The sequence below is a fragment of the Streptomyces sp. CNZ287 genome (genome assembly GCF_007827615.1).
On the sequence record NZ_VISV01000012.1, the window covers coordinates 169,877 to 227,547 of the forward strand.

Sequence of the window (57,671 nt, forward strand, 5' to 3'; positions counted from 1 at the left end):
GTGGGAAGGCACCGGAAACTGCCCCGACCACGCCACGGACCCGACCCTCGACGGTGCCCAGCCCGGCGGCGTCGTCGAGTACTTCCCGGGTGACTTCTTCCCGAACGGCGGCTCCGCGACCCAGCCCGGTCCGCACCAGGAGTCCTCGCTGGGATCGGTCGCCTACATCCCGCAGCAGCAGTGGGCCGTCAGTACGCAGATGGACCCGACCGGCCAGGTCATCACCAGCGGAACGGGCTACTACGACGTCGAAACCGGCCTCGGCCCGGGCAACGATCCGGCCGCCAACGCCTACCAGTTCGTCGGCCCGAACCAGAACGGGTTCGGCAAGGCCGGCGGCCTCGGCGACATCGCGTACGCCGCGGCGAACGCACCGATCCAGATCGGCAACGTGGTGTGGTTCGACGGCGATCACAACGGCGTCCAGGACGCCGGGCACGTACTCCTGCCGGACGCGACGGTCAACCTGCTGGACGCCGACGGCGAGAAGGTCGCCACGACCACGACCGATGCCGCCGGTGAGTACTACTTCGGCGGTGCCGGAGCGGAGTACGAGCTGACGCCGGGCGCCGAGTACACCGTGCAGTTCGATGTGTGCACGGCGGACACCGGCGAGGTGCCGGGCCGGCCGGCCGCCGACGACCTGCGGTTCACCCTGCCGCGGGCCGGCGACGACCGCGTACACGACTCCAACGTGACCCCGCCGGACAACGGCCGGCTGTGCAACGGGTATGCCCCGGTCACCGCGCCGGCCAGGCCGGGCGGGGTCGATCACACGATCGACGCCGGAGTGTACGTCCCGAAGGAGGCACCGCCGACCCCCACCCCGCCGACGCCGACTCCGCCCACACCCACCCCGCCGGCAACCGAGCCGCCGGCACCGGCACCGGAGCCCCCGACACCCGCGGCGCCCCACACCCCGGCACCGGCAGGCGACCGGAAACCGGGTGGTTCACTCGCCGGCACGGGCTCGTCCGGCCTGGGTGAGCTTCTCGCCCTCGCCGCCCTGCTGCTCGGTGCGGGCGCGGCAGTCGTTCTGGTCAGCCGTCATCGGCGAGCCAGGCACCGCTGATACCCGAACCCCACGGCGGGCCGGTGCGATCGCACCGGCCCGCCGGCACCCGGCAGTCACCCGGGCACCTCCGAATCGCGGGGGCAACGTCGCCACCGGGTGGTGCACATGGGTCCGATCACGTATGACTTGGGTGCCTCGCGGAGTTACCGAAGGGTGTTGTTCCGGTTTTTTCATCGTGCCCTGGTGCAGTGCGGGGGTCTTGACAGCCAAGGGCCGAAGAATCTACAAATAAGATTGCGCCGCTGAGGTTCGGGCTATGGTCCCGATTTCCCGGCGCCTCTGTATATGGGCCTCCCCCTCCCCGTGACCCGGCGTCGCGGGTGCCGTCTTCCGGCCTTTCTCTCCCCCCACAGGTTGAAAAGTCACGTTTCTGCGACGCCGTCCGGGACGCAACCCGGTGGCGGCTTTGCCATGCCCGCACACGAATGACTCGCACAGGGAGGAAATGTTGGCAGACAAGACCGAAGTGGAAGAAGTCTATTCGGCGCTGGAGGAATCCGCCCGGCTCGTGGGTGCCGTCTGCGTACGGGACAAGGCGTGGCCCGTGCTCGATGCGTTCGGTGCCGTGGTCGGAGAGGATCTGGTCGTCCTCGGGGTGCAGAGCGGCAAGCGGAACGCGGCCGAGCTGGATTTCAGTTTCCGGGTGCCGGGCGAGATCGGGAATCCGTACCCGTACGCGCTGGAAAAGGGCTTCGTCGGCGAGACCGACCATCCCGTCGGCACCCTGCTCTCCGACGTCGGCGCCCGGTTCCCGGTCCAGGAGTACTACGTGGACGCCGGGGTCGTCGGCGGGTTCAAGAAGCTCTACGCGCACTTCCCGCAGGCATTGCAGCCGCTCGCGGCGCTCACCGACATCCCGTCCATGCCGGAGGCGGTCGCCGAGAACGCGGGGCTCTTCGCGCGCTACGGGCTCGACAAGGTGGCGATGGTCGGGGTCAACTACCGCGCGAACACGATGAACCTGTACTTCCAGTTCGCCCCGGACAACCGGCCGGAGCCCGGCGCCCTCGCCTCGATGCTGCGCGAGATGGGAATGCCGGAGCCCACCGAAGCGGTGCTCCGGTATGTCAGCGCGGCCATGCGGGCGAACATCACGCTCGGCTGGGACTCCGCGCACATCTTCCGGGTCGCTCTCGCCCCGCCGCCGAGTGCGGGATTCGAGCCCGCGGAAATCCCGGCCCCCATGGAACCGCACATGGAGCGGTTCGTGCGGGAGGCGCCGTTCGCGTACGAGGGCGAGCGGGTGAATCTGATCGCCGTCAAGTGGGTGCCGGAGGAGCAGTTCGTCGAGGCGAATTCCTACTACCAGCTCTCGCCCATGCTGAAAAAACTCACCAAGGGCGACTGACATCCCGGCGGCAAGGAAGCCGCATCCGAGACTTGGAGGTCACCATGTCCGAAGCCGTCGAGGCGGGAACCGCCGTCTCCGGAAACCTCGCCGCGCGGGCCGACGCGCTCTTCGCGGAGGCGGCCGACGGGCCCCGTGCGCAGCTCGGCGAGAAGCTTCTGCGCATGTCCCTGGCGGCCTGGGAGAACCCGGAGCTGCGGCCGCAGCTCCTGGAGCGGGTCCGGGCCGCGACCAGCAGCGCCGAGGGCGCGGAGTACCTGCGCGAGCACTTCTCCGCCCTCTTCGTCACCCGGCTGGGAGAGGTCGTCGATGTCCCGCCGCTGCGGCTGAACGCGCTGGTGGTGCAGGTCGTCGGGCTGATCATGCTGCGCTACGTGATGAAGATGGAGCCGATCACCTCGGCGTCGGTGGACGAACTCGTCGAGACATTCGCGCCCACGCTCCAGGGCTACCTGAGCGAGTAACCGCGACTTCAACGACAGGAGAACCATGTCCAGTCCCGCAGAGAACCTGTACGCCGCCATCGAGAAGACCGCAGGGCTCGTGGACGTGCCCTGCGCGCGCGAGAAGGTCTGGCCCATCCTCAGCGCGTTCGAGGAACTGCTCCCGCAGGCCGCGATCCTCTTCCGGGTGGCGACCGACGCGCGCCATGCCGGCGAGATGAACTGCCACATGATGATGCTCCCGAGCACCATCGACCCGCACGCGCTCGCGCAGGCCAACGGCCTCCTGCCGCGTACGGACCACCCCATCGACTCGCTCCTAGGAGACATCGAGGCGGGGTTCCCCATCGGCAGCTACGGCGTCGACTTCGGCCTCGTCGGCGGCTTCCAGAAGGCGTGGTCGTGCTTCCCCGGCGAGCAGATGCAGAGCCTGCCGAAGCTCGCCGCCCTTCCCTCCATGCCGCCCAGCGTGGCCGGGAACATGGACTTCTTCGAACGCTACGGGCTGGCCGAGAAGATCACCCTGATCGGCATGGACTACGGACACCGCACGATGAACGTGTACTTCGGGGAGGTCGACGACTGCCTCACGCCGGCGGCCGTCCGGTCCATGCTGAGCGACATCGGCATGCCGGAGCCGAGCGAGCACCTGCTGACGTTCGCCCAGCAGGCGTTCGGCTTCTACACCACGCTGAGCTGGGACTCCCCGGACATCGAGCGCTTCTGCTACTCGGCGATCACCCCGGACCCGCTGGCGATCCTGGACCGGGTGGAGCCGAAGATCGAGCACTTCCTGCGGGAGATCCCGTACGGCGCCGACAACCCCAAGGCCGTCTACGTCGCCACCTCGCCGGGCGACGGCGAGTACTGCAAGGTCCAGTCGTACTACCAGTGGCGCCCGCGCCTGGTGAACCACATGCACACCACGGCGCCCCCCGCCTCCGGCTAGCGAACCAGCCGGGCGGACCCGTCCGCCCGGCTCCTTGCCTCACGGTTGACGCCACGCGGACCAGGGGCGAAGTCCGCCGGTCGACGGCGACGGGGGTGCCCGTACGCCCGGCTCAGGGCCGGCGCTGTGCGGAGAGCGCGGCGAGTTCCTCGATGTCGTAGTGCGAGCGGCGGTTGGGCGCGCCGTAGCGGGTCAGCTTCCCCCGGCTCACCCATTTGCGGATCGTCGCCTCCGACACCCCCATGGCCAGCGCGGCCACCTTGGTCGGAACGAGCCTGTGGTGCGGTGGTCTGCTCACGCCTCGCTGCCCTTTCGCTGCCGTTCCATGAGCTGCTTGAGCAGGAGCCATTCGTGCGGCGCCCAGGTGTGTCCCCCCGAGCACGCGATGCTCCGCACGGGCACCGGCTCGCCGGGCCTCAGCGAAGCGGTGATGGTCCCGCCGCAGCCGTCCTGGACGCACTCCCCGACGAAGGTGAAGTGCCCGCCCAGTTCGGGATCGATGGTCTGCCGTAGCTCCTTGACCAGGGCCTCGACCTCGTCGGCGAAGTCCGCCGCCGCCGGCTGGGCGCTGATCCAGTCCAACTGCCCGGCGAGGAACACCGCCAGGTGCGGGACACTCCGCTTCGGCGCGGCGGCCCTCCGCTTCTCCACGACCGTCCGCGACCACGACTCCAGCAGGGAGGAGATGCGCTGCCGCGTGTCCAGCACCGAGATGTCGGGATAGTCGAGGCGGCGGCTCGTGGAGACCTTCGTCGGATTGCTCCACCGGGTCGCCACCGTCGGCGACGCCTGGTACAGGCACTCCCGGTGCAGGCCGGCCAGCTCCCGCAGATGACGCCCGGCCTGCCTGATGCAGGGGGCGCACAGGAGAGAGGGGGCAGCAGCGCTGGTTCTCTGCGCATGACCTCGCGTACAGGGATGAAACGGCATCGAAGCCCCTCCGTCTGACCCATCGCCTCGAAAACCGCTGCCCCCGAGGGACCCGCGCCGACTGCGTCAGTCGGCCGGTTCGCACACCCGCCCGGCACCCGTTCCCGGTCGCCGGCTCCAAGACTGACCTGTCCGGCTTGAGGGTGACTTGCCGGTGGCTTGCCGTGGGCACGTGCGCGGTCCGTACGGACCGGTCCGCCGCCGGCTTCGCTGGCGTGGAGGTCAAGGCCGTGTCACACTTTGGGCACGTCACTCCTGCCCGGACGAGGAAATGCGGAGGGTGGGATTCCCCCGAGAATCACGGCAACGCGGCGGATCCGTAGAACGGAAGAGCCGTTGCCGGTGGGGGACTTACGCATCCGGCCCCGCGCCGCAAGTCGCACGGTCCTGCTCTCGGCCACGGCCGGGACCGGCGCGGTCGGCCGCCGGCGTTTCGCTATCCGACGTCCTGCTGGAACGAGCAGCGGGCAGGTCCTTTTCACACCGCCCTATGGGGGAGCAATGAGCACCAATCCTGGGATCGAGCGTTTGTGTGCGGCTGCGGAAGAAGCGGCCGGGCTGGTGGGCGTGGACTGCCCGCCCGAGAAGATGACCGCGTTGCTGACGGCGTTCCCGAACGTCGTCACCGACTCCACCGTCGTGTTCAACGCGGTGAACAAGGGAGGCAGCATCCGGGACCTGTCCTTCGACTTCACGGTGCCGCTGGCCGAGGGCAATCCCTATGAGCGTGCCCTGGAACACGGCCTCGCCGAGGAGACGGACCATCCGGTCCGCGGCATGTTCGCGGACCTGCTCACCGCGCTCCCGGTCGACTGCTACGGCGTCGACTACGGCGTCAACAGCGGCTTCAACAAGAGCTACGCCGTCTTCCCGATGGGCCGGTTGCAGGAACTGGGCCCGCTCGCCTCCGTCCCCGCCATGTCCACCGCGCTCTCCAGGTGGATGGACGTGCTCGTCGAGTACGGCCTGGACGGCAAGGTGTCGACCGTGGCCATCGACCACGCGAACCGGACGTGGAACGTGTACTTCAACGGGCTGTCCCCGGAGCACTTCGAGCGCGCCACCGTCCAGGCGATGCTGCGGGACTTCGGGCTGCCGGAGCCGAGCGGACAACTACTGGACTTCGCCGCGACCTCGTCCGCGCTGTACCCGACCTTCGGCTGGGACGCCGCGGAGATCGAGCGGGTCAGCTTCTCCACCCGTACGACCGACCCGGCGGCGCTCCCCTCGCACGTCGAACCGAAGCTCGGCGTGCTCGCCGCCAAGGCGCCCTACACCTACGAGGGCGACCGCAAGCTCGTCTTCGCCGGCGCGCTGACGGCCGACGGGGAGTACTTCAAGCTCGCGACCTACTACCAGTTGGCCACGGCCGCGCACGACCGGGTACGCCGCGGGAGCTGACGTACGCGCGGCAGCCGGAGATCCGGCTCTGTTCCGCCGGGGTCGTGCCGGGGCGCGACGTCGAGGGCCTCACCGCCGGTGCGGCCCTCGGTCGCCGCCGGCGGCCCGGACGCATTCCGGCCGCACCCCGTTCACCGGAGGCCGAACCGCCTGGTGGCCGGCGGCACCGGCCCGTGGTGCCGGAGTGCGGTCGCCGGTCAGGCGGCGTTGTAGGCGATGAGGCGGTTGAGTGCGGTGAGGACCTGGACGTCGGCCAGGACGGGGAAGTCGAAGGGCAGCGGACGCGGACCCGCCTGGTCGGCTATCGAGCTGAAGCCGCCGTCGTCGTGCTGCTGGTCCGTGAGGTACGCCAGCGGCTTGGCGAGATCGGTCCCGGGCGCGTGCCGCGCGAGGGTGGCCAGGGCCTGGGCGGTGGAGAGCACGTCGCTGTCCTTGCCCGGCGTGTGCCCCCAGCCGCCGTCGCTGCCGCGGCTCTCGTCAAGGAACGCCACGGCCTTCGCGGTGGCTTCGCCCGCACGCCGGTGCAGTGCCGTCTCCTCGGCCGGTACGCAGGCCAGGGCGTCCAGGATGCGCAGGATGGCGCTGGACCTGCTCAGCGTCCAGCTCGGCTCGAAGCTGCCGTCCTGCTGCTGGGCGTCGATGAGGACGCCGACCGCGGGAGCCAGCATGGCCCCGTAGCGGCTCCAGGGCAGGGCGATCACCGCGCCGGCCGTCATGTCGAGATCCGAGGTGTGGCCCCGCAGATACGTGGGGAAGCCGCCGGCCTCGTTGGTCCGCGAGCAGAGGTACTCCTCCCCCGCCGCGATGCCGTGGCGGTACCGCCGCGCGTCGAGCAACCGCAGGAGTTCCACGCACCGGGCGGTGTCGTCGACGTCCGTCTGCGTGGTCGCCTCGTTGTACCCCCAGCCGCCGTCGTAGTGCTGCCGCGAGGCGAGGTACTGCCCCATCCGCGCCGCCAGCCGCTCGTGCCCCGGCGCCGACGCCAGCGCCAGCCCGGCGAGCGACGTCACGAAGACCTCCTGCCCGTCGATGAACGGCACCCCGCCGTCCGGGCCGCGCAGCCGCGACAGCGCCTCGATCCCCTCCCGCATCAGCTCGGAACCGGGCCGGAAGGTGTGGAGGGCGTGCAGCGCCACCAGGTGGCACAGGGCGTTCCCCTCCCACACCCGCCTCGCCGGGAAGGCCGCCAGCCGCCGTACGAGCAGCTCCTGGTAATCCGCCAGCTCCTCCCCGGACTCGCCCGCGTCCGCACCCGCGTTGTCGTGGACGTACAGGATCGTCGCCGCGTACAGCGTCAGCTCCGTCCACACCGCCTGCGGCCGCGGAGCGATCTCCCGCGGATCGGGGCGCTTGCCGTCCGGCAGCAGTCCGCACAGCACGAGAATCGTGTCCAGCAGCAGCCGCTTCCGCATCCCGGAGCCGTGCCGGGCCCCGCTCAGCCCCGCGAGCAGCTCGTCCGCCTCGCACGCCCGGCCGGAGAGCGCGTCCACGACCACCCGTTCCAGCGTGCCCTTCGGCTGGGCCCGCTGCAGGTACTCCTGCAGCTCCTTCTGCACCCGCGGCAGCGCCCGCTCCTTGCGCAGCAGCAGCAACAGCAGCGCGGACTCGATGATTCTGCCGGCACACCGGTCCCTCAGCGCGCCCTCGCCGTCCACCTGCACCGCCAGATGCCGCGCGACACGACGCCGTACCTCCCGCACCCCGGGCCGCTGCCCGGAGCCCCCTCCCACGGGCTGCGAAACGGCGTCGGCCGCGGAACCAACCAGTCGATCAGTCATCAAGGACTTCCTTTCGGAAAGGCAAAAGACCCGGCCCGCTGAAACAGCGGACCGGGTTGCGGAGTTGCCGGGTGCTAGGGGAAAGGACAGGCGGTCTCAGGCATTCCGGAGGAGTGCCTGAAAGCCGAAAACCCTGCGGAATCGCGAAGCGCCCGTGAGCGCTGACGGGTGACGGCGATAACCGTCATCCCGGAGAGGGGGGAATCTCACCCTCCGCATAACTGATTTCGGACAGGGGAGACTTGCCGGAAGTGTGACACGGCGTGATCTCCGCGTCAACGGTTCCCCTGTGGCGGCTCGCTCTCAGCCCTTCAGCCGCCTGCCGCGTCCTGCCGCAGGATCGCCGCCGCAGTCTCGCGGGCGTACCGCGCGGGCTCGGTGCTCCGGGAGATGGCGGCGAAGGTGAGGGAGCCGGCGTACAGGATCACGAAGCGGTTCGTGACCGCGTCCGGGTCGGGGACCCCGGTGGCGGCGATCAGGCCGCGGAGGTACGCGCTGACGGCGAGCTGGTGGTCGCGGACCGCGGCGGCGGCGCGGGCGCTGTCCGCACCGATCTCGTTGAAGGCGTTGGTGAACGGGCAGCCGCGGAAGTCCGGTCTGCCGAACCACCACTCCAGCCAGTCGAAGACCGCCAGCACCCGCTCCCGGGGCAGTCCCGTGGCCTCCTTGGCGACGAAATCCGCCAGCTCCCCGCGCACCCAGCGGTCGCGCCGCCTGAGGTACGCCTCGACCAGCTCGTCCTTGGAGCGGAAGCAGCGGTAGAGGCGCTTGAGGGAGACGCCGGCGGTGTCGCGGATCCGGTCCATACCCACCGCGCGGATGCCGTGGGCGTAGAAGAGCCGGTCGGCGGCTTCCAGTACGCGCTCCCTGGCGGCCTCGTTCTCCGCGTCGTCCATGTCCGCTGCTCCCGTCCCCGTCCGCGTCCCCGCCGTCACGTCCCGCTGCGCCGCCCTCAACGTACCGGCCCTGTCCCGATCACGTCGCGGCGGCGTCCGCCACTTGAGAACGACCGTTCTCGACATTACCCTCTGGACGGAGAACGGTCGTTCCCCGGCCGTTCCACACCGTCGGTGCCGGCGGGCCCGGAACAGGGGACCGGGTCCGCCACGCACCGACACGCGCGCACCCGGATGACCGGCGGAGCGCGCCGCCGGAGCGCGGCGGGCACCGGGGCCCGCGGCCCTCCGGCAACCCGCCCGTGTCGGGTTTGCGAGAGAGCGCCCTCCAGGTCGTAGCGTCCCCGGCATGACCCACACGACCACTCCGCAGCAGCGCACAGGCTCCGGCTTCGGCGCCAGGAGCACCACCGCCGACGTCCTGCGCGGCGTCGACCTGAGCGGCCGGCTCGCCGTCGTCACCGGCGGCTACGTCGGTCTGGGGCTGGCGACGACCCGCGCGTTCGTACGGGCCGGGGCCCGCGTCGTCGTACCGGCCAGGCGGCGCGACGCCGCCGAGCAGGCGCTCGGCGGCCTGGCGGGCGAGGGCCCCGGCGCCGCCGAGGTCGACGAGATGGACCTCGCCGACCTGGACAGCGTCCGCGGCTTCGCCGACCGGTTCCTCGCCTCCGGCCGCTCCCTCGACCTCCTCGTCAACAACGCCGGCGTCATGGCCAGCCCCGAGACCCGCGTCGGTCCGGCCGGCTGGGAGGGGCAGTTCGCCGTCAACCACCTCGGCCACTACGCCCTCGCCAATCACCTCCGCCCCGCCCTCGTCCGCGACGGCGGCGCCCGCGTCGTCGCGCTCTCCTCCCGCGGCCACCACCTCTCCGGCATCCGCTGGGACGACCCGCAGTTCCGCGCGGAGCCGTACGACAAGTGGCTGGCGTACGGCCAGTCGAAGACCGCGAACGCGCTCTTCGCCGTCCACCTCGACGCCCTCGGCCGGGACGCGGGCGTCCGGGCGTTCAGCGTGCACCCCGGGGAGATCCTCACGGAGCTCGCCCGCCACATCCCCCGCGAGGAGCAGATCGCGCAGGGCTGGATCGACGAGGACGGCAAGGTCAGCGACGCCTTCAAAACCGCTGAGCAGGGCGCCGCCACCCAGGTCTGGGCGGCGACCTCGCCGCACCTGGCCGGCCTGGGCGGCGTGTACTGCGAGGACTGCGACGTCGCCGAGCGGGCGGGCGCCGGCGGCGAGGGGGAACTGCGCGCGGGCGTACGGGACTACGCCACCGACCCGGACCAGGCCGCCCGGCTGTGGGCGCTGTCGGCGGAGCTGACGGGCGTCGAAGCCTTCGGGGCGGCGTCCAGCCGGGCGTGAGCGGCGCCCAGCCGGGCGGGAGCACGTCCGGCCGGGCGGGGGCAGCGTCCGGCCGGGCGGGGGCAGCGTCCGGCCGGGCGGGGGCAGCGTCCGGCCGGGCGGGATCCGGGCCCAACGGCCCTTCCGCTGCTGAGAGTTGCGTGCATGGAGATGCGACGGCTGGGGGCGGATGGCCCGCGGGTGGCCCCGATCGGGCTCGGCTGCAGTGCGATGTCCGGGGCGTACGGGGTGCTCTCCCGCGGCCTGCTCTCCGGCAGCTACCGTCCCGTGGCCGACGCGACCGGCGCACGCTCCCATCTGCCGCGCTTCCAGGACGGCAACGTGGCGGCCAACCTGGCGCTGGTGCAGAACCTGCGGAAGATCGCCGGGCCGCGCGGCATCACGGTCGCGCAGCTCGCGATCGCGTGGGTGCTGGCGCAGGGGCGCGCGGGGACGCGGCCGGAGGGCGACGTCGTCGCGCTGGTCGGGGCGCGGCGCCCGCAGCGGGTCACGGACGCGGTGGCGGCGGCGGAACTGGAGCTGACGGACGAGGAGTTGGCGGCGGTCGAGCGCGCCGTGCCGCGTACGGCCGTGGCGGGCGAGCGGTACGGCGCGGCGGCGATGGCACACCTGGACAGCGAGCGGTAGGACGCGCGGCCGGTACGCGGACGGGCCCGCGACACGGAAGCGGGCCCGCCGGCGTCGTACGGCCGGCGAACGGCCGGCCGGCGTGGACGCCGACCGGCCTGCGGCGCCGGACCGTCAGCAGCGCTTCTCGGACGCGCCCTGGTTGGCCAGCGGCGCCCCCTCGACGCGCAGCGTGCCGACCGCGGCCGTGCACTCGTTCGCGGTGGCCGTGCCCTGCGTCCAGAACTCCTGCTGCGTGGTGTCGTTGCGGGTGAGCTTGCCGACCACGGCGTCCCGGTCGTAGCTGAACACCCCGAGCGTCACGTCGTACGGCTTCGCGCCGGTGTGGAAGCTGTCCCACACCCACAGGTAGCCGTAGTTCTCCTTGCACGACGGCGAATAGAACTGCTTCACCGACGCGACGGTCGCGCCGCTCCGCTTGATGTAGCCGGTCGCTCCGATCTGGTAAGCATCGTCACAGACCCCGGCGGCCTGGGCCCGCTTGCTGTCGGGGTTGCCCTGGGCGGTGGGCGCGGTGGCCGCCGCCCGGTCGCTCTTGCCCGAGGGCGCCGGCGCGGGCCCGCTGCCCGCGTAGGCGGCGCCGGCGGGGGTGAGGACCAGCACGGTGGCGGCGGCCGCCAGAGCGAACTTCCTGATACGGGTGGAACGCATAGCTGTACTCCCTTTTCTGGACACAGAGGGATTTCAGAAGCATACGGCTCATGCCCCGGATACCCGGTAAGACCCGTGACGCCCAGGGAGGGTTGTAGAAGCAACCGGCGCAAATCCCCCGATCTTTCAGGCCCGGGACAGGGATCGCACGACGCGTATCGCGGCGCAGGCGCACCGGGCCGGGCGGCGGCGTACGCGGGCGGCGCTAGAGTGAGCGCGTGACCTCCCCTCCGGACGACGCATCGACGCTGGTCGGCGACGGCGAACGGGACGACGGCGCCCGGCGGTTGCGGGACGCGTACGCCGAAGGACGGCTGACCCGCGAGGACATGGACGCGCGCCTCGACCGCGTGCTCACCGCCACCACCCGCGGCGAACTGGCCGAGGCCCTGGCGTCGTTGCCCGCGGAGGACCCGGGCACGTCGGCCGCGATCGGGGCCGCGACCGGGCGGGTGAAGCGGAGCGGCGCATGGCGGGTACCGCGGACGCTGAGGGTGGAGTCGGCGCTGGGGCGCGTGCGGCTGGACCTGTCGCGGGCGGTCATCGAACACCCGGTGGTCGACATCGTGCTCAACGTCGGCACCGGCAGGGCCTCGATCACCGTTCCGCACGACGCCGTGGTCGACCTCGACGGCGTGCAGACCGGCATGAAGGACTCCGTCTACAAGCCCCCGCGCAGGCCCGCGGCCGGCGGGCCGACGATCCGGATCTCCGGGGTCATGGGCTTCGGCCGGCTGACGGTACGGCACGCGCGCCGCTGACCGGCCACGGGCCGGGCGTCAGCCGTCGAGGCCGACACGGACGAGGAGATCGCCGCGGATGTCCTCCCTGACGCGGGGCATGCCCAGCCCGCGCAGGCGGAGTGCCTGGCCGTCGCGGACGGCGGCCGGGATGCGGACGTGCTTCCCGCCGTCGATCAGGGTCGGTACGAGGGCGGTGGTGCCCCCGGCCACCTGCTCCTGGGGCAGCAGGACGTGGACGTGGAGGTCGTCGCCGTCGCGGGTGAAGCGGGGGTGCGCCCGCTGAGCCACCTCGACGTAGAGGTCCGCCGGGGGGCCGCCGCCCGGGCCGATCCCGCCCTCATTCAGCCCGCGTCCGCGAACGGGCCTTCCTCGTCGGGAGGCTGGCCGTCCGCGAACGGCGGCGGATCCCCGGGAAAGCCGAAGAAGCGGAGGAACTTCTCGGCCTCGTCCTTCCGGCCCGTCGCCCGTACGTCCTCGGCCATGCGCGCCGCCAAGTGCACCATCTCGGGGTCGTCGCTGTTGAACCCGAGCCAGCTCATCAACTGCTCGGCGACGTACTCCTCCGGCGGCACGCCCCCCTCCGGCTCCGGCTCGTACTCGGGCTCGTGCTCCGGCCCGGGCTCGGGCTCGGCTTCCGGTGCGTACAGCAGGTCGCGGAAGGGCGGGGCGACCTCGCTGTTGTTCGCCGCGGCGGAGAGCCGGGCGAGGAGCCCGATGCGCTCCACCGTGCCCTCCACCTGCTCGTCGTTGCGCGCGAGCCACCAGACGACGGCGCTGCCGGGGTCCTTGAGCACGTCGTCGGAGAGGTACCTGCGCTTGTTCCGCTCGAGGGCGCGCCGGACCAGGCCGTACGCCGCCAACACCTCACCGTCATGGCTCGCAGGAGAACGCCGGGCGGGCGCGGCGCGCTCGGGTACGAGGGCGGCGAGCGTGCCGCCCGCGCCGAGCGCGGTGTCGCACCATCGGGCGAGCTCCGGCGTGGGGCTCTTCTGCCCGGTCTCGACCTTGCTCAGATGGCTCTTGCTGTAGTGCACCAGCGCGGCGAGGCGATCGAGCGTGAGCCCCGCCGCCAGGCGCCGCCTGCGGAGTTCGGGCCCGAACCCGTACGTGGGCTCAGGCATCCGGCCTCCCCCGAGAGGGCCCCTGTCGCGGCCTTCGGTCGCCGGCACCAGTCAGCGTGCGGCAGCGGACTCGGGTGGAACAAGGCGAATGTGGCTGTTTCCCGTTTCCCATACGGAGAGTGAACGAACCGGCCTCCTCGGCTGTCGAGACTGCGCCTGCGCCAATCGTCAGGGGGCGGTGGTGGGGGCTGGGGTGTGGGTGGCGTGGTGGAAGGCGGTGTAGGGGCCGTTGCGGGACAGGAGGGTGTCGTGGGTGCCCTCTTCGGTGATGCGGCCCGCGTCGAGGAAGACGATGCGGTCCGCGCGGCGGACCGTGCGCATGCGATGGGCCACGATGACGACCGTGCGGCCGGCCATGAGGCGTTCGATGCCCTGGTGGACGGCCGCCTCGTTCACCGGGTCCAGGGCGGAGGTGACTTCGTCCAGCAGGACGACCGGGGCGTCCTTCAGCAGCGCGCGGGCTATCGCCACCCGTTGCCGTTCGCCGCCGGAGAGTGCGGTGCCTCCTTCGCCGACGTCGGTGGCCCAGCCGCCGGGGAGGCGGTCGATCACCTCGTCGAGCCGGGCGGCGGTGGCGGCGGCGCGGACCTCGGCTGCGGTGGCGTCGGGGCGGCCGAGGCGGACGTTGTCCTCGATGGTGCCGGCGAAGAGGTAGACGTGCTGGAAGACGATGGCGATCTTGGACATCAGGGTCTCGGTGCTGATCGCCCGGACGTCCTGGCCGCCGACGCGGACGGCGCCCGCGTCGACGTCGTGGAAGCGGGTGAGCAGGTGCAGCAGGGTGCTCTTGCCGGCGCCGGACGGGCCGACGACCGCGAGGCGTTCGCCTTCGGCGACCGTGAGGGAGACGCCGTCGAGGACCGTGCGGTCGCCGTGGCGGAAGGTCACCGCGTCGAACTCCAGCCGGTGGCCCGCCGGCTCGACCGGGTCGGCGGCTTCGGGGAGGGGTTCCGTGCGCAGCACCGTGTCGAGCTTCGTCACCACCGTGCGGGCGGCGCGGAACTTGCCCGCCACGTCCGACAGGGACAGCAGCGGGTCTGCGCAGCGGGCGGCGAGGACGAGGGTCGCCAGCACCTCGGCCGCACCGATGTCGCCTTCGAGGGCGAGGTAGGCGCCGAGGGCGAGGAGCGTGGTGAAGAGCGCCTGCACGGTGAGCGTGAGGCCCAGCGCGCCCGGCAGGACGGACAGCGTGGTGCGCCGGGAGGCGCGCTGCACGGCGTGCAGGGAGTCGTCCAGCAGCCGGAACCGCTCGGCGGACCTGCCGCCGGCGCGCAGCACGGGCTGGGCCTGGAGGTACTCGACGACGCGCCCGGCGGCCTCGTGGTCGCGTGCGGCGCGTTCCTCGTCGGCGGCGGCCATCGACCGGCTCGTCCAGACCTGCACGGCGGCGACCACCGGGACGGCGGCGAGCGCGGCCAGCCCCAACTGCCAGTTGAAGACGAGCATGACGGCGACGATCGTCAGCGGGGTCACGGCGGCGGAGAGGGACGGGGCCAGCAGGTGCGCGATGACGCTCATGGCCTGGAGCACGCCCTGTCCCGCGAGGGCGGAGACCTCGCCGACGCGGCCCGCGCCGTACCAGCCGACGGGCAGCCGGGCGAGGTGGTCGCCGAGCCGGTGGTAGAGCCCGCGCAGCAGCTCGACGCCGACGCGGAAGCCGGCGAGGTCGCTGGTGAACCGCAGCGCGCCGTAGAGTGCGAAGACGGCAGCGAAGGCGATCAGCCAGGGCCAGGCGTCCTCGGGCGAACTGCCGAACAGGGCGCGCAGGACGGGGACGAGCAGCGCGTAGGAGAGTCCCTCGACGACCGCCGTCGCCAGCATGAGCGCGACGGTGCGGCGCAGAGGGCGGGCGTGCTGGTGTCCCAGCACCCGCAGGAGGGTGCGGATCATCGGGGCTCGTCTCCTTGCAGCGCGCTGCCGGGGGCTTTCGCCGTGCGGACGGGGCCGGGTGCGGGGTCGGGGGCGGGCGTCACGAGGTGTGGCCGGGGTGCGGTGGCCGGTGAGGCGGGTGGTGCGTCGCCGGGGGCCGGCTCGGCCGCGGGCCCGGTTTCTCCCCTCGTCACGTCGGCGGTGGGCAGCGGGCCCGGGTCGTGTGCCGTCGCGGACCGGTGCGCGTGCCAGAAGTCGGCGAACCTGCCGCCGCGGGCCAGGAGTTCCGCCGGGCTGCCCTGTTCTGCGATCACCCCGTCCGCCAGCATCACGACGGTGTCGGCCTCGGCGACGGTCTCCAGGCGGTGGGCGATGATCAGCGTCGTGCGGTCGCCGCCGGCCGGTGCCGCGAGGGTGCGGCGCACCGCCAGCTCGGTCTGCGGGTCGGCGAAGGAGGTCGCCTCGTCGAGGACGAGCACGGGGGCCGCGGCGAGCAGGGCGCGGGCGAGGGAGAGGCGCTGGGCCTCGCCGCCGGACAGCTCGGCCTCCTCGCCGACCACCGTGTCGTAGCCGCGGGGCAGTTCGAGGATCCGGTCGTGGATGTGCGCCCGGCGGGCGGCGCGGATGACGTCCTCCCTGCCGGCCTCGGGTACGGCGAGGGCGATGTTGTCGGCGACGGAGGCGCGCAGGAGGCGGACGTCCTGGAAGACGAACGAGACCGCGCGGCAGAGGTCCGGGCCCGCCATGTCGCGCAGGTCGACGCCGCCGAGGAGGACCGCGCCCCGGTCGGGGTCGAAGAACCGCGGCAGCAACTGGACCAGGGTCGACTTCCCGCTGCCCGACGGGCCGACGACCGCGGTGACGGTGCCCGGTTCGAGGACCAGATCGATCCCGCGGAGCACCTCGCGCTCCGCGCCGTAGCCGAACCGGACGCCGCGCAGCTCGACGCGGTGGCCCCGCGGCGTACGCGGGCGCGCGGGCTGCGGCAGCGGATCGACGTCGAGCACGTCCCGGATGCGGCCCACGGCGCGGCGGGCGCCTTGCAGGTCGTCGAAGCCGTGGCCGAGGGCGGCGACGGGCGCGGTGAGGCCGAGGCCGAGGAGCAGGAAGGGCAGCAGGTCGGCGGGGGCCAGCGCCCCGGACGTGATCATGGAGGTGCCGCCGACGAGCACGACCAGCAGCACGAACGGCGGCGACAGCGCCACCTGCATGCCCGCGCCGATCGGGGAGAGGCCGTGGACCATCCGCGTGAAGGTGTCGGCGAAGTCGTCGGCGGCGGTACGGAACGCACGGTGCGCGCGCTCGCCGCCGCCGAACGCCTTGACCTCGGCGATCCCCTGCGCGAACTCGACGGAGGCGCTGGAGATCCGGCCCATGGCCGCGTCGAACTCCTCCTGGTCGCGCACCCGCGCGGGGGCCATGAACAGCGGCACGTGCGCGAGCGCGACGGCCACCGGGATGAGCGTGAGGAGCGTGAGCCGCCAGTCGACGGTGAAGAGGTAGGCCAGCGAGGCGGCCGGTACGACGAAAGCGGAGATCAGCTCGCTGGGCGCGTGGGCGATGAGCGGGTGCATCGCCGCCACGTCCTCCCCCACCACCTTGGCGAGTTCGCCGGTACGGCGGCGGGAGAACCAGCCCAGGGGCACACGGCCCAGGCGGGCGGCCAGCCGGCGCCGGAACGCCAACTGCACCCGGCCGTCGAGGAGATGCCCGGCGCCGGACGACGCCGCCGTGAAGAGGAGCCGCACGAGCAGCCCCGCGGCACCCACCGCGACGACGGCCCAGACCCGGTCGCGGTCGACGGGGCCGGGGGCCAGCAGCGTGCGGCCCAGCTCGACGACGGCGAGCAGCGGCACGAGTCCCGCGAGGGCCCCGACGACCTGGAGGAGGACGACGGCGGCGAACCCGCGGAAGTGCGGGCGGAGGAGTCCGGAGACCGTACGAGAGGGCGCGGGCGGCGCGGGCACGGGGCGTCTCTCGGCGGGGCGGGCGTCCCCGTCCGGCGATGCGGGCGGAGTCCGCGCCGGGTCAGCCTGCGTGCCGGCCGCGTGCGGGGTCGCCGGCACCGCGCCAGCGTCCGCGGACGGCGCCTCGGCATCCGGCGGCACCGGGACGGCTTCTGCACGTACCGCATCGGCCTCCGGCCGCGGACCGCCGGCGTCCGGAGGCGGCGGGCCCTCCTCCGCGCGGCGCGGTAGCACCGTCGTGGCGATCAGGACCGCCACCACCAGCAGCGCCGCGCAGAGCATCAGGCCCAGTGCGTATCCGTTGTTGAGGGACGCCGCGCTCGGGGACTCCCCCGTCCGGTGGTGGGCCGCGGTGCCGAGGGCCGCCAGACCCAGGGCGGCGCCCAGTTGGCGGGCGCTGTTGAGCAGGCCGGACGCCATGCCCGCCTCGTGGGCCGCCACGCCGCCGGTGGCGACGCTGACCAGCGGGCCGAGGACGAGGCCGAAGCCGACGCTGGCCAGGATCGAGGGCCCGAGCACGTCCGCCGCGTACGTACCGTCCGCGTCCATGAGCCCGAACCAGGCGAAGCCGGCCGCCGTCAGCAGTCCGCCGCCGGCGAGCAGGAGCCTCGGCGCGTACCGGTAGCCGAGCTTCACCGCGAGCACCGAGCCGGCGACCACCCCGAGGGCGAACGGCAGGAACTGCAGGCCGGTCTCGGCCGGGCCGTTGCCCAGGACCCGCTGGAGGTAGAGCGACATGAAGTAGAACGACGAGGCCATCGCGGCACCGATCACCAGCGTGTACGTGATCGCGCCGAGCACCGCGCGGTTCGCGAGCAGGCCGAGGCGGACCAACGGGTCCCGGCCGGTGGTCCGTTCGACCGCGACGAACGCCGTCAGCAGCGCGAGGGCGACGGCGAGCGTCGTGACCGTGACGGCGGAGGTCCAGGCGTGCCGGTCCGTACGGACGATGCCGAACACCAGCAGCGACATGCCGCCCGTCGCCAGCACTCCCCCGAGAACGTCGGGACGGCCCTGCTCCCGGGCCCGCTCCCCGCGCCACTCCACGCCCCCGCTCGTGCCACGGTCCCCGCCGCCGACGAGCCCCCGTGGCCCGTCGGTCGCGACGCCGCGCCAGGTCATCGCCAGCGCGACCAGCGCCATCGGCACGTTCACGAACATCACCCAGCGCCAGCCCGCGTACTCCGTGAGCACTCCCCCGATCAGCACCCCCAGCGCGCCGCCCGCGGCGTTCATCGCGCTCCAGATGCCGAACGCCCGGACCCGCGCCCGCCCTCCCGGGAACGTCGCCGTCAGCAGCGCCAGCCCTGCCGGGGCGAGGGCCGCGGCGCCGACGCCCTGCGCGGCCCGCGCCGCGACCAGGTGCCCGGGCTCGGTGGCGAAGCCGCCGAGGAGCGAGGCGGCGCCGAAGAGGCCGAGGCCGACGAGCAGCATCCGCTTCTGCCCGTAGCGGTCGGCGGCCTTGCCGCCCAGCAGGAGCAGCCCGCCGAACGTGAGCGCGTACGCGTGGATGACCCACGTGAGGCCCACCTCGCCGAAGCCGAGGGCGGCGCCGATCTCCGGCAGCCCGACGTTCACCACCGACAGGTCCAGCGAGACCAGGAACTGCACCACCGCCGCCGTGGCCAGCACGAGCCCCGCCCGCGCCGCGCCCCCGGAGCCCTTCGCCGGCCCCTCCCGGCCCGGCGCCGCTCCCGGGTCCGCCGTCCCGGCCCGCTCCCCCGTCATGATCCCTCCCGTGGTCCACCGACTTCCGGAACATGTTCCGGAACACGTTCCTAAAGTACACCACCCCTCGGACAGCACCCCGGAAATACCACCTGACCAGCGTCGATTTCCCCGGCAACCCCCGGGGCAGGATGATGGGACGGTGCCCGGACAACGAGACCGCCGACAGCCCGCCGCGACACCCGCCGACCGCACGGACCGCACGGACCGCCCCGGCCGCACCGGCCGGCCGCGCTCGACGTCGCGCGCCGAGATCCTCGCGGCGGCCCGCCGGGTCATCGACCAGGACGGCTGGGAGACGCTGACCGTCCGCCGCCTGGCCGCCGAGATCGGCGTCGGAACGACGACGCTCTACCACCACGTGCACAACAAGGACGACCTCGTGGTCGAGCTGGTCAACCAGCACCTCGACCAGCTCGCGCGCCCCGAGCTGCCCGACGACCCGCGCGAGCGCATCGTCGTCGCCGCCACGACGATGCACGACGCGCTCACCAACTGGCCCTGGGCGGCGGAGGCGCTGACCGCGGACGGCTTCATCGGGCGGCTCGGCGACTCCGCCCTGTGGATCGTGGAGACGATCGTCGCCGGCGCGGTGGCCGCCGGGGCCACGCAGGAGCAGGCCGTCGACGTCTTCCGGAGCATCTGGTACTACACCGTCGGCGAAGTCCTCGTCCGCGCGCGCTCCGACCGCCGCCGCGCCGACGTCGGCACCGCCGACCTGGCGTACGGCCTGCGCCGCCTCGATCCGTCCCGCCAGCCGCAGTTGGCGGCCATCGGCGACCTGTGGCCGGAGCGCTCGGCCGTCGACCTGTATCCGCAGGTCCTGCGGATCATCGTCGACGGACTCCTCGCCACGACCGGCCGGACCGCCTGAGCCCGCCCCACCCCACTCCCTCACCGACGCCTGCCCAACAATTTGAACAAAACAACAACTAGAACTATCGTTCAAAAAGAGGCCAGTCGTCCACACCGCCGAGGGAGCCCCGCATGACCACGCCCGTCACCCGCCGCGCAGGACCCCGGGAGTGGGCGGGGCTCGCCGTGCTCGCCGTGCCGACCGTGCTGCTCGGGCCTGGACGTCACCGTCCTCTACCTCGCGCTCCCCGCGCTCGCCGCCGAGTTGCGCCCCAGCGGCACCCAATCCCTGTGGATCATGGACGCGTACGGCTTCCTGATCGCCGGATTCCTCGTCACCATGGGCACGTTGGGCGACCGCTTCGGCCGCCGCCGGCTGCTGCTCGTCGGCGCTGCCGCCTTCGCGGCCGCGTCGGTCGCCGCCGCGTACGCCCCCAGCGCGGAGGCGCTCATCGCCGCCCGCGCGGCGCTCGGGGTCGCCGGGGCGACGCTGATGCCGTCGACGCTCGCGCTGATCAGCAACATGTTCACCGACGCCCGCCAGCGCGCGCTGGCCATCGGCATCTGGGCGACGATGTTCGCGCTGGGCATGGCCGCCGGGCCGCTCGTCGGCGGGGCCCTGCTGGAGCGCTTCTGGTGGGGTTCGGCGTTCCTCGTCGCCGTACCGATGATCGCGGTGGTGCTGGTCGCGGCGCCATTCCTGCTGCCCGAGTACCGGGCGCGCCAGGACGGGCCCTTCGACCTCCCCAGCGTCGCGCTGTCACTCGCCGCGATCCTGCCCGTGGTCTACGCGGTCAAGCACGTCGCCGCCGAGGGGACCGGCGGCCTGGGCGGGATCACGGTGCCGGCGCTGGCCGCCGGGGCGGCCGCGGGGGTGTGGTTCGTACGGCGGCAGCGCACGCTCGCCGCGCCGCTGCTGGACCTGCGGCTCTTCGCCGAGCGGACCTTCGGGGTGGCGCTCGGGCTGCTGCTGGTCGGGCTCGTCGGTGTCGGCGGGGTGATGTATCTGGTCACGCAGCACCTGCAGTTGGTCGAGGGCATGACGCCGCTGGCCGCGGGGGTGTGGATGGGCCCGCCGGCGCTGATGATGTTCGTCGCCGCGATCGGGGCGCCGCTGCTGGCGCGCAGAGTCCGTCCGGGGTACGTCGTCGGGGCGACGCTCGGCGCGTCCACGGTCGGGTACGGGCTGCTCGCCACCGTCGACCGCGCGGACGGCGCGGCCCCGGTCGTCACCGGCTTCGCGCTCGTCTATCTCGGGCTCGGCGCCCTCGCCGCGCTCGGTACGGACCTGGTCGTCGGCTCGGCGCCGCCGGCGAAGGCGGGCTCCGCGTCCGCGCTGTCGGAGACGGTGCAGGAACTGGGGCTCGCGGTGGGGGTCGCGGTGCTGGGAAGCGTCACGACGGTGGTGTACCGCGCCCGGATGGAGGGGTGGATCCCGGCCGGGCTGCAGGGCGGCGCGCGCGAGGCGGCGGGCGACAGCCTCCCGGCCGCCGTGGAGGCGGAGGTGCCGGTGCAGGTGCTACGGCGGTCGGAGGAGGCGTTCGTCTCCGGGCTGAACGTGGCCACGGGGATCATGGGGGTCGCGGTGGCGGCGCTCGCGGTGGTGGCGGCGGTGGCACTGCGGGGAGTGGGGCCGGCCCGGGAGGAGGAAGGCGGCTGAGCGCGGTGGCCGGTTCAGGGGTGCGCGGCCCGTAGCGCCGGGGCCTGCTGCCTCGTACGGCTCCGCGACCCGCATCGTACGGGCCGCTCCCCCGGCCCGTACGGGCCCGCCGGCCGCCGCGCCCCCGACTACCCTGGTCCCACCCACCACCCCGACGGGAGCCCGCATCGTGGAGCACGGCGTGACGCGCCGCAAGGCCGAGCCCGTCACCGACGGCCGCCGCGCCCGCGGCGCGCGCCGCCGGGCGGAGATCATCGAGGCCACGCTCCGCGTCGTCCAGCGCGACGGCGCCGGCGGCGTCACGCACCGCACCGTGGCCCGCGAGGCGGACGTCACCACCAGCCTCACCGCGTACTACTTCGCCACCCTCGACGACCTGCTGGTGGCGGCGCTGTCCACGGTCGCCGACGAGTACACCCGCCGGCTGCACGAGATCATCGAGAGCGACACCGACGACCTCGAAGGACTCGCCGCCCTCGTCGCCTCCGCGGGCGGCGAGGGCCGCCGGCGCGCGCTCGCCGAGCGCGAGTTGTCCACGATGGCCGCCCGCCGCCCCGCCCTGCGGCCGGTCGCGCGGCGGTGGCGGGAGGTGGTGGCGCAGATCGGCGAGCGGCACTCCACCGACCCGCGGGCGGTCGACGCGCTCGTCGCCGCGACGGACGGGCTGTGCGCGGACATCCTGCTCACCGACGCCCGCCCGGACGTCCGCCGGATCCGCGCCGTGCTCGCGCACAGCCTGCGGACCGGCGAGGACTAGGCCCTGTCCGACAAATCCCGCCTGCGTCTGGGGGTACCGCCCACGTGCGCGCAGCGAAGTGAGGGGAGCCTGGCACGCACGCTCGCTGCGTTGTCGGATCGACCGAAGAGGCCCGCTATGCGGTCGGCCCTCCGCCTTGCGATCGCACGCACCAGACGCCTGGGGGTACCGCCCAGACGCGCCTGCACACTGTGGGGGAGCCCGCCCACAGTGCGGACGGCGCTATGTGCCCGACAGGGCCTAGAGGCCGGGAGGGCTCAAGGGGCGGGAAGGGCTAGAGGGCGGGAAGGGCTAGTCGACCACCGCGGCGACGGCCTCGATCTCCACGAGCTGGTCGTGGTAGCCGAGGACGGTGACGCCCATCAGCGTGCTGGGCACGTCGTGTTCGCCGAAGGCGTCCCGTACCACCCCCCACGCCTTCACCAGATCCTCCTGGCGGGTGGAGGCGACGAGGACGCGGGTGCTGATCACGTCCGGCAGCGCGGCGCCCGCGTCCGCAAGCGCGGTGCGCAGGTTCTCGACGGACTTGGCCGCCTGCCCGGCGAAGTCCCCGACCGCGGCGGTGGAGCCGTCCGCGTTCAGCGGGCAGGCGCCCGCGAGGAAGATCAGCCGGGCCTCGGCGGGCGCCGTGGCGGCGTAGGCGTACTCGGCGACGTCCGACAGGGAATCGGAGCGGATGAGTGTGACGGCACGGGGCACGGGCAACTCCTTCTGAGCGGGGATCGGGCACCTACGACCCTCGCAAGGACCGGGCCCCGCCCGCCACGCATTTCTCTACGCCCCCGAGAGCGCCGGCAGTCCCGGGCGTTACACGGGGCAGGGGTGGTAGTGCAGGCTCAGCGCCTCGTCGACGGCCGTGCTGGTGCGGGTGGAGGCGGCGATGACCTCCGGCCAGGAGCCGTACTTGGCGTAGAGCTGGTCGGCCGTCGGGCCGAGAGGGTTGCCGTACTTGGCCTGGTTGCGCTCCTCCAGGACGCGCACCTCTTCCGGCGACATCCCGGCGCGGGTGATCTCCTTGGCCTGGTTGCGCATGTCGACCAGCTTCCTGGCGACCTCCTCGTCGGACGCGCCGTCCGCCCGCATCCGGGCCTCCGTGCGGCGCATGTCCTCCAGCAGCCCGTGGTAGCGCATCCGGGTCTGCTGGGCCTCGGCCTTCTCGTCCCACGGCAGCACCCGGATCCGGCACACGACGGGATCGGGGCTGGGGCAGGGCTCGGCGGCCGGGGCGGGCGGTGCGAGCGGGGCGGTGATGACGGAGCCGCAGGCTCCGGACGGGCAGGCGGCGGCGGGGTCCGCGGCCGGGCCCGTGAGCAGGGCGGCGGCGGTGAGGAGGGGCGCGAAGAGGAGCAGGAGGGCGCGCCGTAGCCGGTCCGCGCCGCGGGGAACGTATACAGACATACGCGGAGCTTTGCCCCGGGTACGCATACGGTCCCGCAGGCGCACCGGCGACGCCCCCGCCCGGCGGACGCCCCGCCCACCGCCGTGCCCCCTGCGGCCCCGGGTCAGATCACGCCGTCGAGGTCCCGCAGGAGGCGGGCCCTGGAGCGGGCGCCGACCACGGACCGTACGGGCTCGCCGCCCTGGAAGACGAGCAGCGTCGGCACCGCGAGGACGCCGTGCGCGACGGTCGTCAGCGGATTGTGGTCGACGTCGAGGCGTACGGCCCTGACCCGGTCGCCCAGTTCGGCGGCGAGCGCGCCGATGACCGGGGTGAGCTGCTTGCACGACGGGCACCACTGGGCGGTGAACTGCACCAGCACCGGCACGTCCGCGCGCAGCACCTCCTCGGCGAAGGTCTCGTCCGTGACGTACGGAACGCCCTGGGTGGTCGTCTGCGGTGTCGTCCCCGGTGTGGTCGTCATGTGGCCTCTCCCGTCAGCCGCAGCACAGCGGCACGTCTCCGTCGGTCCCGGCCGCGCCGCACGGCGCCGGCAGCGCCTCGGCGCGCGCCAACTGCGCGGTCAGGTGGTCGCGCGCCGCCCGCAGTTCGGCCATCAGCCCGTCCAGCTCGGCGATCTTCCTGCGGTACACCGCGCGCGCGTCGGGGCACGAGTCGCCCGCCGGATGGCCGGCGCGCAGGCACTCCACGAACGGGCGGGTGTCCTCCAGCTCGAAGCCGAAGTCCTGCAGCGTGCGGATCTGCGCGACGAGCCGCAGGGCGTCGTCGCCGTACACGCGGTGGCCGTTGGCGCCGCGGTCGGCGGCGGGCAGCAGCCCGCGCGACTCGTAGTAGCGCAGGGTCCGCGTGCTGACCCCGGCCCTCTCGGCGAGTTCCCCGATGCGCATACGGCCGACGTTAGACGTTGACGCCGACGTCAGGACAAGCGCGGGACCCTACGCTTCCGGCCGGCGGGCCAGGACGTAGGCGCGCGTCGTCTCGGGCTCCTGGGGGTAGTGGGCGCGCTCCAGCGTGGCCTCGACCTCGAAGCCGGCGGCGCCGAGCAGGGCGGCCACCGCCGCCGGCTCCAGGAAGCGGAAGTCCACGTCGACCGGGTGCCCCCACCAGTCGTCCAGGTGCCGCACCTCGGTGCCGACGTGGAACGAGACCAGCAGCCGCCCGCCGGGCCGCAGCACCCGGCGGGCCTCCGCGAACGCGGGCGCCAGTTCCTCCGGTGCGAGGTGGATGACCGAGTACAGCGCGACCGCCGCGCCGAACTCGCCGTCCGCCGCGGGCAGCCGCAGCAGGTCGCCCTCGCGGAACTCCGCCGCCGGGTGCTCGCGCCGGGCGAGCGCGACCATGCCGGGCGACAGGTCGATACCGACCGCCCGCGCCCCGTGCGCCGCGAGCCACCCCGTGACGTGCCCGGGGCCGCAGCCCAGGTCGGCGACCGGGGCGCCGTCCCCAGCCTGCTCCAGGACCGCCGCGAGCAGCGCCCGGTCCAGCGGCTTGTGCGCCAGCTCACCGCCGACGGTGCCGAGATAGGTCTCCGCCACGGTGTCGTAGCTGGTCCGGGTCCTGTCGTGGTCTCCCGCGCGCGCCATGGGGCACAGCATCCCACCACGACCGCGCGGTCACGCAGGCGCCCTCGCGCCTCGCGCCCGCGCGGTCGTCGGCACCGTCACGTCGGCGCGGCGTCACCTCGGCGGCGTCACGTCCGCACCGTCACGTCCGTGCCGGAACCGCGGCCTCCGAGGCGTCGTCCGGCAGCGGCATCGAGTCCATGAAGGAGCTGACCGAGAACACCGCGCGCCCCGCCCCCGGCGGCCCGTACCCCGGAGGGGACGAGAGACCGTGGGTGTCCAGCGCGTCCTGGTACGTCTCCAGCAGCCGGATGTGGTACTCCAGCGGCGCGCCCTCGGGGTTGGCCTTGCCCAGCGGCGTCGTCGGCTCCGGGCACCAGGTGGTGAACCGCGGCACGACCCCGTGCGACATGAAGAAGTCCAGCCCCTCGCGCGTGGACGCGATGGCCTCGTCGACCGTCGTGAAGCCGAACGGCTCGGCCATCTCCACGCCCGCGACGAAGTTGGGGATGACGTTCGAGGGACCGAAGACCTCCGCGGAGTCGAGGATGCGGCGGTGCCACTCGTCGCGGCCGACGTAGCGCTCCTTGCCGGGGCAGTACAGCTCGAAGAGCCGCCGGTCCCACACCTCGAAGTTGGGGTGGTAGATCTGCGCGCCGTAGTCGCGGAAGCGCTGCACGTCGGCCTTGGGCAGCGCCTGGGCGACGACCTTGCCGATCCAGCGGCCCGGGAAGCGCTCCTCGATGGCCTTGGCGTACTGGCCGTAGAAGTCGGCCTCGTCCTTGCCGCCGATGTGGGAGGTGACGGCGCCGCCGGTGAGGGTGTACGCGGTGGAGGTCTTCGCGGTGTCGTACCGGTCGATGATCTCCAGCGCCTCCAGCACCTCCTCCACCGGCTTCACGCCCGTGTACGGGCGGCCCGCGGCCTTGTGCTGGCGCCAGTTGTGGTTGATGTCGCAGTACTGGCACTCCTCCTTGGCGCCGAAGTACTGGCAGACGCGGAAGACCGTGAGGTAGATCAGGTAGCCCCACTGGATGGTGGGCGCGACCTCCATGACGGACTTCCCGTTGGCGAGCTTGTGCCGGTAGTAGTCCGGCATCGGCGGCAGCCCGACGTCGGCGATGCGCACGCCGTCGAGGTAGAGCCCGAGGGCCCCGTCGTCGCCGGGCTTCACGCGGTACGGGGACGAGGGGTTGACCCGTACGGAGACGACCGTGCGGCGCAGGTCGTACGGGCCGCCGGTGAGGACGACCTCCTCCGGCGGGCGGTTGAGCGCGGCGGCGCCCAGCTCGGGGAGCGTGCCGTGGTCGAAGGAGAAGATGAAGTACGACTTCGGCTTCACCTCGCCGGAGCCGTCCTCGCCCGCGCCGCTGAGCGCGGAGTCGTCGAAGGCCATCCCGCCGCGCAGCAGGTCTTCCTTGATCACGGCCTCTCTGGGCACGTGCGGGAAGCGGGCCATCAGGCCCTCGACGAGGTCGGTCCGGCTGCCGCTGGCTGCGGTGGGCATGTACGTGCTCCTTCCCGGCGTCCGTGGCGGAGCGACGCCGCACCCTCCATTGAACACGGACGGCCTCCCGTCCCGGGCGCCGGGGGAGCTGACGTGCCGCGTCAGCGGGGACCGGCGGCCGCCCCGGGGGCGCCGGTCCCCGCGGCCGGCACGGCTCGTACGGCCACCGCGTCGACCTCGAAGAGCATCTCCGGCAGCGCCAGCGACGCCACTCCGACGAGCGTCTGCGCGGGCGGCGAGCCGCCCCACACCCGGTGCAGCGCGGCGAGGACGGTCTCCAGCCGCTCGCGGTCGTGGCCGACGACGTACGTGCCGAGGCGCACGACGTCCTCGACGCCGAGCCCGGCGGCCGCCAGCGCGGTGCGGAGGTTGGCGAAGGACCGCTCGACCTGGGTGGCGAAGTCGGCGGAGACGACGGCTCCGGTCTCGTCGGAGGCGTACTGGCCGGCGATGAAGACCGGCCGGCCGGGAGCGGTGGCGACGTGGCTGTAGCCGTATCCGGTCGGGTCGTGGAGCTGCGGGGGGTTGTGGAGCGTGCGGGTCATGGCCGGTGTGTCCTTTCGGGTGAATCCGGAACGGGTGCGGGGGTGTTCGGGGTGGCGCCGGGTGGGCTCACGGCGTCTCGGCGGGCGCGGCGGTGCGGGCGGCGGCGGGCGGTATGCGTGTCGTACGGGTGCACAGGACTACCGCCGCGAGGGTGAGGATCGCCCCCGCCGCCGGCGCCGCCCCCAGCGCGACCGCGTCGACGAGTACGCCCCCGAGCGCCGCCCCCGCCGCGATGGAGAGGCAGAAGGCGGCGACGTACAGCGAGGTGGCCGCCTCCGCGGCCCGCGGGGCGGCGGCCAGGAACCACGACTGCAGGCCGACCGAGACGCCGCCGTACGCCAGCCCCCAGCCGGCGAGCAGCAGCACGGCGGGCACCGCTCCCCCGCCGGCCGCCGCGCCGGCCGGGCCGGGCAGCGCGGGCAGGAGCGCCGTCGCGACCAGCGCGGCGGCGAGCCCGGTGGCGACGGTGAGCACGGTCCGCCGCGGGTTGCGGGCGGCGGCGGCGCCGGCCAGGAAGTTGCCGGCCAGCCCGGCGGCGCCGTACCCGAGCAGCAGCACGCCGACGAGGCCGTCCCCGACGCCGTAGCGCTCCTGGAGGACCGGCCGGATGAAGGTGTACGCGAGGAAGTGCCCGGTGACGAGGAGCACCGTCAGGACCAGGCCCGCCCGCACCGCCGGGCTCTCCCGCGGCAGCCGGGCGAGGTCGGCGGGGCGCAGCCCCCGTTCGGCGGGCAGCCGCGGGAGCAGCAGCACCAGGGCGGCGAGCACCGCCAGCGCGAGCGCGCCGAGGACGGCGAAGGCGACGCGCCAGCCGCCGAGTTCGCCGGTGAGGGTGCCGGCCGGGACGCCGAGCACGGAGGCGGCCGAGACGCCGCCGAAGATGACGGCGGTGGCCCGGGGCACCTCGCGCTCCGGCACGAGCCGCAGCGCGAGCCCGCCGGCGAACGCCCAGAAGCCCCCGATGCTCACCCCCAGCAGCACGCGGGCACCGAGCACGACGGCGAAGTGCCCGGCGAGCGCGGAGGCCGCGTGCGCGGCGACCACCAGGGCCATCAGCCCGGCCAGCACCAGCCGCCGGTCGGCCCGCCCGGCGGCCACCGCGAGCAGCGGCGCGGAGACGGCGGCGACGAGGCCGGGGACGGTGACCATGAGTCCCGCGGTGCCGGCGGAGACGCCCAGGTCCCGGCCGACGGGGGTGAGCAGGCCGACGGGCAGCAGCTCGGCGGTCATCACGGTGAAGATCCCGAGCGTGACCGCGGCGACGGCGAGCCGGCCACGAACGGCGGAGCGCGCGGGCGCCGGCGGCTCCGCGGGGGCCCCGGCCGCGGTGTGCTTTTCCTGGATATTCGACATCCAGAATCACTCCCTGCTCCGGCACCGGCCGGTCCGTATCGGAAAGGTCCGTCAGCCGTTCGCGAGCCAGCGCCGCAGCCGCTCGGGCGCGGCGGGCGCCTGCGCCTCCGCCTGCTCCCGCACGTCGTCCAGCGTCTGCCCGGCCAGCTCCCGGCGCCACGCCAGCTCGGCGCGCGCCATCGCGTGCGCGAAGGCGCACGGCGGCCGGTAACTCGCGGGCGCCCCGCCGCCGGGCCCCTGCTGCCGGATCTCCGTGCAGCGGAACACCTCGTCGGGGCCCTCGACCGCGGCGACGACGTCCATCAGCGTGATCCGCGCCAGCGGCCGGGCGAGCCGGAAGCCGCCGCGCGGCCCGGAGGCGGAGACGACGATGCCGGCCCGGACGAGGGCCTGGAGCTGCTTGTTGAGATACGGGGCGGGGAGCTCGTGGTACGCCGCGAGGCGGGCCGCCGTGACGGGGCGGTCGGGGCCGGCCCACGCCAGGTTCAGGCAACTGTGCAGCGCCCACTCGACGCCCTCGCTCATCCTCATGATTCTGGATATTAAACCTCCAGAATTACCAACGCAAGCAGGAGAACTGCGGAGCCGTGGATAGGCCCAGCAGACGGTCCGACATCGCGACTAAGCGCCCAAGTCGGTTACTTTTCTGCACAACTGACTTTAGCGGCACACACTCAAATGGCGGATCAAATCCGGATACTCCGGCTACTCTTCTCCTCAAGTCGCAGCAGTTAGAGGGGAGTAGGGCGAATGGGGCCGATGAAGAAGATCCCGGGACAGCGCAGTCCGGTGGAGTGTGCGCGCGCCTTGGACCAGGCACTTGAGGCCCAGCGAGCCCGGACCGCGCTGGTCCGGGCGATCAAGAACGGGGAGGTCGACTGCGTCCAGGCGCTGGAGCGCGCGGCGCGGGACGCCCTGGCCGGGGACATGCTGGCGAAGGACTTCCTGCTGGCGCTGCCGGGGGTGGGCCCCGCGCAGACGGCGAAGCTGATGACGAAGCTGGGCCTGTCGGACACCCGCAGGCTCCGCAGCCTGGCGCCGGTGCAGCGGGAGCTGATCGGCGCGGCGGTACGGAGCTGACTCCCGCCGGGGGGTGCGGGGGGCCGTACGGGGGCATGCGGGGGCATGCGGGGGCGGCACGGACACAGGGCCGCGGGGTAGCGGCGGGTGGGCACGGGCCGGGCCTCAGGGGCTCGCCGTGGGGCCGGCGCGGTGGCGGCCCGCCGGCGCGGCCACGTCGTCCGGAACGCGCCCCTCACCGGGTCCGCCGCCCACGCCCCGGCCCGCTCGGCGAGGGCGTCGGTCAGCTCGTCGACGGTCAGCTCCGGGTCGGCGAGGCAGGTCGGCGGCGGGGAGGAGGCGGACGGTGCCGCGGGGGCCCGAAGGTCGTGACCACGGTGCGGTCCGCCCCCAGCGCGCGGCGTACGCCGGAGCGGGTGACGTCGGCGAGGCACCCGCGGCGGCACCCCGCCGCCGGCCCGCTGAGGGCCATCCGGCGCGCAGTCCCTCCTCACCCCGCCCGACCGGACGTCACCGACCACAGAAGGACTTCAGGTCAGGTTCCGTCCGTGATTCCCCCACACGGCACCCAGCCGACCGCCCTTTACCACCAGCCCCACCCCCACGCGGCCCTTTCCCGCGGAATCGGCCAGCGCCCCCGCCCGCCCCCTCACACTGGGAGCACGGCCGGCGCACGGGGCAGCGGCGCGGGCCGAGGAGGTGGTCGCCGATGGCATGTGGCTCGTGGAACTCCCGCCGATGCAAGACCAGGCGCTACTGGCGCACGCCGGCGCCGAGGCGCTGCGCCACGCGGCCCGGACCGCCCGTACCCAACCGGCACTGCGCCGCACGCGCCCCCCGCCGGACCACCTGCGGCTGATCCCGCGCCCGCGTACCCGGTCAACGCGGCGGAGAGCCCCGACCTCCACCGCCTCATGTTCGACGCGGGCCCCGCCCGCGGTGTCCGTCAGTCCGGGCAGTGCGTCCCGCGCGGCAGTTGGTACGGGGCCGAGATGCGGTACGTGCCGGGGCGCGGGGCGTGCAGCCGGGTCCACTCGCCGGCCTTCGTGACGCAGCCCTCCAGGTTGACGTAGAGCTGCCCGCTCTCCGACCACTCCCGGACCCCGTCGACGTCCGCCCCGTCCGAGCCGTCGCCCTCCAGCACCTGCGGCGCCTCGACGCCCTCACCGTCCTCGTCGACCAGCCCGAGCCACGGCGAGAACGGCACCCGCACCAGCACCGGACCCGCGTACTTCACGTCGATGACCAGCTCGCCCTCGTCCGCCCGCCGCACCTCCGCGGGCGCCTCGACCAGCGGCGTGGGGTCGTTGACCCGGAAGAGCCGCCAGTTCGCGTCCGCCCAGATCTCCGTCAGGTACGGCTGGCCCTCGGCGACGATCTTCGCCTCCTCGTGCGCCCCGGTGTCCGGCCGGTCCTCCACCGGCAGCACCACATACCGCACCGCCCAGGTCTTCAGCCAGGCGTGGTACGTCTTCGGGGTCAGGCTGCCGTCGTAGAAGATCTCGTGCCGGTCCAGGTCCGCCTGCCGGTTCCAGCCGCGCGCCAGGCTCACGTACGGCTGCAGCGCGGACGCCTCGCGGTGGCTGCGTACGGGCACGACCTCGACCCGTCCCGCCTCCGCGTCCACCTGCTGCAACTGGTCCACCAGCGGCGCCAGCTCGCGCGTCCAGGCCGCGGTCGGGCTGGTGAGCACGAGGTCGACCACGGGCTTGACGATCACCCACACGGTGATGGCCGCGAACGCCAGATACGCCGCCCGCACCGAACGCATCAGCCGCGGCGCCGCCTGCCGGGTCCCCGTCTGCGCGATGACCAGCAGCACCGTGCCGCCGAAGATCAGCGCGAGCCGCTCGATGTTGCTGCCGACGGGCGAGGGGATGACCCACGCGCCGAGCGTGCCGAGGAAGTAGATCGCCGCGACGATCCGGACCGTACGCCACGACTCCGGCGCCATCAGCCAGATCAGCGCGGCGGTGATCATCGGCGCCACCGCGGAGATCCACGGCATCGGCATGTTCCCCTGGAACGGGAAGAGCCAGCTCGACAGCGCGACGACCACCGGCGGCGCCGCCCCGAGCAGATACGCCTCGGTGCGCCGCTTCTGCAGGAACAGCCCGGTGGCGACCACCCCGGCGAAGAGCCCGGCCACCGGGCTCGCGGCCGTCGCCAGCATGCTGGTCAGCACGATCGCGGTCCCCCGCCAGCCGCCCACGGGCCGCCGGCCCTTGCCGGCCTCCTCGCCTTCTTCGTCCTCGTCGTTGCGGTCGTCGCGGAAGACCAGCGCGATCGCGACCAGCGCGAAGAGCAGCCCCAGCGCGAAGGTCACGCGGCCTGAGGCCGCGTTCCCCACGAGCGCCACGGCGCCGAAGAGCGACGGCACCAGCGGGCGCGGCACGTACCGGCAGCGGGCGAGGATCAGCGCGAGCACGCCCGCGGAGAGCGTCCCGGCGAGCACCATGGTCGTCCGCACGCCGAGCACGGCCATCAGGTAGGGCGAGACGACGCTGTACGAGACCGGGTGCATGCCCCCGTACCAGGCGAAGTTGTACGCCGTGGAGGGATGCCGGCCGGCGAACTCGGCCCAGGCGTCCTGCGCCGCCAGGTCGCCGCCCTCGTTGGCGAGGAGCAGCAGCCACAGGAGGTGCAGGATGCCGGCGGCGACGAGGGTGGTGAGCACGGGGCGCTGGGCGAGCCAGCGGAGATGGGGGCGGAAGCGCTCGGGCGGGGTGAAGCGCAGCCGGGCGGCGGAGGGGGCGCGGGAGGCGGCGGCTTCCGTACGGAGGGTGCCGCCCTCGGAGCCGCCGCCGTGTTTCACGTCCGTACGGGCAGCACCGCCACCCGCCCCGGCGGCACCGGACGGGGCCGCGTCGCCCCCGCCCGCGGCCGTACCGCCGCCGCTCTCGTCCGCCGTGCTCTGCCCCGCGGGATCCGCCGGATCGCCGGAGCCGGCGGACGCAGGCGCGGGCCGGCCCCCGTCGGCTCCTGCGGCGGCTCCATCTGCTGATCGGCCGCCGGACGCGGCTTCGCGGTCCGGCTGCACGGTGGTCACTGCGACGACTCCCCGTCTTCCCTTGACGTCCCCGGGGGCGGTGCCAGCGACGCTAGCACGGGCGTACGACGCCCCCGGGGCGCTAACCGAGCCTGCTGAGCTTCGCCCCAAAGCCAGGCTCCGCCAAGTCCTCCGCCAGCGCCACCGGCACCCGCACTTCTCCCTGGCCGGAGCCCATCGTCAGCACCCCGACCCGGTCACCCTTCGCACCCTCGTGCGGCACCTCTCCGGTGCGGTCGGGGCCGAGTTCCAGGCCCACCTTCAGGCCGCCCCAGCCGGGCGCCACGACGTCCTCGGTCGCCACCACCGGCGTCGTACCGCCGAGGCCGTCGTCGACCTCGCCGACGACGTCGCCCTTCTTCACGACGGTCATGTCCGTGAGCGCCTTCTCGCCCGCCGCCATCAACTGGCGGCCGAACTCCATGGCGGTCGGAAGCTGCGGCACCGCGTACTGCCCGAGGACCGCGCCGATGATCAGCTGCTCCTCGCCCGCGACCTTCTTCTCGGTCGCGAAGAGGAAGTTGCCGCCGGCCTTGGTGGTCGAGCCGACCTTGATGCCGATGCCGTGCAGCGGAACCATCTTGTTGCTGTTGTCGTGGTCGTCGCCGCGGCTGTCGGTGTAGACGGGCATCGCGACGATCTGCTTGAACAGCGGGTCCTTCATCGCCGCCTTGCCGATGATCACCTGGTCCTCGGCGGTGGAGACGGTGGATTCCTTCAGGCCGCTGGGGTCGCTGTACGTGGTGCCGTCCATGCCCAGCTCTTCGGCGGTCCTGTTCATCTCGTCCACGAACGCCTGCATGTCGCCGTCCGAGTGCCAGCGGGCGAGCAGCCGGGCGACGTTGTTGGCGGAGGCGATGAGCAGGGCCTGGAGGGCTTCCTTCTGGCTGAGCCTGGAGTCCGGGTCCAGCTCGACGGTCGTCTCGCCTTCGGAGCTGAGGGCGGCCTCCTCGACGGCGGTGTCGTCGACGGGGATGCTCGCGCCGTCGCCGCCGGGCTTCATCGGGTGGTCGCGCAGGATGATGTAGGCGGTCATGACCTTGGCGACGCTGCCGATCGGCACGGACTTCTGTTTCCCGTACGAACCGAGGCTGCCGAGCCCCGCCACGTCTATCGACGCCTGCCCCTCGCTGGGCCACGGCATCTCGGGGGTGCCGCCCTCGAAGGAGTAGCTGGAGGCGGCGGTGAGGGTGAGCGCGGGGGCGGGCAGCGGGCGGAGCATCTGGACCACGCCGAGGACGATCGCGAGCAGGATGACCAGCGGCGTCCAGATCTTCACGCGCCGTACGAGCGTACGGGTGAGGGTCTCGGGCGGCGGCGGGGTGTTGGTCAGCTCGGCGAGCAGGTCGAGCGGCCGCTTCTCCTCGTACGGCGGCAGGGGCTGCTGCTGCGTGCGCTCCCACCCGGGCGGCGAGTCGGGCCCGGCGGGGGGCTTGGGCGGCGCGGAGTCCGGGGCCGCGGCGGGCGCAGGGGGCGCCGTGGGCGCCGTGGGGACCGCCGGAGGTGCGGTGGGGACCGCCGGAGGTGCGGCGGGGGGCGGCGGCGCGGTGGCGGGCTTGGGGGGCAGGTCGGCGTCGGTCTTGAGCGGCACGAAGGTGCTGCCGGGGGGCCCGGCGAGCTTCCCGACGGGCGGGGTGTCGGCGGGGTGGCCGTCGCCGCCCGCGTCGGGCACGGCGTCGGCGGGCTCGTCCGCCACGGACACGTCTTCGACGTCACCGGCCACGGCATCGGCGGGCTCGTCGTCGCCGGTCTTCGTCACCCAGGCGGCGACGGCGGCCCGCAGCCGGTCGTCGCCGCTGACCTTGGCGGCGTCGGCCTCGGCGACGAGCCGGAAGCTGGCGGTGGCGGAGTCCTTGGCGCGGGGGCGCGCCGGGGATCCCTCGGAGGACCCGGTACCGGAACCGGAACCGGAACCGGAACCGAGGCCGGAGCCGGAGTCCGGGGCATCGTCGGAGAGACCGGAGCCGGAGCCGGGACCGGAGTCCGCGCTGTCCTCGGGGGCGCCGGAGCCGGCACCCGCGGCCTCCCGGGCCCGCCCGGGGGCCAGATCGCCCTCCACGCGCGCCTCAGCGGCCTCAGAGCGTCCGGAGCCACCCGAGCCCTCACGGCCGCCACGAGAGCCGCCCAGAGCCCCCTCAGAGCCCTTCCCGGCCCGGGCACCGGGCACGGAGGCCGCACCGCGGGGTGCGGGCCCGCCGTCATCGCCCTCCGGCCGGGCCGGACCCGACGTACCCGAGCCACCGCCATCGGGGGCAATGTCGCCAATCCGGAACGCGGCGGTCGCGGAGTCTCCCGGGGCGCCCGAGGCGCCGGGGGCCGAGCGGGGCTTGCCGGCCGTCGCGGCGCCATCACCGGCCGCGCCCGCGGCCTCCGGCCCGGACGCGTACCGCGCAGCGGAATCGCCGGCAGCCGTCGTCGGGCCGGCACCGGTCTTCGGCCGGGAGGGGCCCGGCGCGGCGGCACCTTCGGGCGCGCCCGGCGCCGTGCCGCGCCGCGCCGCGGGCGCGTCCGCGGCCTTCAGCAGGGATGCGGACCGTTCGTCGGAACCGTCCGCCCCGGCCCGATCGCCCCCGGGCTTGGACCGCGGTGCCGGTGCCGCACCGGCATCCGCCGGCTTGGGCGCGCCCGTGCCCTTCGCGCTGGTGCCGCCTCCCGAGCCAGGCGTGTCCTCGGGCTTCGGCCGGGACGGCGACCACGCGCCCGGACCGTCCGCGTCAGCCGGAGATCCGGCGTCAGCCGCGTCGCCCTCGGGCTTCGGCTGAGGCGCAGCCCCGGCGGCCGGCGCCTTGGGCGCCGCGGCGCCCTTCGTGCTCGCGCCGCCTCGTGGGCCAGTCGTGGTGCTGGGCTCCGGGCGGGGCGTGGCCTTCGCGCCGGGGTCGTCCGTGCCTGCCGGCGACCCGGCGGCGGCCGCAGCCGCCGGCGGCTTGGGCGCGGCAGGGTCCTTCACGGCGGCATCGCCGTCGGGCGCCGTCGGACCGGCGTCGGTCGGTTCGGCGGGCTTCGGGGCAGCGAGCTTCGGGGCAGGCGCCGCAGCGGGGCGCTTGGCCGGGGGTTCGGCGCCCGGGGTCCGCTCGGGCGACTTGCCGCTCTTCGGTGCCGGCCCGCTCTTCGGCTTGGGCGCGGCCTTCGGCTTCGGGCCGGGCGCCGTCTTCTCCCCGGCGCCTTCCGGCTCCGGCGACCGACCGGACGTCTTGCCGTCGTCGCTCACGGGCTTCTCCGCCCCGCCGTCAGCTCCAGCGGGCGTTTTGTCCGCCTTCGGGTGGGAGCCGTTCCGTACCGCCGAGCCCTCGGCGCTCGCCGACTCCGCCGCCTCGCCGCCGCCCGCCGTGCGCTTCGCGCTCGCCGCGGGCTTGGGTTTCGGCTCGGACGACGACCCCGACCCCGACCCCGCTTCCGCGGCCGGCGCCTTGCCGTCCTCGTCCGCCGGCTTCGCCGCCGCCGCGCTCTTCGGCTTCGCGCCGGAACCCTCGCCGCGTGCCGGCGCCTTGCCGCGTGCCGGCGCCTTGCCGTTGCTGCTCGCGGGCTTCGGTCGCGACTTCGCCTTCCCGGACCCGGACTCCGGCTCGGCGCCGGAACCGGGCTCGCCGCCCGCCGCGGCCGCGTCGTCATCGGCCGCCGCCCCGGGGGCAGTTCGCTCCTCGCCGCCCTGCGTGGGAACCGCCGCAGAGGCGGGGGCGTTGTCAGTGGAGGACGTGAACGCCAGACGTGGGTCACGTCCGCCGTCCGGATCGCGAGGTTCGCGTTCGTCCACGGTCGCCGACCCCGACGGTTGCTGCTCCTCGGGCCTCCCGGGGGACTCGACCGCCACCGACTTCCTCCTCCTGCGTCACAACCGCACAACCGCGTCAACCATGGCGTGGCCACCCACCCTAAGGGGACGCAGCCGTCTCTCGCCCGCATCTGAGAGACGAGAACGACATACCTACAGGTTCCCGATCAAACCGCCCACGCACTCTCGACAGACCAATGTGAGAGGCGTCACCCTGTCATTCATCCACGCGGGGAGGCATGGATGGGCAGGAGCCGCAGAACACTTCCGGAGGAGCTTCTGCTGCTGGCACTGGACCCGGCCACGGGTACCACTGCGCAGCCGCAGTCGCTCGACCTCGGCCTGGCAGGAGCACAGCTCGTCGAGCTCGCTCTGGCCGGGCGAATAGCCCCGGACGGGGATCGTATCGCCGTGATACTTCCGCGTCCGACCGGGGACCCCACTTTGGACACAGCGCTCGAGTTGCTGCGTCGCCGGGGCAGTCCCGTGCGCGCGGTGAACTGGATAGGCGGGCCACGTCTGGGGTTGCGCCAGACGTATCTCGCTCATCTGGAGCGCTGCGGCATGGTGCATGCCGTGGAGAGCCAAATGTGCGGGGTACTCCCGACCACTCGATATCAGGCAACCGACACCGCCATCAGCCGGGAGATACGTGCCCGGCTGGACAGTGCGATCCGCACCGGCGTCCCGCCGGACCCGCGGACCGCGGCGCTTGCCGCGCTGGCCCATGCGGTCGGACTCGGCAAGCATCTCTACCCCGGGAACGAGGGGCGCTCCGCGCGCTCCCGGCTCCGGGACCTGATCAGGCACGACCCGATGGGCGGTCTGGTGGCGCACGCCGTGATGGACGTGCAGAACGGCGTCACCGCTCAGCCGCGGCGCACCCCCGGAGGCGGCCGTCCCGCGGCCCGCCCACCGGCTGTCGCGCAGCCTGCCGGAGTTCCCGCGGGGTCCCGCCGCGCGGGGATGATCCGGACGGCCGCGGTGCGCTGAGCCCGCCCGGCGGTCGCCGCACGCGACGCCGAGTCCGTACGCACGCATCCGCGTACGGGCGAGGCGTGGCGTCGGCGGTGCGCCGGGCCGGGAACGGGAGCCGCAACGCAGGGCCCCGGCCCGTCGAGTGGTCTCGACGGGCCGGGGCCCTGCCCTGCGTTCCGGACGCGCCCGGCCCCGGCCGCTCCGGCGCCCGCCGCCCCGTGCCGGGCACATTGTGGGCCAAACCCTCGCCCGCTGCGGCGATTTCCCGACGATCGCAGCGGCGCACACTCCGTCGGTGGCAGGCTGCACCCAGTAATGAGATACGTCCGCACGCGGATTACGCACCCGGAGGTGCAACTCCCTTGGCGTCCAACGTCAACCCCACGGTCAGGCGGCGCCGCCTCGGCCAGGAGCTGCGCAGGCTGCGCGAGCAGAAGAACATGACCGCGGAACAGGTCGCCGACCGGCTGCTGGTCTCGCAGTCGAAGATCAGCCGGCTGGAGAACGGCCGCCGCAGCATCAGCCAGCGCGACGTCCGCGACCTGTGCGGGGTGTACGAGGTGGAAGACGAGCGGATCGTCAACTCCCTGATGCAGATGGCGAAGGAATCCCGCCAGCAGGGCTGGTGGAACGCCTTCGGGGACGTGCCGTACAGCGTCTACATCGGCTTCGAGACCGCCGCCGCCTCACTGCGCATCTATCAGTCGCTCGTCGTGCCGGGGCTGCTGCAGACCCGCGAGTACGCGGCGGCCGTCATCGCCGGCAGTTCGCCCGAGGTGAACGCCGCGGACGTCGAGAAGCGGGTGAACGTGCGGATGCGGCGGCAGGACCGGATAAAGGGGACGGAGCAGCCGCTGCGGCTCTGGGCGGTGTTCGACGAGGCCGCGCTCCAGCGCGTGGTGGGCAGCGTGCAGGTCATGCGCGAGCAGTTGGAGCACCTGATCGAGGTGTCGCAGTTGCCTCACGTCACGGTGCAGGTGCTGCCGTTCGAGACGGGCGCGCACCCGGGGGTCACGGGGCAGTTCGCGATTCTGGAGTTCCCCGAGGAGTCCGACTCCAGCGTGATCTATCTGGAGGGCGTCACCAGCGATCTCTACCTGGAGAAGAGCGACGACGTCCACAACTACAGCGTGATGTACGAGCATTTGCGGGCACAGGCGCTCAATCCAGAACAGACCCGGAAATTCATCGCGGATACGGCCAAGAAGTACGCCCGCTGATAGCCGGGGGCGCGACCGGGTACCCCAGAACGGAGGCACGGTACACCCGTGGCCGGACGCTCCGGAAGCGCAGCGGCCTTTCGCCATCCGGTTGAGTGAAAGCCCCCTGACCGGTGAGTTGTTGAGCGGTAGCGTCTCGGCGTCGGGCCGGGGCGTCGACAACACTCCGGCCTGGAACGGGCAGGAAGAAGTTGAGTTCCTCAGTAACCGGAGAAGAATATGGCAATCGAACTCGGCGCCACCGGCGCCTGGACCAAATCAACCTACTCCGCGGGCAACGGCGAGTGCATCGAGGTGCGTTCGACCGCTCCCGGGCTGGTATCGGTACGCGACTCGAAGGTCCCGGACGGGCCGGTCCTGGACTTCACCCCCGAATCCTGGGCCGCATTCGTGGCCGAGGCGGCCGGCGGGGCTTTCCGTACGGTCTGACCGACGGTGAATCCGTGAGCTAACCGGAATCTGCACCACCGCATGCCCGAACGCCCTCTCGACTGGCTCGCCGTCCCGGCCGAGAGGGCCCGGCCTTTCCGTACGCCCCCGCACCCCCAGCCCGCCTGCCGCAACGCGTCCGCCAGCGCCGCGTACGGCGCGGGCAGGGCGGTGGTCAGCGGGGGTAGCGCAGGAGCCACGCGTCGTTGGGGGCGCTCTCGCCGTGCAGTGCCGGGCCGAGGGTCATCTCCAGGGCGAAGTCGTCGGCCAGTTGGAGGATCGTGCCGCGGCCCTCGACCTCCGCCACCCACGCGGGGGGCAGCGCCGTCTCGCCGTGCTGCGCGCCGAGCAGGCTGCCGCACAGCGAGCCGGTGGCGTCGGAGGCGCCGCCGTGGTTGACGGCGAGGAGCAGGCCGTGGCGTACGTCGGTGGCCGCCAGCGCGCAGTAAAGGGCGAGGGCCACGGCCTCCGCCGCGCTCTCGCCGGTGCCCAGCCCCTCCACCTGCTCCGGACCCGGCTCCGGGCCCTGGCGGGCGTCGAGCGCCGTGCGCAGGGCGGCCGCGGTCTCCTCGTGCCCCGGGCGCCCCGCGAGGATCTCCAGGGCCCTTGCCACCGCCTCCTCCGGAACGTCGCCGCGGGCGAGCCCGTGGACCACGACCGCGTACGCGCCCGCCGCCAGATAGCCGGTCGCGTGGCCGTGGGTCTGCGTGGCGCACTCGGCCGCGAGCTGGAAGACCAACTGCGGCTCCCAGCCCACCAGCAGCCCGAACGGCGCGGAGCGCACCACGGCCCCCGGGTCCTTCGCCTCCGGGTTGCGGGGCTGCTGGAGGGTGCCCATGCGGTCGTCGGCCAGGCCGCGCAGGCTGGCGCGGGGGGCGCCGCGCTGCGAGTAGAGCCACTCCTCGCGGGCGAGCCAGCCGTCCTCCGCCTTGCGCTCGTCGGGGCCCCAGTCCTTCTGCGTGGCGTACCACCGGCGGTACGCGGTGTGCACGTCGGTCGGCGGGTGCCACCGGCCGCCGTCGCGGCGCACCTGGGCGCGGATGAGGCCGTCGACGGTGAAGAGCGTCATCTGGGTGTCGTCGGTGACCGCGCCGCGGCGGCCGTAGGCCGGGGCGAAGTCCACGGCGCCCTGCGGTCCGTGCTCGGCCCGTATCTCTGCCAGGGAGGCGGCCGCGATGCCGGCGCCCAGGGCATCGCCTATCGCGCCGCCGAGCAGGCAGCCGCGCACTCTGCTGCGGAAGTCCTGCTGCTCGGCGCGGCCCCAGGTGCGGCGTGCGGTCGTCACTCGGCCACCTCAGTCCGGACGTTCGGTCTCTCGCGGTCAGGTCTCGCTGTCTGGTCTCGCTCTGTGCGCACGTACTCCGGCCCAGCACTGTAATCGAGCGAAACCGAGAGGCCGGCGGGTGTATCCGCGTCACCCGCCCGGCAGTTCGCGGAGCAAGTCATCGGTTGTGCGCAGATATCCCTCGATCCGGGGCAGGTCCGCCGCGGCCGTGGCGGGCGTGGCGGCCAGCATGGAGAAGAGCGCGCGTACGTCCTTGAGCAGCAGCCAGTACGTCTGCGCGGACGCCAGTTCCGCCAGCGCCGCGTCCGCCGCGGCCCAGTCCCCGCCGGCGGCGCGGCACATCAGCCGGGCCTGCACCCGGTCCGCGTCGGTGACGCCGTCCGCCAGCATCGCCGCCTCCGCCTCCGCCCAGCGCCCGGCGGTCGGCGAGGCCCCCGTCAGCCGCGCCAGCAGGAGGTCGTCGAACCGGGCGTAGCCGTCCTCCGGACCGGCCGCGAGCGCCGCCGCGACGTGCGGTCGCGCCTCCTCGTACCGGCCGAGTTCCATGAGCGTCTCGGCCTTGTCGCCGTGCAGCGAATGGTCGTCGGGATCCGCCGCGAGCGCCGCGTCGAGCGCCGCGAGGGCCTCCTCGTGCCGCCCCTCCAGGGAGAGCAGCCGGCCCTTCAGGCTCAGCCCGTCGGCGTGGTCCGGCCACTCGGCGAGGACCGCCTCGACCTCCGCGTACGCCTCGGCCGTCCGCCCGAGGTGGCCGAGGGTGCGGGCCCGGCCGATCCGCGCCCACCTGCGCGTGGCGTCGATCTCCAGGGCGCGCGCGTAGTCCGCCAGCGAGTCGTCGAAGCGGTCGGCCATCCGGTGGAAGGCGCCCCGCGTCTCCAGCACCCACGTGAGCTGCGGATCGATCTCCAGCGCCCGGGTGAACTCGGCGATCGCCGCGTCGACTTGCCGCTGCGCCGCCAGGCACTGCCCCCGGCCGGCGATCGCCCAGGCGTAGTCGTGCTCCAGCTCCACGGCCCGGTCGAAGCACGCCAGCGCCTCCTCGATCCGCCCGGCGAGCCGGTGCACCTCCCCGCGCTCGCCCCAGCACCACGACCACTCCGGCTTCAGCTCCAGCGCCCGGTCCACATCCGTCAGCGCCTCGTCCAGGCGGTTCAGCCGGCGGTAGGACTCGCCCCGGTTGGCGTACGCCCAGGCGTAGTCGGGCGACAGCTCCAGCGCGCGGGTGTAGTCGGCGGCGGCCGCCCCGAACCGCTCGGCGTCCTGGTGCAGCCGGCCGCGTTCGACCCAGCACCATTCCCACTGCGGGTCGACCGCCAGCGCCCGGTCCAGGTCCGCCAGCGCCTCCTCGGGGCGGCCGAGCGCGGCGTGGCACTGCGCGCGGCTGGCGTACGCGTAGGCGTAGTCGCCCTCCGCCGCCTCCACGGCCCGGTCGAAGTCGGGGATCGCCCGTTCCGGGTCCCCGGCGACCCGCCGCACCTCGCCGCGCATCGCCCAGCTCATCGGGGACGGGTCCAGCTCGACCGCCTGGTCCAGGTCGGCCTTCGCGTCGTCGTAGCGCTCCAGGTAGAGCCGGGCCCGGCCGCGGTGGGTCAGCGACCAGGCGCGGTCGGAGTCGGCCTCGACGCAGCGGGTGAAGTCCGCGTCGGCCTCGGCGTAGCGGTCGAGGAGTACGTACGCCTGGCCGCGGCCCGCGTACGCGCGGGTGAAGGCCGGGTCGAGCGCCAGCGCCCGGTCGAAGTCCGCGACGCTGGCGTCGAGTTCGTCTGCGTTGCGGCGCTCCCGCCCGCGCAGCGTGTACGCGAGCACCCGCTCGGGTTCCGTCAGCTCCGCCTCCCGCAGCAGGAACGTGCACACCTCGACGACGCCGCGCGGGCCCTCCCCCAGCACCGCCAGCAGCCGCCGGCCCCAGTCCCGTACCGGCTCGCTGTCGGCGTCCGTGCCCGCCTGCTCCATGGTCTGCGCCCACCGGCGGGTCTCGGCCGGGCCGACGTCGGCGGCCTGGAGGGCGTCGCGGCGGGCGCGGGGCAGAGCGCCCTGGGGATCGGCGCACAGCAGGTGGTACGTCTCGTACCGGCGGTGGCCGAACCACCGCTCGTCCAGCCAGCGCTCCTCCCGCACGTCGTTCCCGGCCGGCAGGGACGCCTCCAGCTCCGCGCACCAGCCGGCGTGCGCCGCCGCGAGCGCGCGGTGCTGCTCGCGCCAGCGCTGCGGCGACTGCGCGCGCTGCACCCGCAGCATCGCCGAGCGCACCACGCCGTGGTACTGCACCCGGCCCGCCTCGTCGCTGACGAACGGCAGCGCGCGCAGCCACCCGTACAGCCCGGCGGCCGCGGGCGCGACGGCGACCCGGAACACGTCCTCGTCCAGGGACGGCGGCAGCGCGGCGGCCTGCGCCGCGGCCTTCTGCACCGGGTCCGCCACCCACTTCAGGAACCGCTCCACCGCCGTGCCGCTCGGGTCCGCGCCGCCGGGGCGGACCGGCGGCGTCTCGGCGAGCATCGAGGTGAGCACCGGCAGCCGCCCGGACAGGTGCAGGATCTCGTCCACGACCCGGGCGTCGGCGATGCCCCTGGCGGCGATGAGCGCGCGGGCCTCCTCCTCGGTGAACAGCTCCAGCTCCAGCTCGGCGGCGAAGTCGCCGGCCGGCCAGCGGGCCGGGTCGAGCCGCTGCTGCCCGGCGCGGGTCACCACGACGTTGGCGGGCAGCGCGCCGTAGCGGTCGCTGGTCATGACGTCGCACAGCCAGGCGTCGAGGACGGGTCCCGTGCGCTCGTACGTGTCGAAGAAGAGGGCGAGCCACGGGACGGCGGTGGCGACGCCGCGCAGGTCCTCCAGGAAGGCGGGGGTGAGGGCCTGGAGCGGGGAGAGGACGAGCTGCACGTCGTCGTGGCTGCGCAGCCGGGTGGAGAGCGCGGCGCGCCAGCGGTCGAGGCTCTGCGCGACCTGCTGCGGGTCCATGGCGCCCGCGACGGCGCCGAGTCCCGGCACGAGGCCGAGTCCTGCCAGGCCCGCCTGGGCGGCGATGCCGGCCGCGGGCGAGGCGGCGGGGGGCGCCTGGGCGGCGGGTACGGGCCCCGCGGCGTCCACGGGGCCCGCCGGGTGCGGCACGCCGGGCGCACCGGTGCCGGGCTGGCCGGGCGCGCCGTCGAGGGTGGCGACGACGGAGTCCGCCTCGTGGCGCCGCTGGCGGTAGCGCTGGAGCAGCCGGTCGAAGCCCTTCAGCGGGTGGCCCTGGCGGGCGAGTTGGGTGCTGATCGCCTCCATCGCCTCGGGCACGCTGGCCGCGGACTCGTCGACCTGCGCGGTGAGCGCGCCGTGTTCCCCGGCGAGCTGGAGGAGGCGGCGCAGCAGCGACGTCTTGCCGACGCCGGCGACGCCGTGGAAGTGGAAGAGGAAGCGGTGCGCCGGATCCTCGGGGGGACAGCGGAAGTTGTCCCGGTACGCGGTGATCTCGCGCTGTCTGCCGACGAATCCCGACCGGCGGCGGTCGCGGATCAAGTCCTGCATGGACGGACGCACTTCGGGCACGGCGCCACCTCCCCCGGGGGCGAGCTTAGAGCCTCGGTGCGGCGGAGGGGGCGGGCCGGACGGGTCCGGCCCGGGGCTCCCGCCCGGCACCCTCCGGGCAGCCGCCCGGTGCGCCGGGCGCCCCGTTCCGTACGCGCCGGGCGCCCCGTACGCGCCGGGCGCCCCTTCCCGTACCGCGGCCCGCTACTGCCCCAGCACCGGCAGCAGTTCCGGCAGCCGGCCGTCCGCGGCCTCCGCCGCGCGCAGCCGCTCCTCCGGCACCTCCCCGTACGTCGTCGTCCGCGGCCGGGCCGGGCGGCCCGCGGCGGCGGCTATGGCGACGAGGTCCTTCACCGAGCGGTACGACCCGTACGACGAGCCGGCCATCCGCGAGATCGTCTCCTCCATCAGCGTGCCGCCCAGGTCGTTGGCGCCGGAGCGGAGCATCTGCGCGGCGCCGTCCGCGCCGAGCTTCACCCAGCTCGTCTGGATGTGGGTGATGTGCGGGTGGAGCAGCAGCCGGGCCATGGCGGTGACCGCCCGGTTGTCGCGCATCGTCGGTCCCGGCCGGGCGATGCCCGCCAGGTAGACCGGCGCGTTGGTGTGGATGAACGGCAGCGTGACGAACTCCGTGAAGCCGCCCGTGCGCTGCTGGAGCTCCGCGAGCAGCCGCAGGTGGCCCAGCCAGTGCCGGGGCTGGTCCACGTGCCCGTACATCATCGTGGACGACGACCTCAGGCCCAGGTCGTGCGCCGTGGTGACGACCTCGATCCAGTCGGCCGCGGGCAGCTTGCCCTTGGTGAGGATCCAGCGCACCTCGTCGTCCAGGATCTCGGCGGCCGTGCCGGGGATGGAGCCGAGGCCCGCCTCCTTGGCGGCGGTCAGCCAGTCGCGCACGGAGAGGCCGGTGCGCGCCGCGCCGTTCATGACCTCCATGGGCGAGAACGCATGCACGTGGATACCGGGCACCCGCTCCTTGACGGCGCGGGCGATGTCGAAATACGCCGTGCCGGGCAGGTCGGGGTGGATGCCGCCCTGCATGCAGACCTCGACGGCGCCCACGTCCCACGCCTGCTGGGCGCGGTCGGCGACCTGCTCGACGGAGAGCGTGTAGGCGTCGGCGTCGGTGCGGCGCTGGGCGAAGGCGCAGAAGCGGCAGCCGGTATAGCAGACGTTGGTGAAGTTGATGTTCCGGGTGACGACGTACGTGACGTCGTCACCGACCGTGGCGCGGCGCAGGTCGTCGGCGATGCCGCAGAGGGCGTCGAGGGCGGGCCCTTCGGCGTGCAGCAGGGCGAGGGCCTGGGCGTCGGTGAGCAGGGTGGGGTCGTCGGCGGCGCGGGCGAGGGCGGCGCGCACGTCGGGGTCGAGCCGGCCGGGGGCGGGGACTGCGGCGGCGGGGCGGCCGGAGTCATCGGCGGCGTGACCGTCGGTCGCCGCGGTCTCCCCCGGGGCTGCGGCGGGGTCGCCGGACAGCTCCCTGGCCTTCTCGCGCAGCGCCTCCCAGTCCCCGTACACCGCGTCGAAGTCACCCCGCCGGTCGCCCGTGCGGCCCTCGGTGTCGATGGTGCGGTGCAGGTCCGTACGCCCCCCGGCGGCGAAGCCGCCGTCCGGCTCCTGCCAGGGCAGCCCCCGCGGGCGTACGTCACGGGCGAGACCCGTCTCCGGGTCGGCCAGCGCGCTGACGTGCGGCAGCACCCGCGGGTCGAGCCACGGCTCGCCGCGGCGCACGAACTCCGGGTAGACCGCGAGCCGTTCGCGCAGCTCGAACCCGGCCGCCGCGGAACGCGCCGCCAGCTCCTCCACCTGCGGCCAGGGCCGCTCCGGGTTGACGTGGTCCGGGGTCAGCGGCGAGACCCCGCCCCAGTCGTCGATGCCGGCCGCGATGAGCTTGCCGTACTCCGCGTCCACCAGGTTCGGCGGTGCCTGCACCCCGATCGCCGGGCCCAGGAGGAGCCGGGTGACGGCGACGGTGGCGGCGAGATCGTCCAGCTCGGCGTCCGGCATGCCGCGCATCGCCGTGTCCGGCTTGGCGCGGAAGTTCTGCACGATGACCTCCTGGAGGCCCTGGTACGCCCGCTGCACCCGGCGCAGCGCGAACAGCGACTCGGCGCGCTCCTCCGGCGTCTCGCCGATGCCGATGAGCAGCCCGCTGGTGAACGGCACGGAGGAGCGCCCCGCGTCTTCCAGCACCCGCAGCCGTACGGCCGGCTCCTTGTCGGGCGAGCCGTAGTGCGGCCCGCCGGGCTCGCTCCACAGCCGCTCCGCGGTGGTCTCCAGCATCATCCCCATGGACGCGGCCACGGGCTTGAGCCGCTGGAACCCGGCCCAGGTCACCACGCCCGGGTTGAGGTGCGGCAGGAGGCCGGTCTCCTCCAGCACGCGGACGGCCATCGCGCGCACGTACGCCTGCGTGTCGTCGTACCCGTGCGCCTCCAGCCACTCGCGCGCCTCGGGCCAGCGGTCCTCGGGCCGGTCCCCGAGCGTGAACAGCGCCTCCTTGCAGCCGAGCGCCGCGCCGCGGCGGGCGATGTCCAGCACCTCGTCGGGCGACATGAACGCCCCCACAGCGCGCTGGGCGCGCGTGGGCGGTACCCCCACGCGCCCTTCCCGGCGGAGCTTGCCGGGGACGGTGGCGAACGTGCAGTAGTGGCAGCGGTCGCGGCAGAGCCGGGTGAGCGGCAGGAAGACGCTGCGGGAGTACGTGATGACGCCGGGCCGGCCGGCCGCCGCCAGACCGGCGTCGCGCACCCGGGCGGCGGAGGCGGAGAGGTCGGTCAGGTCGGCACCGCGCGCCCGGAGGAGCACGGCGGCCTCGGACACGTCGAGGGCGACGCCGTCGCGGGCGCGCTTCAGGGCGCGGCGCATGGCGTTGGCGGTGGGGGCGGGGACGGGCGGGGGCTTCATCTTTCGAGCATACGAGGCAGGTCGGACACCGGTGCGCGGCGCGGGGCCCGGGGTGCGGCTGCGGCGGGCGGGGTTCCTGCCCGGTCAGAGGAACTGCGCGTACGCGTCGAGTGCGCGCAGCACCTCCGTCTCGCCGGCGGGCGGCAGTTGGACGACGGTCTCCCGTACGCCCTGCGCGGCGAAGTACGCGAGCTTGCCCTCGCTCGGCCGCACGGCGTACGGCACCACCTCCAGCGCCGCCGGATCGCGCCCGGCGTCCTCCCACACCTGGCGCAGCCGCGGGATGCTGTCGGTGAGCCCGCCACCGCCGATGGGCATCCAGCCGTCGGCGTACTCGGCGACGTGCGCGAAGAGCTTCGGCCCGGGCCGGCCGCCGAGCAGCGTGCGCGGGCCGTGCAGCGGGGGCGCGCCCTTGCGGGGGCGGGGGGCCTGGACGGGCTTGGGGTGCGCCTCGGACGCCCGTACGGCGGTACGCGGCACGGAGCCGCCCGCCTCGTCCCCCGCCGTGTCCGCCGCCTCCTGCGCCTCCGCCTCCCCGTCGTACGCCGTGGGCTCCGGCGCCCAGAGCGCGTTCATCAGCCCCATCTTCCGCCGCCCCAACTCCCGCCGCCCGCGCCAGTCGACGCCGTGGTCGTCGGCCTCCTCCTCGTTCCACCCGAAGCCGACGCCGAGCGTGAGCCGGCCGCCGGAGAGGAAGTCGAGCGTCGCGACCTGCTTCGCCAGCACGATCGGGTCGTGCTGGGCCACGAGCGTGATGCCGGTGCCGAGCGCCAGCCGCTCGGTGACGGCGGCGGCCTGGCCGAGGGCGACGAAGGGGTCGAGTGTGCGCCCGTACTCGCGGGGCAGCGGTTCGCCCATCGGGGCGGGGGTGTCGCGGCTGACGGGGATGTGCGTGTGCTCGGGGAGATAGAGCCCGTGGAAGCCGCGTTCTTCCAGCTCACGCGCGAGGGCCGGGGGGCGGACGGTCTCGTCGGTGAGGAAGACGGTCACGGAGATACGCATCCGCGCAGTATCCAGCGGGCGGCGTACGCTGGGAACAACCCCGGCGGCGATTCCCGCCGTGAGACGGGAGGCCCGTCATGTCCGTCCGGCCGCGTCGTCTGTTCTCTCTTGTGGTGCCGGTCCTCTCTGCCGCCGCGTTATGCGTGCTCTTCCTGCCGTCGGTCGCCTCGGCGCAGTCGTCGGGCGGGGCCGGCTCGGCGAGCGGCGCCGCGGGCCGGTACATCGACCCGGGCATGAACGCGGGCGCCTCCATGGGCGCGACGACGACGGCCTCCGGCGGGTTCCCGGCGAGTACGGGGACCGCCACGGGCTTCACCACCACGTCCGGCAGCACGGGGACGACGACCGGCGACGGCGATGTCGGCTGGCGGCCGGTGCTGCTCGTCCTCGGCGGCGTGTTCCTGGTCTACTTCCTCGCCGGCCGGGCGTTGCGCCTGATCGGCGCCGCGGCGGGCACCGTACGCCGCCGCCGCGGGCGCTGACGGCGGTCCCGGCCGTACCTCCCCTTCGCTCACGACCCACGCGTCCCGCAGTGTTCCCTTCCGCGTCACCCGCATATAGGACCCGTGTAGCACCGTCTCAGCGATGAACCGACGCGAAGGGACCGCACCCGTGGACAGACGCGACCTGTTGAAGCTCTCGGCGGCCACCGCCGGAGCGATGACGCTCGCCCCCGTGAGCTTCGCCCGCGCGGCGGACGGCGCGGACGCCGGCGCCGCCGGCGCCGAGGACAGCCGGACCGTCACCGGCCATCTGGAGCCGGGCGCACCGGACTTCGTCTACCTGCCCGTCGACGTGCCGCGCGGGGTGCGCGAGATCCACGTCGCGTACCGCTACGACCGCCCCCAGGTGCCCGCGGGCACGACGGGCAACGCCCTGGACATCGGCATCTTCGACGAGCGCGGCACCCGCGACGGCGGCCGGGGCTTCCGCGGCTGGTCGGGCGGCTTCCGCACGGAGTTCGCGATCAGCGCGGACCGGGCGGCGACGACACCCGCGTATCTGCCGGGGCCGGTACGGGCCGGCCGCTGGCACGTGGTGCTCGGCCCGTACACGATCGCCCCGCAGGGTCTCGGCTACGAGGTGACGATCACCCTGCGCTACGGCCCGGCGGGCGAGACCGCACCGCCGCGGTTCCCGCCGGAGCGCGCCAAGGGCCGCGGCCGGGCGTGGTACCGCGGGGACTGCCACCTGCACACGGTGCACTCGGACGGCGCCCGTACGCCCGCGGAGACCGCGGCGGCGGCGCGGGCGGCGAAGCTCGACTTCCTCACGACGACCGAGCACAACACGTCCTCCGGGCACGCCGCGTGGGACGGGCTGTGGGGCGACGACCTGCTCGTGCTCTGCGGCGAGGAGGTGACGACGCGCAACGGGCACTACCTGGCGGTCGGCACCGACCCGGGCGTCTTCGTCGACTGGCGCTACCGGGCGCGGGACGACGCGTATCCGCGTTACGTGCGGCAGATCCACGCGGCCGGCGGGCTGGTCGTGCCGGCGCACCCCAACTGCCCGTTCGTCGGCTGCCAGTGGAAGTTCGGCTACGAGGGCGCCGACGCGGTCGAGGTGTGGAACGGGCCGTGGACGACGGACGACGAGCTGGCGGTGGCAGCCTGGGACAACGCCCTGACGGCGGGCCGCGAGGGCGGCGGCCCGATGGACTGGCTGCCGGCGGTGGGCAACAGCGACGCGCACCGTGACGGCCAGGTCGTGGGCCTGCCGCAGACGGTGGTGCTGGCCGACGACCTGTCCCGGCAGGCGCTCCTGGCGGGCCTGCGCGCGGGGCGGAGCTGGCTGGCGGAGTCGGCGGACGTGGACGTGGAGTTCACGGCGTCGGGCCCGCGGGGCGAGCACGCGGGCATCGGGGAGCGGCTGCGGGCGGCGCCGGACGGAAGGGTGACGGTACGGCTGAAGGTCACCGGCGGCCCGGCGAAGGCGCAGGTCCGCTTCATGACGGACGAGGGCCAGTTGTACGCGACGACGCTCGCGGACGGCGCGGGGACGGTGGAGTGGCAGACGACGCCGTCGTACGCGGCGTTCGTCCGCGCAGAGGTCCGCCACCCGGCGGCGGACGGCGGGGCGAGCGGGCTGCCGGGGGCGATGGCGGCGATGACGAACCCGATCTGGCTGGGCCGCTGAGGCCGGAGCGCGGGGCAGCGGCGCACCTCCGGTGGCGGAATACCGGAGGGACGCCGCTGCCGCTCGGGGCAGGCCGGGAGTGCGGGGACCACGTCCCCCGCACTCCCGCCCCAGGGTAGGCCGCCCCTCTGACAAGCGACCCCGGGCGGGCGGGCCGGCCCCCCGTTCCCGTAAAGCCGGAACGACCGGAAGGAGAACGGGGCCACTACCGCAGCCCTCGTAGCACGCCTTCCGAATTCGGACACCCCTGTTTCGGCTCTGCCCGAACAGGCACGGCCTCTTCAGGACATATAGAATCCAGCCGAGCTGACGCGTGCGACAGGCTTGGCCTCTGTGGTCGTCCGAAGTGATCGTCTTCGCCAAGGTGGTCGGCGGGGGCACACCACAACGCACTCCTGACGAGGCGTCAGCTCACGCGCGGTGCGTGGCCGGGGGCGCACGGCGAGGATCACACGCCGCGCCTTCGCGCGGGGTGTGCTCCCGAAGGCCGAAAAACGTCCACTTACTGGGCCATTGGCCCAGCCAGAGCGCTGTCGTTGCTGACTAAAACACCCCCGGCAGGGCAGACTTGGCTATCTGGAATCACCGGGACCGGGGAGGGGGCGGCCATGGCCCACGAAGACGAGACGAGTGCGCTGCGCTTCGCCGTGCTCGGTCCCGTCCGTGCCTGGCGCGGCGAGGAGTCCCTCCCGGTCGGTACGCCGCAGCAGCGCGCGATGCTCGCGGCGCTGCTCCTGCGCGGCGGTCGTACGGCCACGGCCCAGGAGCTGGTCGACGGCATCTGGGGCGAGGAGCCGCCGCCGCGCGCGGTGTCCGCCCTGCGGACGTACGCGTCCAGGCTCCGCCGGACCCTCGGCGCCGACGCCCTGGTCAGCGAGGCCGGCGGCTACGCGATCCGGGCCCACGGCACCGAGGTCGACATCGCCACCGCGGAGGAGCTGGCCCGCGCCGCCGAAACCGCCGCCGCGGCGGGCGACTTCGCCAAGGCCCGCGAGCTGTACGCGGGCGCGCTCGCCCAGTTCACCGGCGAACCGCTCGGCGGCGTGCCGGGCCCGTACGCCGACTGGCACCGCGACCGCCTCGAAGAGCTGCGCCTGTCCCTGCTGGAGCACCGCATCGAGCTGGACCTCGACGCCGCCCGGCACGCGGAGGCCGTCTCCGAGCTGACGGCGCTGACCGCGGGCCACCCTTTGCGGGAACGGTTCCGCGAGCTGCTGATGCTCGCGCTCTACCGCAGCGGCAGGCAGGCCGAGGCCCTGGCGGTCTACGCGGACACCCGCCGCCTGCTCCAGGACGAACTCGGCGTCGACCCCCGCCCGGAGCTGGCCGAACTCCAGCAGCGCATCCTCCAGGCCGACGAGGATCTGGCCGCCCCGAAGACCGAACCCCTCGCGGGCGACGCGCCGTTCCGCGTCGTACGCCCGGCGCAACTGCCGGCGACGGTCTCGGACTTCACCGGCCGCGTCGGCGTTGTGGAGGAACTGGGCAAGGAGCTGGCGAACGCGCCGGACACGGTGATGGCGGTGTCGTCGGTCTCCGGCATCGGCGGGGTGGGCAAGACGACGCTGGCCGTGCACGTCGCGCACGCGGCGCGGGAGTCCTTCCCCGACGGCCAGCTCTACGCAGACCTCCAGGGCTCGGGCCCGTCCCCGGCCGAACCGGCCGCCGTCCTCGGCGCGTTCCTCCGCGCCCTGGGCACCCCGGACGCGGACATCCCCGAGCCGGTCGACGAACGCGCCGCGCTCTACCGCTCGGTGCTCGCGGGCCGCCGCATACTGACCCTCCTCGACAACGCCCGTGACGCCGCCCAGATCCGCCCCCTGCTCCCCGGCACGGAGGGCTGCGCGGCGCTGATCACGTCCCGCACGAGGATGACGGACCTGGCCGGCGCGCACCACGTCGACCTGGACGTGATGGCCCCGGACGAGGCGCTGCTGCTCTTCACCCGCATCGTGGGCGCCGAACGCGTCGACCCGGAACGCGACGCCGCCATGGACGTGGTGGCCGCCTGCGGCTTCCTCCCCCTGGCCATCCGCATCGCGGCCTCCCGCCTGGCGGCACGCCGCACGTGGACGGTGTCGGTACTGGCCCGCAAGCTGTCGGACGAACACCGCCGCCTGGACGAACTCCGGGTGGGCGACCTGGCGGTGAAGGCCACGTTCGAACTGGGCTACGGCCAGCTCGAACCGGAACAGGCCCGCGCCTTCCGCCTCCTGGGCCTGGCCGACGGCCCGGACATCTCGGTTACCTCGGCGGCGGCGATCGTCGACCGTACAGCGGAGGACGCAGAGGAACTCCTGGAAGACCTGGTCGACGCCAGCCTCGTGGAATCCGCGGCCCCGGGCCGCTACCGCTACCACGACTTGGTGCGGCTTTTCGCCCGCGACTGCGCAGAGCGCGAAGAGCCCGCGAACGAGCGCGAGGCGGCGCTGTCGCGGCTGCTGGACTTCTACATAGCCACCGCAGCCAAGGCGTACGAACTCAGTCGCCCCGGTGACACGTTGACCAAGCATCTCTCCCCGCTGAGCCTCCAGGGATTGGCCTTCGAGAGCAGGGAGGCTGCACACGACTGGCTCTTCTCGGAGGCAGCTTGCCTACTGGCTACGGTGAGGCAGCTCGCTGAAGGCAGCACCCTGGCTCGTACGGTCGATCTCCTCCTGGCCGCCAAGGATCTGGCGGAGTCGGGGGCGTACTCGCTGCAGTTCGTTCGTATGGCCACGACGGTGCTGGAAGTTGCGCAGGCCGCCGCCGACACTCGCAGTCAAGGCCGAGCACACTTGGTGCTGACGTTCTCCCACGTATTCTCCGGCCGATTCGAACAGGCAAACGTACACGCGACGCATGCCCTACTGCTCACACGCGCTGACGAGGACGTATGGGTAGGCGGTGAGGCGGCTAACCTCCGAGGCTTCATCGCCGACTTGCAGGGCAAGACCGGCCAGGCGAAGGAGCACCTGGAATCGGCTCTCGAGTCCTACCGTGCGGACGACAACCTGGAAGGCGAGTCGAGCGCACTCAGCAATCTCTCGCGCCTGCACCTCAGCATGGGGTTCACGGCTTCCGCGATCGATCTCGCCGAGCAGGCTCTCACCGTCCAACGGAGGATGGGGGTGAGCTTCCGTATAGCGAACATCATGTATGCGCTCGGGATCGCGCTCACCGAAGCCGGGCGCTATGAGGACGCTTTCGCCGAGTTGCGCAAGGCCCTTGAGATCTTCCGAGAGAACCGGATGAGCCTCTGGGACGGGATGACCCTCTTCCGGATGGCCCAGGCCGAACTGGCCTGGGAGCATCCGGCGGAGTCTGCCGCCCTCGCCGAGCAGGCACTTGCCCGGCTCCAGGGCATCGGTGGCGACTGGCACCGCGCCCACATCCTCACCGACCTCGGGCGGGCTCTCGACCAGCTTGGACAGTCGGATCGCGCCCGTGCCTGCTGGAGCGAAGCGCTTGGCCTGCACGAGAAGGCCCAGTCGCCCGACGCCGATCGCGTGCGAGCGCTTCTCGCTACCGCATCGATCTCCTGAGCTCATCAACGGCGACGTTCATCGAACGTTTATCACCACCGGTCACCATTCTTGTCATAGGCCCGTCACCCGGGGGATGCCGGGCCGAGCGGTTGGCCGCCTCACTATTAAGGTGATCGGCTACGCGGTATCCGCCCGGCGGCCCGCGGGGGAGTCGCTGGGCGGTTCGCCGCTCAAGCACCGCAACCCAAACAGGGGGAGGAGTCCAGGAAGTGCCGGAGAACAGGGAAAACGAGGCAACAGCCCGCAAGAAGAAGATCCAGATCGTCCCGCCCGAGGACGACATGGCAGCACCCGTGGAGACCACCGATCCGAAGACGGACGACGACTCGACCGGAGTCCCGAAACCGCTTGGTGACCACAAGCCCTGAGTGCTGCACGAAAACCGGCCCGAGGGGGGGCCGAAACGGCCCGGTCGTGGCAGCAAGATGGGGACTGCTGCGGCCGGGCCTTCCTCTTGTCCCGGAGCGTGACTTGCCTTCTCTCATCCAACCCGCACGTCGACATCAGGCCGTGCGAGCCGACGCTGCTGACACGGCGCCGCGCCCCACGGCAGGCTGTCGAAACGGGACTCGGTGTACCGGAGGGGGTGGGGTACGGCTGAGGGGCGGGCCGTCGCGCGGGGTGCTGTGGTGTACTTCGCGGTGCTCGGGCCCGTCGCGGCGTGGCGTGGTGCCGCGCCCGTCAACGTCGGGCCCCCGCAGCAGCGCACCGTCCTCGCCGCCCTGCTCATCGGCTCCGGCCACCACGCCACCACCCACGAACTCGTCGACGCCCTCGGGGGCGAGGACCCGCCGCGCGACGCCGTCGGGACGGTACGTACACACGTCTCCCGGCTCCGCAAGGCACTCGGCCCGGACGCCGACCTCATCACCGGCCAGGCCGGCGGCTACGTCCTGCGGCCCGGAGCCGGCGCCGTGCCGGACGTGGCGATCGCCGAAGAGGCCGTCGCCCTGGCCGACGCGGCGGCGCACGACGGCGACGCCGGACGGGCCCGGTCGCTGCTCCGCGAGGCCCTCGGCCTCTGGGACGGCGGACCGCTCGCCGGCCTGCCCGGAACGTTCGCCGAGACCGAGCGCGCGCGGCTCACCGAGTGGCGGCTGTCGCTGCTGGAGCGCCGGCTCGCCCTCGGCATCGAGTCGCACGACTACGCCGAGGCGATCTCGGAGCTGACGGCGTTGACGGCGGCGTATCCGCTGCGGGAGCGGTTCAGGGAGTTGCTGATGCTCTCGCTCTCCCGCAGCGGCCGGCAGGCCGAGGCGCTGGCGGTCTCCACGGACAGCCGGCGGCTCTCCATCGATGAGCTGGGCGTCGAGCCCGGCCCGAAGTTGGCGGAACTGCAGCAGCGGATCCTCCGGGGAGGTGAGCAGCCCGTGGCACCAGCGGCCACCACGACCGCGCGGTTGTCGCCTGCTCAGTTGCCGGCAAGACTGGCGGACTTCACGGGCCGCGACGCGTTCGTCGACGAGCTGGGCAAGCAGTTGGAACAGGCGTCCGGCATGGTGATGGCGGTGTCGTCGGTCTCGGGCATCGGCGGTGTCGGCAAGACGACGCTGGCCGTGCACGTGGGGCATGCGGTACGGGATTCGTTCCCGGACGGGCAGTTGTACGCGGACCTCCAGGGCGCGGGTGCGTCACCGGCGGAACCGGCCGCCGTCCTCGGCTCGTTCCTCCGTTCGCTGGGCACCCCGGACGCCGAGATCCCCGAGCCGCTGGAGGAACGCGCCGCGCTCTTCCGGTCGACGCTCGCGGGCCGCCGCGTCCTGACCCTGCTCGACAACGCCCGCGACGCCGCCCAGGTACGCCCCCTCCTGCCCGGCACGGAGGGCTGCGCCGCGGTGATCACCTCCCGCGCCCGCATGACGGACCTGGCCGGCGCGCACCACGTGGACCTCGACGTGATGGCCCCGGACGAAGCGCTGCTGCTCTTCACCCGCATCGTCGGCGCCCACCGCGTCACCCCGGAGCGCAACGCGGCGATGGACGTCGTCGCGGCCTGCGGCTTCCTGCCCCTGGCGATACGCATCGCCGCCTCCCGGCTGGCCGCCCGCCGCACGTGGACGGTCTCCGTCCTGGCCCGCAAGCTGTCGGACGAACACCGCCGCCTGGACGAACTCCGGGTGGGCGACCTGGCGGTGAAGGCCACGTTCGAACTGGGCTACGGCCAACTGGAACCGGAACAGGCCCGCGCGTTCCGCCTCCTGGGCCTGGCCGACGGTCCGGACATCTCGCTGAGCGCGGCGGCCGCGATCCTGGACCGTACGGAGGACGACGCGGAAGACCTCCTGGAAACCCTGGTGGACACCAGCCTCCTGGAATCCGCAGCCCCGGGCCGCTACCGCTACCACGACCTCCTCCGCCTCTTCGCCCGCGCCTGCGCACACCGCGAGGAACCGGAAGCGGAACGGGACGCCGCGCAGTCACGTCTCCTGGACCACTACCTCGCCGCCGCCGCCCGCGTGTACGAACTCGGCCGCCCCGGCGACACGCTGGTCAAGCACCTCAGCCCGGTGGTCCACGCCGGCCCGTGTTTCGACGACCGTCAGGCGGCACAGGACTGGCTCTTCAGCGAAGCGGAGTGCCTGCTCGCCGCCGTGCGCCAGTTCGCCCACGGCGACTCGCTGCCGCGCACGGTCGGTCTGCTGCTCGCCACCAAGGACCTCGCGGAGTCCGGCCTCTACTCCCCTCGGTTCGTGCCCCTGGCCACGGCCGTGATCCAGGCGGCGGAGCAGCGGGGCGACATCCGCAGCCAGGCCCGTGCCCACGTCGTTCTGTCGTCGGCCCACCAGTTCACGGGCCGGTTCGAACTGTCGTACGAGCACGCGGGTCACGCCTGTCGCCTGGCCGGTGCCTGCAACGACATCTGGACGGCCGGCGAGGCCGCGAACGACCGCGGGGTCACGGCTTCCCTTCTGGGAAACCTGGACGACGCCCGGTACTACCTGGACCAGGCCCTTGTCGCCTACCGCGCGGACGGGAACCTGAATGGGGAGTCCTACGCGCTGGGCAATCTTGCGCGCGTACATCTCGACGCGGGTGCTACGGCTACGGCAATCGAAATGGCCCAGCAGACCGTGGAGATCGATCGGCAGGCCGGTGCACTGCTCCGCATGGCATGCAGCAGATATCACCTGGCCATCGCGCTCAACCAGGCCAACCGCCACCTGGGCGCCCTCACCCAACTGGACCTGGCGGTCGCCACCTTCCGTGAGGACCGCATGGGGCTGTGGGAGGGCCTTGCCCACTTCCGTATCGCGCAGGTTCACCTCTCCATGCGGCAACCGGCCGAGGCCGCTTCGTACGCCGAGAAGGCCCTCTCCCGGTTCCGCGGCATCGGCGGCGACTGGCACCGCGGCAGCGTCCTCACCGTGCTCGGCCGCGCCCTCGGCGAACTCGGCCAGCGCGACCGGGCACAGGCGTGCCTGTCCGAGGCGCGCGAACTCCGCGAGTCCGGATCGACACAAGCCCAGCAGGGCTGAGCCCCGCCCCCGTCCCATGCGCCGGCCCCGCGGGATGGCGCTGGTCGCGGCGATGGCGGCATTGCTGGGGGACGGTACGCCGTGAGGGTCGCTCAGCCCGGCGGGATGGACGCCAGCAGCGCACCCGCGCGACCCGCACGGGTCCCAGCCACCGGCGCGCCCTCTCCGGATAACTCCGCGCGCTCACCCTCGGACATCGCCACCCCCTGTCCAGTCCCGCGCACACAGTCTGCGGCACCCCGGGCACCCCCGTCACCGGCCCCTTTCCGACAGCCGGCCGGGCCGATTGACAGCGGATTGACGGCCTCCGACGCACCATCCACAGCATGTCCATGGGCATCCGGTTCGCTGGACGGCATGAGCGACTCGACTCCCCGGAAAGAATCGCACGCACACGGTCTCCGTCTCGTCGTCGGCGCGTTCCCGGACGAGCTGTTCACCCCGCGGCGCCCCGCTCCCCCGCCGCCTCATCTGGTGCCGGTGCTGGCCGAGTTGTCGCGCGGTACGCCCGGCACGGTCGCCTGCCGCAATCTGCGCATGTCCCCACGCACGTACAGCAGGCGGGTGGCGGAACTGCTGGAGTGCCTGGGCGCGCAGAGCAGGTTCCAGGGCGGGGCGCAGGCGGTACGGCGGGGGTGGCTCGTCGGGGCGTGCCTCGCCGGCACGGCGGAGGGAGGGTGAGGGGGCGGCGGCGGATTCGCGGCTCGCCGTCTCTCCCGTGCCGTTTCAGCTACGGGCGGCCCTGCCCCCGCAGCGCGCGCAGCGGCACGGCGGCCAGCGCCCCGGCAGCGGCACCGGGTCGCCGTCCGAGGGCCGGTAGCGCATACGGCTCACGGGG

44 protein-coding genes and 1 pseudogene (1 of these 45 cut by a window edge) are annotated in these 57,671 nt (G+C 73.7%); 21 read left to right on the top strand and 24 right to left on the bottom strand.

Annotated features, from left to right (window positions below):
- The 4 genes from FB457_RS22015 to FB457_RS22030 form a co-directional block, all read left to right on the top strand.
- On the top strand, positions 1 to 1,072 hold the 3' portion of the coding sequence (locus FB457_RS22015) for an SdrD B-like domain-containing protein (protein WP_145782921.1). 1,460 nt of this gene lie to the left of the window's left edge; 1,072 of the gene's 2,532 nt are visible here — the last part of the coding sequence; its start codon lies off the left edge, out of view; its stop codon occupies positions 1,070 to 1,072.
- 448 nt (positions 1,073 to 1,520) lie between these two features.
- Positions 1,521 to 2,423, top strand: coding sequence for an aromatic prenyltransferase (locus FB457_RS22020; RefSeq protein WP_145782923.1), 903 nt, complete (start codon positions 1,521 to 1,523; stop codon positions 2,421 to 2,423).
- Positions 2,424 to 2,467: 44 nt separating this feature from the next.
- A complete protein-coding gene (locus tag FB457_RS22025) occupies positions 2,468 to 2,887 on the top strand; it encodes a TetR/AcrR family transcriptional regulator (protein ID WP_145782926.1) in 420 nt (139 codons plus the stop codon).
- 25 nt (positions 2,888 to 2,912) lie between these two features.
- Positions 2,913 to 3,815, top strand: coding sequence for an aromatic prenyltransferase (locus tag FB457_RS22030; RefSeq protein ID WP_145782929.1), 903 nt, complete (start codon positions 2,913 to 2,915; stop codon positions 3,813 to 3,815).
- A 112-nt stretch (positions 3,816 to 3,927) separates the two neighbouring features.
- On the opposite strand, the gene FB457_RS22035 is transcribed toward FB457_RS22030, so the two are convergent.
- Together FB457_RS22035 and FB457_RS22040 are read right to left on the bottom strand one after the other, a co-directional pair.
- Positions 3,928 to 4,113, bottom strand: a complete 186-nt coding sequence (locus tag FB457_RS22035; RefSeq protein ID WP_145782931.1) for a MerR family transcriptional regulator — start codon at positions 4,111 to 4,113, stop codon at positions 3,928 to 3,930.
- Positions 4,110 to 4,592: a hypothetical protein gene (locus FB457_RS22040; protein ID WP_253911248.1), complete on the bottom strand. Its 483-nt coding sequence runs from the start codon at positions 4,590 to 4,592 to the stop codon at positions 4,110 to 4,112. Before FB457_RS22040 ends, FB457_RS22035 begins: the two co-directional genes overlap by 4 nt.
- 654 nt (positions 4,593 to 5,246) lie before the next feature.
- Between FB457_RS22040 and FB457_RS22045 the strand changes: the two genes are divergently transcribed.
- Entirely contained in the window at positions 5,247 to 6,146 is a 900-nt protein-coding gene (locus FB457_RS22045; RefSeq protein WP_145782933.1) for an aromatic prenyltransferase, read from the top strand.
- Between the two features lie 197 nt (positions 6,147 to 6,343).
- Here FB457_RS22045 and FB457_RS22050 read toward each other — a convergent pair whose 3' ends face one another.
- Together FB457_RS22050 and FB457_RS22055 are read right to left on the bottom strand one after the other, a co-directional pair.
- Positions 6,344 to 7,924, bottom strand: coding sequence for a prenyltransferase/squalene oxidase repeat-containing protein (locus FB457_RS22050; RefSeq protein WP_145782936.1), 1,581 nt, complete (start codon positions 7,922 to 7,924; stop codon positions 6,344 to 6,346).
- A 311-nt stretch (positions 7,925 to 8,235) separates the two neighbouring features.
- Positions 8,236 to 8,820, bottom strand: a complete 585-nt coding sequence (locus FB457_RS22055) for a TetR/AcrR family transcriptional regulator (RefSeq protein ID WP_145782938.1) — start codon at positions 8,818 to 8,820, stop codon at positions 8,236 to 8,238.
- 349 nt (positions 8,821 to 9,169) lie between these two features.
- On the opposite strand from FB457_RS22055, the gene FB457_RS22060 reads away from it, so the two are divergent.
- Positions 9,170 to 10,183, top strand: a complete 1,014-nt coding sequence (locus tag FB457_RS22060; protein WP_047016272.1) for an SDR family NAD(P)-dependent oxidoreductase — start codon at positions 9,170 to 9,172, stop codon at positions 10,181 to 10,183.
- Positions 10,184 to 10,327: 144 nt separating this feature from the next.
- Positions 10,328 to 10,810 carry an aldo/keto reductase gene (locus FB457_RS22065; protein ID WP_145782940.1) on the top strand — a complete coding sequence of 161 codons (483 nt, stop codon included), beginning with the start codon at positions 10,328 to 10,330 and terminating at the stop codon, positions 10,808 to 10,810.
- A gap of 114 nt (positions 10,811 to 10,924) precedes the next feature.
- On the opposite strand, the gene FB457_RS22070 is transcribed toward FB457_RS22065, so the two are convergent.
- Complete coding sequence (locus FB457_RS22070) at positions 10,925 to 11,413, bottom strand: hypothetical protein (RefSeq protein WP_047020002.1); 489 nt, start codon at positions 11,411 to 11,413, stop codon at positions 10,925 to 10,927.
- 266 nt (positions 11,414 to 11,679) lie between these two features.
- Between FB457_RS22070 and FB457_RS22075 the strand changes: the two genes are divergently transcribed.
- Complete coding sequence (locus FB457_RS22075) at positions 11,680 to 12,222, top strand: DUF1707 SHOCT-like domain-containing protein (RefSeq protein ID WP_078898264.1); 543 nt, start codon at positions 11,680 to 11,682, stop codon at positions 12,220 to 12,222.
- Between the two features lie 18 nt (positions 12,223 to 12,240).
- Here the strand turns inward: FB457_RS22075 and FB457_RS36310 are convergent, their stop codons facing one another.
- The 4 genes from FB457_RS36310 to FB457_RS22100 form a co-directional block, all read right to left on the bottom strand.
- Positions 12,241 to 12,549, bottom strand: a complete 309-nt coding sequence (locus FB457_RS36310; RefSeq protein WP_078898653.1) for a J domain-containing protein — start codon at positions 12,547 to 12,549, stop codon at positions 12,241 to 12,243.
- Positions 12,546 to 13,325, bottom strand: coding sequence for a helix-turn-helix domain-containing protein (locus tag FB457_RS36315; protein ID WP_486589099.1), 780 nt, complete (start codon positions 13,323 to 13,325; stop codon positions 12,546 to 12,548). Before FB457_RS36315 ends, FB457_RS36310 begins: the two co-directional genes overlap by 4 nt.
- A gap of 168 nt (positions 13,326 to 13,493) precedes the next feature.
- Positions 13,494 to 15,215, bottom strand: coding sequence for an ABC transporter ATP-binding protein (locus tag FB457_RS22095; RefSeq protein WP_047016273.1), 1,722 nt, complete (start codon positions 15,213 to 15,215; stop codon positions 13,494 to 13,496).
- Positions 15,212 to 18,793, bottom strand: coding sequence for an MFS transporter (locus FB457_RS22100; protein ID WP_078898654.1), 3,582 nt, complete (start codon positions 18,791 to 18,793; stop codon positions 15,212 to 15,214). The genes FB457_RS22095 and FB457_RS22100 overlap by 4 nt, the downstream gene beginning before the upstream one ends.
- Positions 18,794 to 19,031: 238 nt before the next feature.
- Here FB457_RS22100 and FB457_RS22105 point away from each other — a divergent pair, with 238 nt between their 5' ends.
- From FB457_RS22105 to FB457_RS22115, 3 genes and pseudogenes are all read left to right on the top strand, one after another.
- Entirely contained in the window at positions 19,032 to 19,763 is a 732-nt protein-coding gene (locus FB457_RS22105) for a TetR/AcrR family transcriptional regulator (RefSeq protein ID WP_145782941.1), read from the top strand.
- 113 nt (positions 19,764 to 19,876) lie between these two features.
- A pseudogene (locus tag FB457_RS22110) lies at positions 19,877 to 21,404 on the top strand (MFS transporter).
- A gap of 181 nt (positions 21,405 to 21,585) precedes the next feature.
- The gene (locus tag FB457_RS22115; protein WP_253911249.1) at positions 21,586 to 22,161 is read left to right on the top strand and encodes a TetR/AcrR family transcriptional regulator; all 576 of its coding nucleotides are present in this window, start codon (positions 21,586 to 21,588) and stop codon (positions 22,159 to 22,161) included.
- Between the two features lie 291 nt (positions 22,162 to 22,452).
- Here FB457_RS22115 and FB457_RS22120 read toward each other — a convergent pair whose 3' ends face one another.
- The 9 genes from FB457_RS22120 to FB457_RS22160 form a co-directional block, all read right to left on the bottom strand.
- Positions 22,453 to 22,860, bottom strand: a complete 408-nt coding sequence (locus FB457_RS22120) for a RidA family protein (RefSeq protein WP_047016277.1) — start codon at positions 22,858 to 22,860, stop codon at positions 22,453 to 22,455.
- Positions 22,861 to 22,968: 108 nt separating this feature from the next.
- On the bottom strand, positions 22,969 to 23,559 hold the full coding sequence (locus tag FB457_RS22125; protein ID WP_047016278.1) for a hypothetical protein: 591 nt from the start codon (positions 23,557 to 23,559) through the stop codon (positions 22,969 to 22,971).
- A 104-nt stretch (positions 23,560 to 23,663) separates the two neighbouring features.
- On the bottom strand, positions 23,664 to 24,023 hold the full coding sequence (locus FB457_RS22130) for a thioredoxin family protein (protein ID WP_047016279.1): 360 nt from the start codon (positions 24,021 to 24,023) through the stop codon (positions 23,664 to 23,666).
- A 13-nt stretch (positions 24,024 to 24,036) separates the two neighbouring features.
- The gene (locus tag FB457_RS22135) at positions 24,037 to 24,447 is read right to left on the bottom strand and encodes a MerR family transcriptional regulator (protein WP_047016280.1); all 411 of its coding nucleotides are present in this window, start codon (positions 24,445 to 24,447) and stop codon (positions 24,037 to 24,039) included.
- Between the two features lie 48 nt (positions 24,448 to 24,495).
- A complete protein-coding gene (locus FB457_RS22140; protein ID WP_047016281.1) occupies positions 24,496 to 25,143 on the bottom strand; it encodes a class I SAM-dependent methyltransferase in 648 nt (215 codons plus the stop codon).
- Positions 25,144 to 25,264: 121 nt separating this feature from the next.
- On the bottom strand, positions 25,265 to 26,629 hold the full coding sequence (locus FB457_RS22145) for a radical SAM protein (RefSeq protein WP_047016282.1): 1,365 nt from the start codon (positions 26,627 to 26,629) through the stop codon (positions 25,265 to 25,267).
- 101 nt (positions 26,630 to 26,730) lie between these two features.
- Entirely contained in the window at positions 26,731 to 27,174 is a 444-nt protein-coding gene (locus FB457_RS22150; protein WP_047016283.1) for a RidA family protein, read from the bottom strand.
- A 67-nt stretch (positions 27,175 to 27,241) separates the two neighbouring features.
- Complete coding sequence (locus FB457_RS22155) at positions 27,242 to 28,528, bottom strand: MFS transporter (RefSeq protein WP_047016284.1); 1,287 nt, start codon at positions 28,526 to 28,528, stop codon at positions 27,242 to 27,244.
- Between the two features lie 51 nt (positions 28,529 to 28,579).
- Positions 28,580 to 29,053, bottom strand: coding sequence for an RrF2 family transcriptional regulator (locus tag FB457_RS22160; protein WP_078898265.1), 474 nt, complete (start codon positions 29,051 to 29,053; stop codon positions 28,580 to 28,582).
- 234 nt (positions 29,054 to 29,287) lie between these two features.
- On the opposite strand from FB457_RS22160, the gene mihF reads away from it, so the two are divergent.
- Positions 29,288 to 29,608, top strand: a complete 321-nt coding sequence (gene mihF, locus FB457_RS22165) for an integration host factor, actinobacterial type (RefSeq protein WP_301540200.1) — start codon at positions 29,288 to 29,290, stop codon at positions 29,606 to 29,608.
- An 886-nt stretch (positions 29,609 to 30,494) separates the two neighbouring features.
- Here the strand turns inward: mihF and FB457_RS22175 are convergent.
- Complete coding sequence (locus FB457_RS22175) at positions 30,495 to 32,597, bottom strand: MFS transporter (RefSeq protein WP_145782945.1); 2,103 nt, start codon at positions 32,595 to 32,597, stop codon at positions 30,495 to 30,497.
- An 82-nt stretch (positions 32,598 to 32,679) separates the two neighbouring features.
- The gene (locus tag FB457_RS22180) at positions 32,680 to 34,656 is read right to left on the bottom strand and encodes a D-alanyl-D-alanine carboxypeptidase (RefSeq protein WP_347613335.1); all 1,977 of its coding nucleotides are present in this window, start codon (positions 34,654 to 34,656) and stop codon (positions 32,680 to 32,682) included.
- 1,953 nt (positions 34,657 to 36,609) lie between these two features.
- Here FB457_RS22180 and FB457_RS22185 point away from each other — a divergent pair.
- The 3 genes from FB457_RS22185 (at position 36,610) to FB457_RS22195 (ending at position 38,993) form a co-directional block, all read left to right on the top strand.
- Positions 36,610 to 37,359: a GOLPH3/VPS74 family protein gene (locus FB457_RS22185; protein WP_027770634.1), complete on the top strand. Its 750-nt coding sequence runs from the start codon at positions 36,610 to 36,612 to the stop codon at positions 37,357 to 37,359.
- A 347-nt stretch (positions 37,360 to 37,706) separates the two neighbouring features.
- Positions 37,707 to 38,564: a helix-turn-helix domain-containing protein gene (locus tag FB457_RS22190; protein ID WP_047016288.1), complete on the top strand. Its 858-nt coding sequence runs from the start codon at positions 37,707 to 37,709 to the stop codon at positions 38,562 to 38,564.
- A gap of 219 nt (positions 38,565 to 38,783) precedes the next feature.
- Positions 38,784 to 38,993, top strand: coding sequence for a DUF397 domain-containing protein (locus FB457_RS22195; RefSeq protein WP_047016289.1), 210 nt, complete (start codon positions 38,784 to 38,786; stop codon positions 38,991 to 38,993).
- A gap of 175 nt (positions 38,994 to 39,168) precedes the next feature.
- Here FB457_RS22195 and FB457_RS22200 read toward each other — a convergent pair whose 3' ends face one another.
- From FB457_RS22200 to FB457_RS22215, 4 genes are all read right to left on the bottom strand, one after another.
- The gene (locus FB457_RS22200) at positions 39,169 to 40,278 is read right to left on the bottom strand and encodes an ADP-ribosylglycohydrolase family protein (protein WP_047016290.1); all 1,110 of its coding nucleotides are present in this window, start codon (positions 40,276 to 40,278) and stop codon (positions 39,169 to 39,171) included.
- A 129-nt stretch (positions 40,279 to 40,407) separates the two neighbouring features.
- Positions 40,408 to 43,803 (bottom strand): tetratricopeptide repeat protein, encoded by a 3,396-nt coding sequence (locus FB457_RS22205; protein WP_253911252.1) that lies wholly within the window; start codon positions 43,801 to 43,803, stop codon positions 40,408 to 40,410.
- 183 nt (positions 43,804 to 43,986) lie between these two features.
- The gene (locus FB457_RS22210; RefSeq protein WP_145782947.1) at positions 43,987 to 46,689 is read right to left on the bottom strand and encodes a bifunctional FO biosynthesis protein CofGH; all 2,703 of its coding nucleotides are present in this window, start codon (positions 46,687 to 46,689) and stop codon (positions 43,987 to 43,989) included.
- An 84-nt stretch (positions 46,690 to 46,773) separates the two neighbouring features.
- Positions 46,774 to 47,691, bottom strand: coding sequence for a TIGR03619 family F420-dependent LLM class oxidoreductase (locus tag FB457_RS22215; protein ID WP_047016293.1), 918 nt, complete (start codon positions 47,689 to 47,691; stop codon positions 46,774 to 46,776).
- 113 nt (positions 47,692 to 47,804) lie between these two features.
- On the opposite strand from FB457_RS22215, the gene FB457_RS22220 reads away from it, so the two are divergent.
- The 6 genes from FB457_RS22220 (at position 47,805) to FB457_RS36320 (ending at position 57,514) form a co-directional block, all read left to right on the top strand.
- Positions 47,805 to 48,173: a hypothetical protein gene (locus FB457_RS22220; protein WP_253911253.1), complete on the top strand. Its 369-nt coding sequence runs from the start codon at positions 47,805 to 47,807 to the stop codon at positions 48,171 to 48,173.
- Positions 48,174 to 48,351: 178 nt separating this feature from the next.
- The gene (locus tag FB457_RS22225) at positions 48,352 to 49,830 is read left to right on the top strand and encodes a CehA/McbA family metallohydrolase (protein ID WP_047020008.1); all 1,479 of its coding nucleotides are present in this window, start codon (positions 48,352 to 48,354) and stop codon (positions 49,828 to 49,830) included.
- 608 nt (positions 49,831 to 50,438) lie between these two features.
- Positions 50,439 to 53,354, top strand: a complete 2,916-nt coding sequence (afsR, locus tag FB457_RS22230; protein WP_145782949.1) for an SARP-family global regulator AfsR — start codon at positions 50,439 to 50,441, stop codon at positions 53,352 to 53,354.
- 212 nt (positions 53,355 to 53,566) lie between these two features.
- Positions 53,567 to 53,725, top strand: a complete 159-nt coding sequence (locus FB457_RS35335; RefSeq protein ID WP_164492532.1) for a hypothetical protein — start codon at positions 53,567 to 53,569, stop codon at positions 53,723 to 53,725.
- A 258-nt stretch (positions 53,726 to 53,983) separates the two neighbouring features.
- Complete coding sequence (locus FB457_RS22235) at positions 53,984 to 56,833, top strand: BTAD domain-containing putative transcriptional regulator (RefSeq protein ID WP_145782952.1); 2,850 nt, start codon at positions 53,984 to 53,986, stop codon at positions 56,831 to 56,833.
- 357 nt (positions 56,834 to 57,190) lie between these two features.
- Positions 57,191 to 57,514, top strand: coding sequence for a hypothetical protein (locus FB457_RS36320; protein WP_253911254.1), 324 nt, complete (start codon positions 57,191 to 57,193; stop codon positions 57,512 to 57,514).
- The last annotated feature ends 157 nt before the right edge of the window (positions 57,515 to 57,671 follow it).

Bases quoted from the DNA above. Each gene is read 5' to 3' on its own strand.
- FB457_RS22020 (WP_145782923.1), top strand. From the start codon at position 1,521: ATGTTGGCAGACAAGACCGAAGTGGAAGAAGTCTATTCGGCGCTGGAG.
- FB457_RS22025 (WP_145782926.1), top strand. From the start codon at position 2,468: ATGTCCGAAGCCGTCGAGGCGGGAACCGCCGTCTCCGGAAACCTCGCC.
- FB457_RS22030 (WP_145782929.1), top strand. From the start codon at position 2,913: ATGTCCAGTCCCGCAGAGAACCTGTACGCCGCCATCGAGAAGACCGCA.
- FB457_RS22045 (WP_145782933.1), top strand. From the start codon at position 5,247: ATGAGCACCAATCCTGGGATCGAGCGTTTGTGTGCGGCTGCGGAAGAA.
- FB457_RS22050 (WP_145782936.1), bottom strand. From the start codon at position 7,924: ATGACTGATCGACTGGTTGGTTCCGCGGCCGACGCCGTTTCGCAGCCC.
- FB457_RS22055 (WP_145782938.1), bottom strand. From the start codon at position 8,820: ATGGACGACGCGGAGAACGAGGCCGCCAGGGAGCGCGTACTGGAAGCC.
- FB457_RS22060 (WP_047016272.1), top strand. From the start codon at position 9,170: ATGACCCACACGACCACTCCGCAGCAGCGCACAGGCTCCGGCTTCGGC.
- FB457_RS22065 (WP_145782940.1), top strand. From the start codon at position 10,328: ATGGAGATGCGACGGCTGGGGGCGGATGGCCCGCGGGTGGCCCCGATC.
- FB457_RS36315 (WP_486589099.1), bottom strand. From the start codon at position 13,325: ATGCCTGAGCCCACGTACGGGTTCGGGCCCGAACTCCGCAGGCGGCGC.
- FB457_RS22095 (WP_047016273.1), bottom strand. From the start codon at position 15,215: ATGATCCGCACCCTCCTGCGGGTGCTGGGACACCAGCACGCCCGCCCT.
- FB457_RS22125 (WP_047016278.1), bottom strand. From the start codon at position 23,559: ATGTCTGTATACGTTCCCCGCGGCGCGGACCGGCTACGGCGCGCCCTC.
- FB457_RS22130 (WP_047016279.1), bottom strand. From the start codon at position 24,023: ATGACGACCACACCGGGGACGACACCGCAGACGACCACCCAGGGCGTT.
- FB457_RS22135 (WP_047016280.1), bottom strand. From the start codon at position 24,447: ATGCGCATCGGGGAACTCGCCGAGAGGGCCGGGGTCAGCACGCGGACC.
- FB457_RS22140 (WP_047016281.1), bottom strand. From the start codon at position 25,143: ATGGCGCGCGCGGGAGACCACGACAGGACCCGGACCAGCTACGACACC.
- FB457_RS22145 (WP_047016282.1), bottom strand. From the start codon at position 26,629: ATGCCCACCGCAGCCAGCGGCAGCCGGACCGACCTCGTCGAGGGCCTG.
- FB457_RS22150 (WP_047016283.1), bottom strand. From the start codon at position 27,174: ATGACCCGCACGCTCCACAACCCCCCGCAGCTCCACGACCCGACCGGA.
- FB457_RS22155 (WP_047016284.1), bottom strand. From the start codon at position 28,528: ATGTCGAATATCCAGGAAAAGCACACCGCGGCCGGGGCCCCCGCGGAG.
- FB457_RS22160 (WP_078898265.1), bottom strand. From the start codon at position 29,053: ATGAGCGAGGGCGTCGAGTGGGCGCTGCACAGTTGCCTGAACCTGGCG.
- mihF (WP_301540200.1), top strand. From the start codon at position 29,288: ATGAAGAAGATCCCGGGACAGCGCAGTCCGGTGGAGTGTGCGCGCGCC.
- FB457_RS22185 (WP_027770634.1), top strand. From the start codon at position 36,610: ATGGGCAGGAGCCGCAGAACACTTCCGGAGGAGCTTCTGCTGCTGGCA.
- FB457_RS22195 (WP_047016289.1), top strand. From the start codon at position 38,784: ATGGCAATCGAACTCGGCGCCACCGGCGCCTGGACCAAATCAACCTAC.
- FB457_RS22210 (WP_145782947.1), bottom strand. From the start codon at position 46,689: ATGAAGCCCCCGCCCGTCCCCGCCCCCACCGCCAACGCCATGCGCCGC.
- FB457_RS22215 (WP_047016293.1), bottom strand. From the start codon at position 47,691: ATGCGTATCTCCGTGACCGTCTTCCTCACCGACGAGACCGTCCGCCCC.
- FB457_RS22225 (WP_047020008.1), top strand. From the start codon at position 48,352: ATGACGCTCGCCCCCGTGAGCTTCGCCCGCGCGGCGGACGGCGCGGAC.
- afsR (WP_145782949.1), top strand. From the start codon at position 50,439: ATGGCCCACGAAGACGAGACGAGTGCGCTGCGCTTCGCCGTGCTCGGT.
- FB457_RS36320 (WP_253911254.1), top strand. From the start codon at position 57,191: ATGAGCGACTCGACTCCCCGGAAAGAATCGCACGCACACGGTCTCCGT.